The organism is Streptomyces sp. MMG1533, from assembly GCF_001279775.1.
Taxonomy (GTDB): domain Bacteria; phylum Actinomycetota; class Actinomycetes; order Streptomycetales; family Streptomycetaceae; genus Streptomyces.
This window is the reverse complement of record NZ_LGDG01000134.1, coordinates 57,238-114,073: the sequence shown is the minus strand read 5'-3', so window position 1 is coordinate 114,073 and position 56,836 is coordinate 57,238. Positions and strand designations below refer to the sequence as shown.

Below are 56,836 nucleotides of genomic sequence, written 5' to 3'. Positions count from 1 at the left end.
GCTGTCCCGGCCGCGCTGGTCGACCACGCCCGCAAGGTCGCCGACGACCACCACGCCCGCACCGGATCGCCGATCGACACCGACACCCTGCGCGCCCGCCTCGGCGTCCCGCCCCAGCTCGCCCAAGCCATCGCCGCCCAACTCACCTGAGCCGAAAGGAAACGACCTCGATGCCTGCCCGCGATCACTTCCACTCCGTCATGCGGATCGGCCCGGTGCAGATCGGCACCCACCGCGACCGCCACGGCCACACCAAGCACGCCGCCGTGTGCACCAACGACCGCTGCGGCTGGTCCGCCGACTACTCCAGCCAGACCGCCGCCCAGCTCGCCGCCCGCACCCACCGCTGCACCGCCCGCTAGGAGGCCACCACCCATGGACGTCCCGCTCTGGTTCGCCCTCGCCGTCGTCGGCTACCTCGTACCTCGGCTGCAAGCTCATCCGCCCGCCGCTCTGGCTGGTCCTGGTGCTCCTCCTCGGCGGCTACCTCATCGCCGACAGCCTCCTCGCCCCGGTCATCGATACCGCCATCAAGTAACCGCCCGCGAAAGGAGATCCACGATGCTCCGCCCCAAGCTCCCGGTCATGCCCCAGCCCACCGGCCTCGTCACCCCGCCCGCCGTCGTCGAGCCGACCACCGTCATCCAGTCCGCACCGGTCACCCCCGTACCCGCTGCGGTGCCTGCCCGGCCTACCGTCCAGCTCACCCCGGGCGCCGTCGTGGCCCTGATCGGTGGTGGGACGGCCGTCGTCCTGGTCGTCGGCGCGGTCCTGGTCTCGATGCTCCTCGCAGTCGCCATCACCGGCGCGTCCGTCGCCGTCTGCGCCCTGGTCATCCGCTCGCTCATCAACAGCGAGGCAAAGCACCGCTGACCGGCCCCCGGGCGGCCTCAACCGCCAAGTCTCCGCCGCCCGGGAGCCGTGCCCCACTCCGATCTCGCAACCGAAGGGAACCCCCAGCATGACCGACCGCACCCGCCCGCCGTCCCGCATCTGCCCGGACTGCGACGGCCAGGCCTCCGCCGCCATCACCCTCGGCGGCCGCGACCACCAAGGCCACCTGCGGACCATCGCCGCCCACTGCCCGGCCTGCCACGGGACCGGCACCACCCGCCGTACGCCCGTCAGGGAGGGCGCCCGTGCCTGACACGCTGCTCGATCCGACCACCCTCGGCGACCTGCTGAGGGTGGCCTCGGCCGCCGACTTCGACCGCTGGCACGAGCAGGTCCGCCGCACCGGCGGCTGCGCCGACCCGATCCACCTCACCGGCTGGACCCTTACCAAGGACAAGACCACCGGCGAGACCCTGCACCACTACTCCACCGAGAACGAGCCCGGTGGACGCCTCCGCGTCGCCTGCGGCAACCGCCGCGCCTCCCGCTGCCCCTCCTGCGCCTTCACCTACGCCGGAGACACCTACCACCTCATCCGCGCAGGACTGGCCGGAGACGACCGCCGCGACATCCCCGCCACCGTCCGCGATCACCCCCGGGTCTTCGCGACCCTCACCGCCCCGTCCTTCGGCCCGGTCCACAACCGCCCCGACAACGGCACCTGCTGCTGCGGCACCCGCCACCCCGCAGACGACCGCACCCTCGGCACAGCACTCGACCCGGCCACCTACGACTACGCGGGAGCCGTCCTCTTCAACAACCACGCGGGCAGCCTGTGGCAGCGCTTCACGACTCGGCTCCGCCGCGAGATCGCCGCCCGCGCCGGACTTACCCGCCGCGAACTGGCCGATCATGCACGCATCTCGTACGGCAAGGTCGCCGAGTTCCAAAAGCGCGGTGCCCTGCACTTCCACGCCGTGATCCGGATCGACGGCCCCGAGGGACCCGAGACACCGCCTCCGTCCTGGGCCACCGTCGACCTGCTCGCCGACTCGATCCGCGCCGCCGCCGCGCACTCGTACACCTCGGTCTCCGCGCCGGCCGTTTCAGACCAGCCTGCCCGAACCTTCCGCTGGGGCACCCAGCTCGATGTCCGCCCGGTCAAGGCCTTCGGCGACGGCTCCGACATCACCGAACAGGCCGTCGCCTCCTACGTCGCCAAGTACGCCACCAAGGCCGCCGAGAACACCGGCACTCTCGACCGCCGCATCGGCGAGCTCTCCGAACTCGACCGCCACCAGGTCCCCGACCACACCCGCCGCCTGATCGAAGCGTGTAAGCGGCTCGACCCCCTCTACCCGGACCGCCGTATCTGGGCCTGGGCTCACATGCTCGGCTTCCGCGGCCACTTCTCCTCCAAGTCCCGGCGCTACTCCACGACGCTCGGCGAACTCCGCCAGGCTCGCGCCGACTTCCGCGCAGCCCAGGAACGCGAAGCCCTCGGCCTGGACGACCGCGAGCCGGACACCGTCCTCGTCCTCGCCGACTGGCAGTACGCCGGACACGGCCACACCCCCGGCGAATCCGCCCTCGCCGCCACCATCGCCCGCGACGTCCAGCACAACCGCGAAACCGCCCGCGAAGCCCTACGCGATGAACTCGCCCTGGAAGGAGCCGCAGCATGACCACTGCCACCTCTGAATTGCTGACTGTGTCCGACGTCATGGCGCGGCTCAAGGTCGGCCGCTCCAAGGTCTACGACCTGATCCGCTCGCACCGGCTCGCCTCCATCAAGATCGATGGTGCTCGCCGCATACCTGCCGACGCCGTACGCGACTTCATCCAGAACCAGCTGGCGGAGGCCGCCTGATGACCATGCGTCGGAGCCGTGGTGACGGCGGGCTGCACTGGGACGAGAAGAGACAGCGTTGGATCGCCACGGCGAACCTCGGCTTTGATCCGAGCGGCAAGCGCATCGTTCGGCGGGGGAGTGGCAAGACCAAGACGGAGGCGAAGAACAAGCTCAAGGAGGTGTTGCGGGACTACGAGGACGGTCTCGCCATCGCACCCACGAACTACACCGTCGCCGACGCTGTGAACGACTGGCTCGCCTACGGTCTGGCAGGCCGCGACGCGCGCACAGTCGAGAACTGCACCTATCTGAGTCAGAAGCACGTCATCCCGGCACTGGGTGCCCGGAAGCTGCGCGACCTGAGCGCGGAGGACGTCGACCGCTGGCTAGCGGCCAAGGCCAAGATCCTCAGCACTCGCACGCTTCAGGCCGTCCACTCCTGCCTGAACCGCTCGGTCAAGCGAGCCCTGGCCCGGGACAAGGTCAAGCGCAACGTCGTCGAGCTGTGCTCCGTCCCCCAAGGGCAGGCAGGACGCCCGTCGAAGGCGCTCACCTTCGCCCAGGCCGAGGCCGTTCTGAGGGCTGCCGAGGGGACCTCGATGCACGTGTACATCGTCGTAGCCCTTCTCACCGGTGCCCGCACCGAAGAACTCCGAGCCCTTACGTGGGATCACGTCTTCCTCAGGGGTCAGCCGGACGCCGACCCGCCACAGCCTCCGCACATCGCCGTTTGGCGCTCGGTCCGTCGCGGCGGAGACACGAAGACCCGGAAGTCCCGACGAACGCTCGCTCTGCCGGCACGTTGTGTCGAGGTCCTGTGGCAGCAGTTCGAAGAGCAGGGCTGGGAGCGGCTCGCCGCTGGCGACAGCTGGGAGGAACACGGGTTGGTCTTCTCGTCGGCCGTGGGTAAGCCTCTCGATGCGACCAACGTCCGCCGTGCCTTCCGCCAGGCGCTCAAGGAGGCCGAGGGGATCAATGCCGACGACTGGACGCCCCGGGAGCTCCGCCACAGCTTCGTGTCGCTGCTTTCCGATCGCGGCGTCCCCCTGGAGGAGATCTCCCGACTCGTCGGCCACTCCGGCACGGCCGTGACCGAGGAGGTCTACCGCAAGCAGATTCGCCCCGTGATTCAGACTGGCGCCGTGGTCATGGACGGCATTTTCAAGCGCGTTCCGGAGCGGTAGTCACGCAGATAGACACGCAGCAACGCCAGAGGGCCCTTACCTACCCGGTAAGGGCCCTCTGACCTGCTACTTAGCTGTCGGGGTGGCGGGATTTGAACCCACGACCTCTTCGTCCCGAACGAAGCGCGCTGCCAAGCTGCGCTACACCCCGATTGTCGCTGCTTGTCGCGGCGACGTCGTTTACTTTAGCCCACCGGTGGCTGGAGACGAAATCCGGTTTTCGCACGGTGGCGGACGGGGTTCGGGCGGGCGTGGTCGAGGGCCACGAGGAGGACGGCGAGGGCGTAGAAGGTGAGGCCGAGGAGGAGGGCGTTGACGAGGATGCTCTTGTAGCCGTGGAGCTCTACGTCCAGGAACGGGTAGAGGTAGCGGTCCGGGGCGCCGGGAGTGAGCAGTTCGCCTCGGGTCAGGGAGAACACCAGGTAGGCGAGCGGGTAGAGCAGCCATGTGGCGGCCTGGCGCAGATGCAGGCGGCCGGGGGGCGTCAGGAGGAGCCAGTCCAGGAGGGCCGCGACGGGGACCACCGTGTGCAGGACCTGGTTGGTGATCGCGTGCCAGCCCGTGGGGGTGGCCGCCTCGCCGGTCAGGGGGAACGGGCTCGCCTCGTTCGCCAGCAGCAGGTGGTACATCAGGCCTGTGATCGTGACGTAGAGGAGGGTGGCGCCCGTCAGGGCGGACGGCAGGGGGCGGCGGGCCGCCCACGCCTGCCGGGCCGAGAACGGCATGACCAGCGCCAGCAGGATGCTGCTCTGGATCGTGAAGTGGCTCAGAACCCGGACCGGGCTGCCGAGAAGCAGGTCGATCGTCACGGCCCCGGCTGCCACCAGGGCGACCAGCAGGCGGAAGACGGCGGCCAGGGGGCGGCGTGCGGGGGCCACCACCGCCGCGGCGGGGACGGTTGAGGGCAACAGCGCGGGCATGCCCGGGACGGCGGGCAGGTCCGGGATGTCCCTGGGTATCGGGGCGGTCATGCCCTCACGCTAAGCAGGGCTGACAAAAGGGGCGATACGGGCGGTCCGTGCGGGTTACCGCTGCCGCGGCCCCCTCACCAGCAGGACTACTCCCGACCCACGCAGGACTACTCCCGACCCACGCAGGACTACTCCCGACCCACGCAGGGACTACTCCCGGCCCGAGAAGGACTACTCCCGGCCCACCAGCGTCAGCAGAGTCGCCTCCGGCGGGCATGCGAAGCGCACCGGCGTGTAGCGGTTCGTGCCGCAGCCGGCCGAGACGTGGAGGTACGAGGTACGACCCTCCGCCTTGTGTGTGGACAGGCCCTTCACGCGGTCCGTGTCCAGGTCGCAGTTGGTGACGAAGGCGCCGTAGAAGGGGAGGCAGAGCTGGCCCCCGTGGGTGTGGCCGGCCAGGACGAGCGGGTAGTCGTCGGCCGTGAAGGAGTCCAGCACGCGAAGGTACGGCGCGTGCACCACGCCCATCGAGAAGTCGGCCGACGTCGACGGGCCGCCGGCCACCTGCGCGTAGCGGTCCCGCCTGATGTGAGGGTCGTCCAAGCCGGTCAGCTCCACCGACACGCCCTCGACCTTCAGCGCACCGCGCGTGTTCGTCAGGTTCAGCCAGCCTGCCGCGTCGAAGCCGTCCCGCAGGTCCTCCCACGGGTTGTGGATCGCGTTGACGGCGGGCACGTTGCCGTTCAGGCCGTGGCGGCCCTGGGCCTTCTCGAACAAGTACCGGGCGGGGTTGCGGAGTTTGGGGCCGTAGTAGTCGTTGGAGCCGAAGACGTACGCGCCCGGGAACTCCATCAGCGGGCCGAGCGCGTCCAGCACCTCCGGCACGCCCTCCTGATCGGAGAGGTTGTCCCCGGTGTTGATCACGAAGTCGGGGCGCAGACCGGCCAGCGAGCGCAGCCAGCGCTGTTTCTTGCGCTGGCCGCCGACCATGTGGATGTCGGAGACCTGGAGTACGCGCAGCGGGCGCATCCCGGCTGGGAGGACGGGGACGGTCACCCGTCGGAGGCGGAACGAGCGGGCCTCGAAGCCTGCCGCGTACACCAGACCGGCGGTGCCGGCCGCCACGATTCCCAGGGGTACTCCGTATCGCGAACGCATACACCCATCGTGTCAGACCGCCGAAGTGCCCCGTGCCCCACCGCCCCTTAAATGAACGGGCATCCGGGGCGCGACACCTGCGACAATCAAACCCATGACCACGCTCAAGTCGAAGCTGCAGGAAGACCTCAACGCCGCGATCAAGGGGCGCGACGAGCTCCGCTCCTCGACGCTCCGGCTGACCCTCGCCGCGATCACCAAGGAGGAGGTCGCGGGCAAGACCAAGCGCGAGCTCTCCGACGACGAGGTGCAGAAGGTGATCACCCGCGAGGCGAAGAAGCGCCGCGAGGCCGCGGACGCGTTCGCGCAGGGTGGTCGTGCCGAGTCGGCCGAGCGGGAGAAGGCGGAGGGCGAGGTCCTCGCCGCGTACCTGCCCAAGCAGCTCGGCGACGAGGAGCTGAACGCCATCGTCGCCCAGGCCGTCGAGGAGGCGAAGGCGGCCGGCGCCGAGGGGCCGCGGGCCATGGGCGCGGTCATGAAGATCGTCAACCCGAAGGTCGCGGGCCAGGCCGAGGGCGGCCGCGTCGCCGCCGCGGTCAAGAAGCTCCTGGCGGGCTGACCGACACCGGTCACCTCACGCAGAACGGCCCCTTCACCGCCGTACGACAGATGCCTGTACGTACCGCAGGAAGGGGCCGTTCCACTGCTCAGGTCACCGCGTCAGCCGCGGCCGCCGTTCCCGTTCCCGTTGCCCTGGAAGAAGCCCTCCGGGATGGAGAAGCTGGGCGTCGGGACGGAGCCGCCGTCGGTGGTTCCGCCGTTGTCGCCGTTGCCCCCGTTGTTGTTGCCGTTGCCGTTCCCGTTTCCGTTGCCGTCGTCGTCGCGGTCCTTGTCGGGGTTCGGGATGTCGACGAGGTTGAAGGACTCCGTGGCCTTGCCTTCCAGGGCGCCGGTCATGGCGTCCTTCCAGATCGGGCCCGGGACCTCGCCGCCGTAGACGAGCGGGCGGTAGACGCCGCCGATCGTGATGTTCTTCATCTTGACCTTCTGGGTGGCACTGCCCACCCAGACGGCACCCGACATGTTCGGCGTGTAGCCGACGAACCAGGCGTTCTTCCGCTCGTCCGTCGTACCCGTCTTACCGGCGCTCTCGCGGTCGGTGAGGCCGGCCTGCTGGCCCGTACCGGAGTCGACCACGCCGCGCAGGAGCGTGTTGACCGTGTCTGCGGTCTTCTCGCTCATCGCCCGCGAGCACGTCGACTTCGGCACCTCCATCGACTTCTGCTCGTCGCCGACCTTCTGCGTGATCGACTCGATGGCGACCGGCGAGCAGTACATGCCCCGGGAGGCGAAGGTGGCGTACGCGCTCGCCATCGTCAGCGGGGACAGACCCACCGAGCCCAGCGCGATGGCGGGCCGCTCGGGCAGCTTGGTGCCGTTGCCCTGCCGGACGTGCAGCTTGTCGGTCATGTTGACGACCGGGCACAGGCCGATGTCGGAGATCATCTGCACGAAGTAGGTGTTGACCGACTTGGCCATCGCCTCCTTCATCCGGTACGGACCGACCTCCGAGTCGCTCTCGTTCTCGACCTTGTCGCCGTCCCGGTTGGTCCACGGCGAGCTGTCACAGGTCTGGACGGGGCTCGGGTACTCCATCTCGTACGGCGACGAGTACTCCTGCGTCGCCGGGCGGCCCTCCTCCAGGGCGGCCGCCGCCACGAACGGCTTGAACGTCGAACCGGTCGGGAAGCCGAAGTTGGAGCCGCCGTAGGCCGCGTCGACCGAGTAGTTGTACTCGGTCTCGTTCTTGCCGTAGCCGAACGGCTTCGACTGGCCCATGGCGACGATCTTGCCGGTGCCGGGCTCCACGAGGGTGGCCGCCGCGGCGACCTTGTCGCTCTGGTTGACGTGGTCGTCGAGCGACTCCTCGACCGAGTCCTGAGCCTGCGGGTCGAGGGTCGTACGGATCGTCAGGCCGCCCTGGTTCCAGGTCTTCGCCCGCTCCTCGCGGGACTTGCCGAAGACCGGATCGCTGAGGAAGACCCGCTCCACGTACTTGCAGAAGAAGCTGGCGCCCTGGACGGCCGTGATGCAGCCGTTCTTGGGCTTGCTGATCTTGAGGCCGAGCGGTTGTTCCATGGCCTTGGACGCCTCGGCCTGGGAGACGTCGCCGACCTCGGCCATGCGCCGCAGCACGGTGTTGCGGCGCTTGGTGGCCTCCCTCTCGTCGTTGACCGGGTCGTACCGGCTGGGCGACTGGACGATGCCGGCGAGGAGGGCCGACTCCTGGAGGCTGAGGTTCTTCGCGGACTTCGAGAAGTAGCGCTGGGCGGCGGCCTCGACGCCGTAGGCCTGCTGGCCGAAGAACGTGATGTTCAGGTAGTTCTCGAGGATCTTCTTCTTGCCGAGCTCCTCCTCGACCTGGATCGCGTACTTCAGCTCCTTGATCTTGCGGCCGAGGGTCTGCTGGGTGGCCTGCGCGACCTTCGTCGGGTCGTCGCCGGCCTCCTCCACGAAGACGTTCTTCACGTACTGCTGGGTGAGCGTCGAGGCGCCCTCCGAGACCCCACCGCTCTGCGCGTTCTTGTTGAGGGCGCGCAGGACACCCTTCAGGTCGATCGCGCCGTGCTGGTAGAAGCGCGAGTCCTCGATCGCGACGATCGCCTTCTGCATGTACGGCGAGACGTTCTTGAGGCCGACCACCGTGCGGTCACGCGAGTAGACGGTGGCCAGTTGGCCCCCGTCGGCATCGAGGATGGTGGTGCGCTGGCTCAGCGGCGGCGTCTTCAGATTGGCCGGGAGCTCGTCGAAGCTCTCCACCGATCCCTTGGCCGCGAGACCCAGAGCACCGGCCGCGGGCAGCGCGATGCCGGCCATCACGGCTCCCGCGAGGACACTGACACCGAGGAACTTGGCGGCCTGCTGTGTGGAGGTCAGACCACCGCCCGAGCGCTTCTTTGGCATGGGGGCAGCCTACGTTCTCATTCGCCGGACACGCGTATAGGCCTTGGCCTAAGCTGCTCTCAACTGTCACAGCTGTAGGACTACGTATCAATACGTCCGGCGACCCCGAATCGTTCCGGAGGTTCCCCGACTTTTTTGACGGGGACGTGTCCGAATCCGCCTCGTGTGTCATCTGGTGCCCGTTGTGACGCAATGGAACTGTCCCGGTTTGCCGGAACAGTCATGTATGTCGCGGGCTCACTCCCCCGGGTGATCTGCCGCTTACGCATAGTCCGTTCGGGCCATTCAAGATTGGGCCCGAAGGGGGTGTTGCGCTGTGCCCACCTTCCGTAACGTCCTCAACTGGCGGCGGTGAATATGCCGCTGCCGCCGTGGGGGAGCCTCGATTCGGGAGAGGACGGCGCCGGTATGGGCTGGGTAGTCGACTGGAGTGCGCAGGCGGCCTGCCGCACTACCGATCCGGATGAACTGTTCGTTCAAGGAGCAGCGCAGAACAGGGCCAAGGCGGTGTGCACCGGATGCCCGGTGCGCACGGAGTGCCTCGCCGACGCGCTCGACAACCGCGTCGAGTTCGGCGTGTGGGGAGGGATGACGGAGCGGGAGCGCCGCGCACTGCTGCGCAGGCGTCCGACTGTCACTTCATGGCGCCGGCTCCTTGAGACTGCGCGTACGGAGTACGAGCGGGGGGTCGGCATCCTGCCCCTCGACGACGAGGTGTACGAGAACTTCGCGGCGGTGAGCTGAGGGGTCTTCCCTCGGACACCACCGGTATCTCGCACACCGACTTCTCACACACCGGCGTCTCGGACGCCGGTGCGTCAGGCGCCGGCATCGCGCTCGGGCAGCTCCGGGTGGGCGGCCGCGAGCCGGTTTCCGATGTCCCGCAGCCCCGCGAGGTCGTGCACGTCGCCGGGCAGCGCGGCCACTTCGGCCACCGCCACCTCGGGGTGGAGCGCGGTGAAGCGGTCACGCGTGCGCTGCTCGCGGGAGAGCAGCCGCATGCGCTCGGCGTGCAGCCTCAGCAGGCCTGCGGTGAGTTGTTCGACGGACATCTCCTGGTCACTGTCCTGCGTGGGTTCCGTGTCCTGCGTGGCGGCGGGGGAGCCTTCGTCAGGAGCCGGTGGTTCGGAAGCGGGAGATTCCGCAGCGGGAGACTTTGAACTGCCGTACGTGTCGGGAGAGTTACGAAGTCCAGCTTTCCCGTCCCCCTGATCCACAATGCGGGGCTCTTCAAGATTTTCCGCGGCTGCGAGCGCCCGCTCGGCCGACAGCCGGTCGGCGCCGCTGCCGTGGACCCGGTTGAGCACCAGACCGGCGAGCGGCATGTCCTCGGCCGCCAGCCGCTCCACGAAGTACGCGGCCTCGCGCAGTGCGTCCCGCTCCGGGGCCGCGACCACCAGGAACGCCGTCCCGGGCGCCTGGAGCAGCTTGTACGTCGCGTCCGCGCGCGTGCGGAACCCGCCGAACATCGAGTCCATCGCCGCCACGAACGTCTGCACGTCCTTCAGGAGTTGGCCGCCGAGCAGCTTGCCCAGCGCGCCGGTCATCATCGACATGCCGACGTTCAGGAACTTCATCCCCGCGCGGCCGCCGACCTTCGCCGGAGCCAGCAGGACCCTGATCAGCTTGCCGTCGAGGAACGACCCGAGCCGCTTCGGCGCGTCCAGGAAGTCGAGCGCGGAACGGGACGGGGGCGTGTCCACCACGATCAGGTCCCACTCGTCCCTGGCCCGCAGCTGCCCCAGCTTCTCCATCGCCATGTACTCCTGCGTGCCCGCGAAGCCCGCCGAAAGCGACTGGTAGAAGGGGTTGTTCAGGATCGCCGACGCTCGGTCGGCGTCCGCGTGCGCCTCGACGATCTCGTCGAAGGTGCGCTTCATGTCCAGCATCATCGCGTGCAGTTCGCCGTCGCCCTCCACGCCCTTCACGCGCCGCGGGGTGTTGTCGAGCGAGTCGATGCCCATCGACTGGGCGAGCCGGCGGGCCGGGTCGATGGTGAGCACCACGACCTTCCGGCCGCGTTCGGCGGCACGCAGGCCGAGGGCCGCCGCGGTGGTCGTCTTGCCCACGCCCCCCGAGCCGCAGCACACGATGATGCGGGTCTTCCGGTCGTCGAGCAGGGGGTCGAGGTCGAGCACGCCCGCGGGGGTGAGGCGGTGACGGGTGCCGTGGTCGTGCCCGGGCGCGGTGTCGTGGGTGTCGTGGGTGTCGTGCGCGAGTGCCGTGTCGTGCGTGTGCGTCGGCTCCGGACTCATGACATCCCCTGTTCCCGCAGCTCGGTGGCGAGTTCGTACAGGCCCGCCAGGTCCATGCCCTCGGCGAGCAGCGGCAGTTCGTGCAGCGGCAGGCCCAGCTCGCCCAGTACGGCCCGCTGTTCGTGCTCCAACGCGTACCGCTCGCCGTACTCGTCGGCCTGCTGCAGCAGCGGGCTCACCAGCCGCTCGGCGTGCCCTCCGCGCCGCGCCCCGCCGAGTCCGGCCGCGGACAGCGACTGCGCGACGGCCGTACGCGGCATGGTTCGTACGAGTTCCAGTTCTGTCGCGTCCAACACCTCGGGCCGCACCATGTTGACGATGATCCGCCCCACCGGCAGCCGCGCCGACCGCAGTTCGGCGATCCCGTCCGCGGTTTCCTGTACGGGCATCTCCTCGAGCAACGTGACCAGGTGCACGGCCGTCTCCGGCGACTTCAGCACCCGCATCACGGCCTGCGCCTGATTGTGTATCGGGCCGATCTTCGCGAGGCCGGCGACCTCGTCGTTGACGTTCAGGAAGCGGGTGATGCGGCCGGTGGGCGGCGCGTCCATGACGACGTAGTCGTACGCGAACCTGCCGCTCTTGTCCTTCCGGCGCACCGCCTCGCAGGCCTTGCCCGTCAGGAGTACGTCCCTGAGGCCGGGCGCGACGGTGGTCGCGAAGTCGATCGCGCCGAGCTTCTTCAGGGCTCGGCCGGCGCTGCCCAGTTTGTAGAACATCTGGAGGTAGTCCAGAAGGGCCAGTTCGGGGTCGATGGCGAGGGCGAACACCTCCCCGCCCCCTGGAGCGACGGCGATCTTTCGCTCCTCATAAGGCAGCGTCTCCGTTTCGAAGAGCTGCGCGATGCCCTGGCGACCCTCGACCTCGACGAGAAGCGTCCGCTTCCCCTCCGTCGCGAGGGCCAACGCGAGGGCGGCGGCGACCGTCGTCTTTCCGGTCCCGCCCTTGCCGCTGACGACCTGGAGCCTGCTCACGTATTCGAGCGTAACCAGTCCGTGCGCGGGCTAAGCGGGAGGCTGTGGACAACCTGGGTGAGGTCGGCCGTCTGCGCGGTGTGGCGCAGCGGCTAAAGTCGGCCACATGACCAAGTGGGAATACGCAACCGTGCCGCTGCTCGTCCACGCCACGAAGCAGATTCTGGACACCTGGGGCGAGGACGGCTGGGAGCTCGTCCAGGTCGTGCCCGGGCCGAACAACCCCGAGCAGCTCGTGGCCTACCTGAAGCGGGCCAAGGCATGAGCTCGGTCGAGGCGCGGCTGGCCGAGCTGGGGCTGACGCTCCCGGAGGTCGTACCGCCGCTCGCCGCGTACCAGCCTGCCGTGCAGTCCGGTGTGTACGTCTACACCTCCGGCCAGCTGCCGATGGTCGAGGGCAAGCTTCCGGTCACCGGCAAGGTGGGCGCGGAGGTCACGCCCGAGGAGGCCAAGGAGCTGGCGCGCACGTGCGCGCTGAACGCCCTGGCCGCCGTGAAGTCCGTCGCGGGTGACCTGGACCGGGTGGCGCGCGTGGTGAAGGTGGTCGGCTTCGTGGCGTCCGCCTCCGACTTCACCGGTCAGCCGGGTGTCATCAACGGCGCGAGCGAGCTGCTGGGCGAAGTGCTGGGCGACAAGGGCGTGCACGCGCGGAGCGCGGTGGGCGTGGCTGTGCTGCCGTTGGACGCGCCGGTGGAGGTCGAGGTTCAGGTGGAGCTGACGGGGCCGTAGGGCGGGCGGGGGTGCGCGTAGCGCCTTCGGTTTCGCGGTGGGTCGGGGCCGTGTCGGGGGGCGTCCGTCCTCGGAACGGCGCGGAATCGGTCAGTTACCAACTTGCCCGGGTTGACGCGCCAACCGCTGCGGGCGGACACCCCCCGACACGTCCCCTTGCCGCCGTACGCGGGTGCGGGAGCGTACGCCGTTCCGTTGCCGCCTCGCCGTGGGTGCGGACACCCCCTGACATGTCCCCTTGCCGCCGTACGCGGGTGCGGGAGCGTACGCCGTTCCGTTGCCGCCTCGGCGTGGGTGCGGACACCCCCGACATGTCCCCTTGCCGCCGTACCCGGGTGCGGGAGCGTACGCCGTCCCGGTGCCGCCTCGCCGCTGGTGCGGGTGCGCGTGCGTGCATCATGCGGCGCCGGTGGCGGCCGGGCGAGGCTCACCTCTCGACCGACCGAGACGGGTGGCAGGGTGGGCATGGGCCGGGGGTCTGGGGGCGGAGCCCCCAGGGACGCTCGGATCCGTGCTGGGTGCCCGGGAACAGGCGGTACGTGGTTGCCGCGAGCTCGGCGGTAACACCTGGTGCCTCTCGAACATCCGCGCGTCAGGAGATAGCCTCCGCCCATGGCAAACGGGCAGTGGTACCCACCGGAGTGGCCCGACCGTATCCGTGCCCTGACGGACGGCACGCTTACGCCGGTCAGCCCCAAGCGCGCGGCCACCGTCATGCTCCTGAAGGACACCGACGCCGGCATCGCCGTGCACATGCTGCGCAGACGCGCCTCCATGGCCTTCGCCGGAGGCGCGTACGCGTACCCGGGCGGCGGTGTGGACCCCCGCGACGACGACCGTCACGTCCGCTGGGCGGGCCCCACGCGCGCGTGGTGGGCGGACAGGCTCGGCGTGGACGAGGCGGCGGCCCAGGCGATCGTCTGTGCGGCCGTGCGGGAGACGTACGAGGAGGCGGGCGTCCTTCTCGCGGGCCCGGCCCCGGACTCCGTGGTCGGCGACACCACGGGCGCGGACTGGGAGACCGACCGGGCCGCTCTGGTCGACCGTGAGCTGTCCTTCGCCGAGTTCCTGGACCGGCGGGGACTGGTACTGCGGTCGGACCTGCTGGGTGCCTGGACGCGCTGGATCACCCCCGAGTTCGAGTCCCGGCGCTATGACACGTGGTTCTTCGTCGCCGCTCTCCCGGAGGGCCAGCGCACCCGCAACGCCTCCACGGAGGCCGATCGCACGGTGTGGATCCGGCCCGAGGACGCGGCAGCCTCGTACGACAAGGGCGAGCTGCTGATGATGCCGCCCACGATCGCCACGCTGCGCCAGCTGGCTCCGTACGGCAGCGCGGCTGAGGCGCTCGCCGCCGCCCCGGACCGCGACCTGACGCCCGTCCTGGCACGGGCACGCCTGGACGGCGGGCAGATCGTGCTGTCCTGGCCTGGGCACGACGAGTTCACCAAGCACATCCCGAACGACCTCCCGACCGGTGGAGCCCCCGCATGACGGACGCAGCAGCCCTTCCCGGCCAGCCTCGGGGCGCGGTCCTCTCGGGGCCCGCCACCGCGCGCGCCGTCAACGTCCTCGCGCCGAACCCCTCCGCGATGACCCTGGACGGCACGAACACCTGGATCGTGGCGGAGCCCGACTCCGAGTCGGCCGTCGTGATCGATCCGGGCCCGCTGGACGACGGCCACCTGCGCAATGTCGTCGACATGGCGGAGAAGGCCGGCAAGCGCGTCGCCCTGACCCTCCTCACCCACGGCCACCCGGACCACGCGGCCGGCGCCGCCCGCCTCGCCGAGCTGACCGGCACGAAGGTGCGCGCCCTGGACCCGGCGCTGCGGCTGGGGGAGGAAGGGCTGGGCGCCGGGGACGTGATCCGGGTCGGTGGTCTGGAGCTGAGGGTCGTACCGACTCCCGGGCACACCGCGGACTCCCTGTGCTTCCATCTCCCGGCCGATCAGGCGGTCCTGACCGGCGACACGATCCTGGGCCGCGGCACGACGGTCGTCGCGCACCCCGACGGCCGCCTCGGCGACTACCTGGACACCCTGCGGCGCCTCAGGTCCCTCACGGTCGACGACGGCGTCCATACGGTGCTCCCGGGCCACGGGCCCGTCCTTGAGGACGCCCAGGGCGCCGTCGAGTTCTACCTCGCCCACCGCGCCCACCGCCTCGCCCAGGTCGAGACGGCCGTCGAAGACGGTTATGGGACGCCCGCCGAGGTCGTCGCCCATGTGTACGCGGACGTGGATCGGTCTCTCTGGCCGGCGGCCGAGCTGTCGGTCCGCGCTCAGATGGATTACCTGGAGGAGCACGGGCTCATCTAGGGCCTGGGAGCTTTCACGCCGTGCACGCGCGCGTACTCCTCGGCGAGCCACGGTCCCAGGTCGTCGACGTACGAGCGCAGGACGGCCGGGTCGCCGGTCGGCTCGTAGCCGAGGACGGCCGCCGTGCGCAGCTGTTCCGCGCGCGAGGGGTAGTACTCGGCGAAGGCATCGGCCATCTCGCGCAGGTCGCTCGTCCAGCCGTTCCAGCGGGGCATGACGAGCGTGAACGCCGTGCGGACGAGGTGGCGGGACATGAAGCGCACGAGGGGGCGGCGGGCCTCGTCCGTGTCGGCGGTGGCGGCGATACGGTCCCGCCAGCGGGGCAGGAGCAGGGCGAGGTCGCCGTTCGTCTCGCGGGCGAGCAGGGAGTCGGGGCGGTAGCGGGGGAGATACTCGGCGAGGTCCTCGCCCAGCAGCGGGGTGCACAGGCAGGCGATGAACCACCCCAGGTCGTACGTCTCCAGGTCGCTCAGTGCTTGCGCCCGGCTGACCAGCAGCGTCCCGCCCCCGTCGATCTGCGGGAAGTCCTTGTCGAGCGACTCGTCGACGGTGCGGGCGTCGGCCCGGTCCGCGTCGGTGGGCTCCGCGCGCAGCGCTGTCAGCAGATCGAGATCGCTGCGCCCCACGCGCGCGGTGCCGCGCGGAATCGACCCGTAGAGGTAGGCGCTGTGCAGCCGGGAGCCGAACGCGTCGAGCAGACGGTCGCGGGCTGCGGCGACCACGGGACGGAAGGGGTGGGGGATGCGTCCGAGGGAGCCCTCGCGCTCGATGAAGCCCTGTGCGTCCAGCCCGGGGCGGCGAACCGTGTCGGCCATGGGATCACTGTGCCGTGAAGGGGAGGCCCGAGCCCCTCATTTACGGCCCGGAGGTGCGTGGCGGTCACGCAAAGGGCCCCGTCTCCCCAGGGAGACGGGGCCCTTCTCTGCGTACGCCTTGGTGCGCCTAGCGCGAGCGCTTGGCGAGCCGCTCCACGTCCAGCAGGATCACGGCCCGCGCCTCCAGGCGGAGCCACCCGCGGCCGGCGAAGTCGGCCAGCGCCTTGTTCACGGTCTCGCGGGACGCGCCGACCAGCTGGGCCAGCTCCTCCTGCGTGAGGTCGTGGACGACGTGGATGCCCTCCTCGGACTGCACGCCGAAGCGGCGGGAGAGGTCGAGCAGCGCGCGGGCCACACGGCCGGGGACGTCCGAGAAGACCAGGTCGGACATCGCGTCGTTGGTGCGGCGCAGTCGGCGGGCTACGGCGCGCAGGAGGGCGGTGGCCACCTCGGGGCGGGCGTTCAGCCAGGGCTGGAGGTCGCCGTGGCCGAGGCCGAGCAGCTTGACCTCGGTCAGCGCGGTGGCGGTCGCCGTGCGCGGGCCCGGGTCGAAGAGGGACAGTTCGCCGATGAGCTCACCGGGGCCCACGACGGCCAGCATGTTCTCGCGGCCGTCGGGGGAGGTGCGGTGGAGCTTCACCTTGCCCTCGGTGACGACGTAGAGCCGATCGCCAGGGTCGCCCTCGTGGAACAGGGAGTCGCCACGTGCGAGGGTCACCTCACTCATGGAGGCGCGCAGTTCCGCGGACTGCTCGTCATCGAGCGCCGCGAAGAGCGGGTTGCGCCGCAGAACGTCGTCCACGAGTTCTCTCCTTGTCGACCTGCTCAGGGGATCTTGCTCCCCTGCCTACCAGGGGACCGTGTTCCCCATTTTGCCGGACGGTCCAAACAGTGTGATCTGTCACAAGGATGCCGCACACGTGTCCCGAGGTAAGCGGCAGGGGTCCAATTGGGGGCTGATCTTCAGGGTCCGGGGCGGATGTCAGTGCCGGGCTCTAGGCTGGCCGGGTGTCCAAAACGCCGGTGAGAGCACAGGCCAAGGGGGCTGGGCGGGTGGTTGTACGTCGAAATTCCGCCGTGGGCGAACAAGACTCCGCCGGCGGAAAGAAAACGGCAAAAGCGACAAAGAAGGTTCCGGTGAAAGAGGTGGCTCCGGCGCGTCCGGTGAAGGCGACCCCGGTGAAGAAGAGCGAGTCGCGTACCTCCCTGGTCCGCCGAGCCCGCCGTATCAACCGCGAGCTCGCGGAGGTCTACCCGTACGCCCACCCCGAGCTGGACTTCGAGAACCCCTTCCAGCTGGTCGTCGCCACGGTCCTGTCCGCCCAGACCACCGACCTCAGGGTCAACCAGACGACGCCAGGGCTCTTCGCCAGGTACCCGACGCCGGAGGACCTGGCCGCGGCCAACCCGGAGGAGGTCGAGGAGATCCTGCGGCCGACCGGTTTCTTCCGGGCCAAGACCAAGTCGGTGATAGGGCTGTCGAAGGCCCTGGTGGAGCAGTTCGGCGGCGAGGTCCCCGGGCGGCTCGAGGATCTGGTCAAGCTGCCCGGCGTCGGCCGCAAAACCGCCTTCGTCGTCCTCGGCAATGCCTTCGGGCGGCCCGGCCTCACCGTGGACACGCACTTCCAGCGGCTGGTGCGGCGCTGGCAGTGGACCGACGCGACCGAGCCCGACAAGATCGAGGCCGCCGTCGGCGCGCTGTTCCCCAAGAGCGAGTGGACGATGCTCTCGCATCACGTGATCTTCCACGGCCGCCGTATCTGCCACGCCCGCAAGCCCGCCTGCGGCGCCTGCCCCATCGCCCCGCTCTGCCCGGCGTACGGCGAGGGCGAGACGGACCCGGAGAAGGCGAAGAAGCTCCTCAAGTACGAGAAGGGCGGCTTCCCGGGCCAGCGTCTGAAGCCCCCGCAGTCATATCTGGACGCGGGCGGGAAACCCGCGCCGCCGCTGGGGGCGGGATGACACGCTCTCGGACGCACCTCTGGGTACGTTCCCAGGAACGATCTCGGGGTCGTCGGGCGTTGGATCCGGCAGGACGACGGGGGTGGAGATGACGCGCGCGAGCAACACACAGGGCGGTTCCGTGACACTCGGCAAGGAGGGCCTGCCCGCCTGGCTGGATCCGGTGGTGCACGCGGTGGAGACGGTCGAGCCGCTGCAGCTCAGCCGCTTCCTGCCGCCGGAGAACGGCGCGGGGCGGCAGTCCGCCGTCCTGATCCTCTTCGGCGACGGAGACGGCGAGCGCGGCCCCGAGCTGCTGCTCATGGAGCGGGCGAGCTCGCTGCGCTCCCACGCCGGGCAGCCCTCCTTCCCCGGCGGTGCGCTCGACCCGGAGGACGGGGACCCGAAGGGCGACGGGCCCCTGCGGGCGGCCCTGCGCGAGGCCGAGGAGGAGACGGGGCTCGACCCGTCCGGCGTCCAGCTCTTCGGTGTGCTGCCCAAGCTGTACATCCCGGTCAGCGGCTTCGTCGTGACCCCGGTGCTGGGCTGGTGGCGCGAGCCGAGCCCGGTGGGGGTGGTGGATCCGAACGAGACCGCGCGGGTCTTCACCGTGCCCGTGGCGGATCTCACGGACCCCGACAACCGCGCCACCACCGTCCACCCCAGCGGCCACCGAGGTCCGGCATTTCTGGTCGAATCGGCACTCGTGTGGGGGTTCACGGCCGGAATCATCGACCGACTTCTCCACTACTCGGGCTGGGAGCGGCCCTGGGACCGCGAGAAGCAGGTCCCTCTCGACTGGCGCGCATGACAGGGTGTCTGCCGTGCTGTGCAAAGTGATGAGGCGAGGCTCGAACCGGTGAACGTGCTGGACATCCTGTTGCTGCTCGCCGCCGTGTGGTTCGCGATCGTCGGTTATCGCCAGGGCTTCGTCGTGGGCATCCTGTCGGTGATCGGCTTCCTCGGCGGCGGTCTCGTGGCCGTGTACCTGCTGCCCGTCATCTGGGACGCGCTGACCGACAACGCGGAGGTCAGTACGACCGCCGCGGTCGTCGCGGTGGTCGTCGTCATCGTCTGCGCCTCCGTCGGCCAGGCCCTGACCACCCACCTCGGCAACAAGCTGCGCCGGTACATCACCTGGTCCCCGGCCCGCGCCCTGGACGCGACCGGCGGGGCGCTCGTCAACGTCGTCGCGATGCTCCTCGTGGCGTGGCTGATCGGCTCCGCCCTCGCCGGCACCACCCTGCCGACGCTCGGCAAGGAGGTCCGCAGCTCCAAGGTGCTGCTCGGCGTCTCCCGGGCGCTGCCAGAGGCGGCCGACACCTGGTTCGCGGACTTCTCCTCGGTCCTCGCGCAGAACGGCTTCCCGCAGGTCTTCAGCCCGTTCTCGAACGAGCCGATCACCGACGTCCGGCCGCCCGACCCGGCCCTCGCCAACAGCGCCGTCGCCACCCGCTCCCAGCGTTCCATCGTCAAGGTCATGGGCACCGCCCAGAGTTGCGGCAAGGTCCTGGAGGGCACCGGCTTCGTCTTCGGCGAGCGCCGGGTCATGACCAACGCGCATGTCGTCGGCGGCGTCGACGAGCCCACCGTCCAGATAGGCGGTGAGGGCAAGAAGTACGACGCCACGGTCGTCCTCTACGACTGGGAGCGCGACATCGCCGTACTCGACGTACCCGACCTGGACGCGCCCGCCCTGCAGTTCACCACGAAGGACGCGACCGGCGGCGACGGCGCGATCGTCGCGGGCTTCCCGGAGAACGGGGCGTACGACGTCCGTGCCGCGCGCGTGCGCGGGCGCATCACGGCGAACGGCCCGGACATCTACCACCGCGGCACCGTGCGCCGAGACGTGTACTCGCTGTACGCGACCGTCCGCCAGGGCAACTCCGGCGGCCCGCTGCTCACCCCCGAAGGGAAGGTGTACGGCGTGGTGTTCGCGAAGTCCCTCGATGACCCCGAGACCGGTTACGCGCTCACCGCGGACGAGATCCAGGAGGACATCACCAAGGGGCGCACCGCGAACCAGCAGGTGGACAGCGACAGCTGCGCGCTCTGAGCCCACGGTTCGGGAAAGCCCCCGGCCCGGGCGCAGAAAAAAGTGGGGAGCGTCAGCCTCGCGGATGACGCAGGCGTACCGAGACCCAGCGGGCCCGGCGCCGCAGAATGCGCGGAATGCCCACCCTCAGGTCCGTGCCCGCCATGTTCGGAGGCCCGCCTCGCTGGTGGGAGCCCAGGCCGCTGCCCGAGCGTCGATTGCGTGCTGCGTCACTGTAGTCGTGCGTCCAGCCCATACCCCGACGTCTGCCCCTGCCCCAAGGTCGATAATCGCCCCCAGGCCCCCCAATTGGCCTATGCGCCAGGCAAGTGGCCGTTCGTAGGACACGTGTTCAGGTCCGGATGCCGGGCGCATCGGCACGGTCACCGATCGGGTTCGGGATCCTGCAGCCAGTTGATGAGTTCGGTGGTGAACGCCACCGGATCCTCCTCGTGCGGGAAGTGCCCCAGACCGTCGAACAGCCGCCAACGGTACGGCGCTTCGACGTACTCGCCGGAGCCGGCCGCGCTGCGCGTCCGCATCACCGGGTCGAGTGAACCGTGCAGATGGAGGGTCGGCACCCGTACCGGCCGCTTCATCCGTCGGTTGAACTGGATGCCGTCGGGACGCGCCATCGACCGCACCATCCAGCGGTACGGCTCGATCGAGCAGTGCGCGGTCGAGGGGATGCAGATCGCGCGCCGGTACGCGTCCACCGCGTCGTCGTCCGGCAGCCGCGGGCCCGACCAGTCCCGGATCAGACGGGCGACGAGCGCGCCGTCGTCTGCGGTGAGCTGCCGCTCCGGGATCCAGGGCCGCTGGAACCCCCAGATGTAGGAACCCGCGGTCGTCTGCTTGAGGTCCGAGAGCATCGCCGAGCGCCAGCGCCGGGGGTGCGGCATCGAGGCGACCGCGAGCCGCCGCACCAGCTTCGGGCGCATCGCGGCCGCCGTCCAGGCCAGATAGCCGCCCAGGTCGTGGCCGACCAGTGCGGCGTCCGGCTCGCCGAGGGAGCGGATCACGCCGGTGATGTCGAGGGCGAGGTTGGCCGGGTCGTAGCCGCGCGGGGTGCGGTCGCTGCCGCCGACACCCCGCAGGTCCATGGCGACGGCCCGGAAGCCCGCGTCGGCGAGTGCGGGCAGCTGGTGCCGCCAGGTCCACCAGAACTGGGGGAAGCCGTGCAGCAGCAGCACCAGCGGCCCGTCACCCATCTCCGCGATGTGGAAGCGCGCGCCGTTGGCGGCGACCTCCCGGTGCGTCCAGGGGCCGTCCGGTCGTACGACCGAGGCGGGCTGGGCCGAAGATGTGGCGGGATCCGTCATGAGGACGAGCGTGCCACAGCCTCGATGGCCTTCGCGTCCGGAAGCCCGTCCTCCAGGGCCGCCGGGCGCGGGTGCGGCTTGGCGTTCTGCAGGACGCCCGCCGACTCCTTCATCGAGGCGGCGACCTTCTGCGGGCCCTTGCCCTTCTTGGCCTTCTTCGCGAAGACGACGCCGATCAGGGCGAGGACGAGCGCGACGAGCACGTTCGCCGCGAAGGACAGCAGGAAGCAGACGGCGAGGTTCCAGTCGCTCCAGGTGCGGATGCCGTACGCCAGCGCGAAATTCAGCATCGGCAGCGAGAAGACCAGGACCGCCCCGGCCACCGTGAACGCTCCGCCGCTCGTCGCGCCGCGCTTCACGTCCCGCTTCAGCTGCGCCTTCGCCAGCGCGATCTCGTCGTGCACCAGCGCGGACATCTCGGTCGTCGCCGAGGCGAACAGCTGGCCGATGCTGCGTTCGGCGCCGACCGGGCTGCCGTCGGGTGCGCTCATCGCGTTCTCCCTTTTCTGCTGTGTGCCTGACTGGGAACGGTCCTTTTGTACTGTCCCGTCAGATCATGCCGGACGGTCGTTCTCCTCGCCTGCCCCGCCCGTCACTTCGGCAAGCCCACGTCGCTGGGAGTCCGTCAGTTCGGCGGCCTTCAGCTCGGCGATCCGGCGGTGCTCGGCGGCCTTGCGGTCGTGGATGTCGGCCATCCGCAGGTGGTACGCCGGGTCGTCCTCCTCGTAGATGTCCGGGATCCCGTCGAGGTCCTCGTCGCGCTCCTCGGCCTCGCACAGGCGACGGTACTTGGCGTTCCGTACCTTCAGCAGCACGGTCGCCAGCAGGGCCGCGATGACGGACCCCATGAGTACGGCCGCCTTGACCTCCTCCGTCAGCGGCGCGTCGCCGTCGAAGGCCAGCTCGCCGATGAGCAGCGACACGGTGAAGCCGATGCCGGCGAGGGTCGCCACCGCGAACACGTCGGCCCACTCAAGGTCGTCGCTGAGCGAGGCCCGGGTGAAGCGGGCCGTCAGCCAGGTCCCGCCGAAGATGCCGACCGCCTTGCCGACTACCAGACCGAGGACCACACCGAGCGTCTCCGGCTTGGTGAACACGTCGCCCAGCGCGCCCCCGGACAGCGAGACCCCCGCACTGAACAGGGCGAACAGCGGCACGGCCAACCCCGCCGAGAGCGGACGTACGACATGTTCGATGTGCTCGCCCAGGGAGTGCTGCTCGCCCTCACGGGTCGTGCAGCGCAGCATCAGACCCATCGCGACGCCCGCGATCGTGGCGTGGACACCGCTGTTGTACATCAGCGCCCAGATGACGAGCGCGAGCGGGACGTACACGTACCAGCCGCGTACGCCCTTGCGCAGCAGCAGCCAGAAGACGGCCAGGCCGACGACCGCGCCGCCGAGCGCGGCGAAGTCGATGGTGTCGGTGAAGAAGACCGCGATGATCAGGATCGCGAAGAGGTCGTCGACGACGGCGAGCGTCAGGAGGAAGGCGCGCAGGGCGCTCGGCAGGGACGTACCGATGACGGCGAGCACGGCGAGTGCGAAGGCGATGTCCGTGGCGGTGGGCACCGCCCAGCCCTCCAGGGAGCCGCCCCCGGTGACGTTGGTGAGCGTGTAGACGAGCGCCGGTACGGCCATCCCGCACAGGGCCGCCACGACGGGCAGCATGGCCGCCTTGGGGTCCTTGAGGTCACCGGCGACCAGTTCGCGCTTGAGCTCGATGCCGGCGACGAAGAAGAAGACCGCGAGGAGCCCGTCGGCCGCCCAGTGCGCGATCGACAGATTCAGGCCGAGGGCCGCGGGGCCGAGGTGGAAGTGGCTGACGCTCTCGTAGCTGTCGTGCAGGGCCGGGATGTTCGCCCAGATCAGCGCGGCGACCGCGGCGACGAGCAGCAGGACACCGCCGACGGTCTCGGTGCGCAGCGCGTCCGCGACGAAGGTTCGCTCGGGCAGGGACAGACGTCCGAAAACCTTGCGGGTGGCGGTGGTGCGGGGCGCGGTCACGGGGGGAGACCTCCGGTCGGTGGGCAGCATTGAGCACTTGCCGACCAGACTTCCCGGCGCACCTGTTTGTTTAGTCTACCTAAAGTACGCCGGGAGGAATCCGGCGATCCCTACGTTAGGTGTGAAAAGGGCACCCGGCGCACTGGCTGCCGGGTGCCCCTGAGCGTCGTACTCAGTCCTCGCTGGGAGCCGCAGGCAGCTTCGCCTGGATGAGGTCCATGACCGTCGAGTCCGTCAGGGTCGTCACGTCGCCGAGCTGGCGGTTCTCGGCGATGTCCCGCAGCAGGCGGCGCATGATCTTGCCGGAGCGGGTCTTGGGCAGCTCGGCCACCGGCAGGATCCGCTTGGGCTTGGCGATCGGGCCGAGGGTGGCGCCGACGTGGCCTCGCAGGTCGGCGACGAGGTTCTCGTCCTCGGCGTTCGCCGTGCCGCGCAGGATCACGAAGGCGACGATCGCCTGCCCCGTGGTCTCGTCCGCCGCGCCGACCACGGCTGCCTCGGCGACCGAGGGGTGGGAGACGAGGGCCGACTCGACCTCGGTGGTGGAGATGTTGTGGCCCGACACGAGCATCACGTCGTCCACCCGGCCCAGCAGCCAGATGTCGCCGTCGTCGTCCTTCTTCGCGCCGTCGCCGGCGAAGTACTTGCCCTCGAACCGGGACCAGTACGTGTCGAGGAACCGCTGGTCGTCGCCCCAGATGGTGCGCAGCATCGACGGCCACGGCTCGGTGAGGACCAGATAGCCGCCACCGCCGTTGGCCACCTCGCCTGCCTCGTCGTCGACGACGGTCGCGGCGATGCCGGGCAGCGGCGTCTGCGCGGAGCCCGGCTTGGTCGCGGTGACGCCGGGCAGCGGCGAGATCATCATCGCGCCGGTCTCGGTCTGCCACCAGGTGTCGACGATGGGGGTCCTGTCGCCCCCGATGTGCTTGCGGTACCAGATCCAGGCCTCGGGGTTGATGGGTTCGCCGACGGAGCCGAGGACCCTCAGCGAGGACAGGTCGAACTTCGCGGGGATGTCGTCGCCCCACTTCATGAACGTACGAATCGCCGTGGGCGCGGTGTACAGGATGGTCACCCCGTACTTCTGCACGATCTCCCAGAACCGGCCCTGGTGCGGGGTGTCCGGCGTGCCCTCGTACATGACCTGCGTGGCGCCGTTCGCGAGCGGGCCGTAGACGATGTACGAGTGGCCGGTGACCCAGCCGACGTCGGCGGTGCACCAGTAGACGTCGGTCTCCGGCTTGAGGTCGAAGACGGCGTGGTGGGTGTACGCGGTCTGCGTGAGGTATCCGCCGGAGGTGTGCAGGATGCCCTTCGGCTTACCCGTCGTACCGGACGTGTACAGGATGAACAGCGGGTGCTCGGCGTCGAACGCCTCCGGCGTGTGGTCGGCGGACTGCCGCTCGACGATCTCGTGCCACCAGACGTCGTGGCTGTCGTTCCAGGCGACCTCCTGGCCGGTACGGCGGACGACGAGGACGTGCTCGACGTTGTCCACGCGGGCGACCGCGTCGTCGACGGCCGGCTTGAGGGCCGACGGCTTGCCGCGCCGCCAGCCGCCGTCGGTGGTGATGACGACCTTGGCGTCGGCGTCCTGGATACGGGTCGCGAGCGCGTCCGCCGAGAAACCGCCGAAGACGACGGAGTGCGCGGCGCCGATCCGGGCGCACGCGAGCATCGCGATCGCCGTCTCGGGGATCATCGGCATGTATACGGCGACCCGGTCGCCCTTCTGAACCCCCAGCTCCAGCAGGGCGTTGGCGGCCTTGGAGACCTCGTCCTTGAGCTCGGCGTAGGTGATGGCGCGGCTGTCGCCGGGCTCGCCCTCGAAGTGGATGGCGACACGGTCGCCGTTACCGGCCTCCACATGCCGGTCCACGCAGTTGTACGCCACATTGAGCTTGCCGTCCTTGAACCACTTGGCGAACGGCGGGTTCGACCAGTCCAGCGTCTCGGTCGGCTCGGTGGCCCAGGTCAGCCGGCGGGCCTGCTCGGCCCAGAAGCCGAGCCTGTCAGCCTTGGCCTGCTCATACGCCTCCGCGGTGACGTTGGCGTTCGCCGCCAGGTCCGCGGGGGGTGCGAACCTGCGCTCCTCGCGAAGCAGGTTGGCCAGGCTTTCGTTGCTCACGACATCTCCCATTCTCAGGGTTGTCCGATGTGTCCCAGGCCACAGCTCATCAGACCCGGGGGCCTGGTGACAAGGGTCGACGGAAAATTGGTTTAGACCTGTGCGCGTGTCTTGTGTACGCGTCTTGTGTACGTCTGTTTCGGCGCCCGGGGTCATCCGTACCCACGGACGCAGACCAGGCAGAGTTCAGTCCCTGTAACGCCTTTCACACTCAGGCCCAAGTACAGGTGAAGCGCCACGGAGGAGATCGCAGAGGGAGAGAAGAGGGAGAGAGGAGGGAGAGAGGGGACAGTGAGTGTGGAACGGATACGGGGTGGGCCCGCGGCAGCGGCCAGCTCGGCGCCGAGAGCTCCGGCCGCCGCGCGGTCGGCCGACTCCCGGAGGGCGAACGGGCCGTCATGGACTCATCGCGGTCGACCAACTGACCGTCCCCGAGGCCGCCGCCGCCCTCGGTATCCGCCAGGTCACCGCCCGCGTACGGCTGCACCGGGCCCGCAAGTCCCCGCGCACGGAGGCGGATCCACCGCCGGCCGACCCGCACGCCACGTCGGTGACGAGCCGCCGGACGGGGATGACGTCGTCGCCCCGACGGAACTCTCCCGTCAGTGACAGGTCACGCTGCACCCGGGCAATTCCCTGGGCATCGAGAACATGACCCGCAAGGACGGCACGGGGACGGGGGTGCCGACCGAGCTCTTCCATGCCGGCAGGGCAAGATCAAGCACTGCGCGCCGGAATCGCAGACCCAGGTGCACCACGGGTGTGCGTCCCCACCCCGACGGGGGCCGCACACCCGCAGCGGGCCTCGGCATCACGCCGAGAGATCAGCCGCCCGCACGTGGTCGAACACCTCGTCCCCGCTCATCCCGGTCAGCAGGTACGCCTGGGCCTCCCCCACGTGGAAGTACATCCCGTGCAGCTCCAGAGCCCCATCCTGCAGGGCCCGGGCCACCGACTCGTGGGCGCGCAGGTGCTCCAACTGCTGGACCACGTTGGTCAGACAGAGCTGCTCGACCGCGTCGGCGGGCGCCCGTCCGGCCAGTCGGGCCCACGGTCGGCTGTCGTCGGCCATGCACTCCAGGCTCGGCAGCCCGTGCCGCAGCCACCGCTTGAGCGGCGTCTGGGCGCCTCCGGGCTCGGAGTTGATCAGCGCCTGCATGGCCCCGCATCCGGAATGCCCGCACACCGTGATGGAGCGCACCTGCAGCACGTCCACCGCGTACTCGATCGCGGCGGCCACCGAGTCGTCCCCGCTCTCCTGGCCGGGCGGGGGAACGAGGTTGCCCACGTTGCGCACCACGAAGAGGTCGCCCGGACCACTGGAGGTGATCATCGAGGTGACGAGGCGTGAGTCGGCACAGGTGAGGAAGAGCTGGGAGGGCTGTTGGCCCTCGCGTGCCAGCCGGGCCAGCTCACCCCGCACATGCGGTGCGGTGTGCCGCTGGAACACGCTGATGCCACGCGCCAGTTCATGCCCGCCGGCCGCACCGGCCGCACCGGCCGCACCGGCCGCACCCGGTGCATCAGGTGTGCCGGGTCTGTCCGTATGCCCCTCGTGGGGCAGCGCGGACTGTGGGCGCTCGCACTGGTGGTTGCGCCAGGCCGTCCAGGGGCGGCAGCGGCAGCCGGCGGTGCCGGTCGCCGACTCGGCGTGTTCGTCCCCGGGGTGGAGGTCGGCCGTGCTTCCGGGCTCGCCGATCCGGACTCCGGCGCGGCGGCCGGTGAGTTCGACGGAGCCGCCCCGCGCGGTGTGTGTGTTCTGCCAGTCCTGCAGGGACTCGTACGCCGCGTGGTCCATGAACGACCCGTCCAACTCCACGACGGCGTGGGCGCCTTGGGGTACGAGATGCAGGGTCCGGCTGAGCCGGGGCACCGCGAGGAACGTCAGCTGTCCTCGTACGTGTACGTGATGGACTCCTTCCTTCTCGTCGTGCGTGATGCGGGTGCGGGTGAGGCGGTGCAGGGCGACGGCGACCGCGACGGCGATGCCGAGCGTCACGCCCTCCAGGACGCCGAGGAGGACCACGCCGAGTGTGGTGACGGCGTACACCAGCACTTCTCGGTGGCGCGTCACCGTGCGGATGTGGTGCAGGGACACCATCTGGATGCCGACGGCCATCACCAGGGCGGCGAGCGAGGCGAGCGGAATGAGCTCCAGGATCGGGACCAGCAGCAGTGCGGCGACTACTACGAGAACGCCGTGCAACATCGTGGAGTTCCGGCTGATCGCACCGGCTTGGACATTCGCCGAGCTGCGTACGGCGACGCCCGCGACGGGCAGGCCGCCGAGCGATCCGGAGACGATGTTGGCGGCACCCTGCCCCAGCAGTTCGCGGTCCAGGTCGGAGCGTCCGACATGGGCGGGCAGGCCGGGACGGCCGGCCACCAGCTTGTCCACGGCGACCGCGCCGAGCAGCGACTGCACGCTGCACACCAGCGTGGTGGTGAGCACGGCGGCGACCAGGCCGAGCACCGGGCCCTCGGGGAGCCCGGCCAGGGCGTGGCTGCGCCAGGACGGCAGGTCGACCTTGGACAGGGTCAGCCCGGCGAGCGAGGCGGCTGCGGTGGCCCCGGCGACGGCGACGAGCGCGGCCGGGATCCTGCGCAACAGGCGTCCGACCCGGCCGGGGATCCGGGGCCAGAGCAGCAGCAGGGCCAGGGTCAGCGCGCTCACCGACACGGCGGCCGGATGCAGGCCCGCCAACTGGGCGGGCAGCGCGCGGAGGTTGTCGAGGACGGAGCTCTGCGGGGTGCCGCCGAGGACGATGTGCAGCTGGGCGACGGCGATGGTGATGCCGATGCCGCCGAGCATGCCGTGCACGATCGCGGGGCTGACGGCGAGGGCGCTGCGGGCCACGCGCAGGCAGCCCAGGCCCAGTTGGGCGAGGCCGGCCAGGACCGTGATGGCGCAGGTCGTCCGCCAGCCGTAGCGCTGGATGAGGTCGGCGGTGACCACGGTGAGGCCGGCGGCGGGGCCGCTGACCTGGAGCGGGGCGCCGCCGAGCCGGCCGGCGACGATGCCTCCGACGGCAGCGGCGACGAGTCCGGCCTGCAGCGGCGCACCGGTGGCGAGGGCGATGCCGAGGGACAGCGGAAGGGCGATCAGGAAGACCGCGATCGCGGCCGAGACATCCGCGCCCGCGATACGGAAGCGGCGGGGCGGGGACGACGGTGGGCTGTGGGGTTGGTGGATGCGCTTCGGCCGAGTCGAGTCGGCGGCGCGGGTGGGGACGCAGGCTGACATTTTTTCCCGTCTCCTCCGGGGCAGCGCGGTCGCGATCTGGTGGTCCCCCGTCGATGGCGGGGGGTCGGGTCGGCGGCCGTGGGTCACGGCGTGCAAGCGGCGGGATGAATCAACGCTCGGTAAATGGATCGTAATGCAGAGTAAAGGGCGAGCATAGACTTTCCGGGCAAATGGGTTAATAAGTCACCCGGGGGAGTGAAGTGGCTATTTGATCGGCTTGTCGTACTAATTCCTTCTCGGTCCCATGCGAGCTTGGCGGCCACAAAACGCCCTCACCGGCGTCGGCCGAGAGAAGGAAGTAGGTGGGCGGAACATGGCCGCCACCCAGAGGATCGCCGCGGGCGCCGTGGTCGCCGCGGTCTGTGCCGCATCCCTGGCCGGTTGCGCGAACGGCAGCGACACGTCCGGGCAAGGAGCGCCAGGGCCGCAGAAGGCGAAGCCGGCCCAGGCGCCGCCCAAGAGCGCGGTCCGCCTGATCGGCGACGGCTCCACCTCGTACACCGGAGCCCAGCCCCACCTGCCCAGACCCGAGCGCCTCAAGCCGGGTCAGAAGCCCCCGCAGTTCGTGGTGTTCTCCTGGGACGGCGCCGGCGAGGACGGCCAGAAGCTGTTCTCCCACTTCCGCAAGGTCGCCAAGTCGAACAACGCGACGATGACGTATTTCCTCAGCGGCGTGTACATGCTGCCGGAGGACAAGCGCGACCTGTACCGGCCGCCGCAGCACTCGCCGGGCCGCTCCGACATCGGCTTCAACGACGAGGAGGGCATCGCCGAGACCGTGAAGCAGCTGCGCATGGCGTGGCTGGAGGGCAACGAGATCGGCACCCACTTCAACGGCCACTTCTGCGGCAGCGGCGGCGGGGTCGGCGAGTGGTCGGTGGAGGACTGGAAGGACGAGATCGCCCAGGCGAAGCACTTCGTGAAGTCCTGGAAGACCAACACCGGCATGAAGACGGCCTCACCGCTGCCCTTCGACTACGACAAGGAGCTCATCGGAGCCCGCACGCCCTGCCTGGAGGGCCAGACGAACTTCATGAAGGCCGCCGGCGAACTGGGCTTCCGCTATGACACCAGCGGTGTCAACGACCAGGTCTGGCCGAAGAAGAAGGAGGGCCTGTGGGACCTGTCGATGCAGCTCGTGCCGTTCCCCGGGCACTCCTACGAGCAGCTGACGATGGACTACAACTTCATGGTCAACCAGTCGGGCACCAGGACCCAGGGTGACCCCTCCAAGTACGACTTCTGGGGCGACCAGATGCGCGACGGCCTCCTCAAGGGCTTCCATCGGGCCTACGACGGCAACCGCGCGCCCCTGATCATCGGCAACCACTTCGAGTCCTGGAACGGCGGCACCTACATGCGGGCCGTCGAGCAGGTCGTCGAGGGCGTCTGCAACAAACCCGACGTGCGCTGCGTGTCCTTCCGGCAGCTCGCCGACTGGCTGGACGCCCAGGACCCGAACACCCTTGAGAAGCTGCGCTCCCTACAGGTCGGCGAAGCCCCGAAGCAGAGCTGGGAGTCCTTCCTGTCGGGCCGCCCGGCCCCGGCCCCGAAGGGCGTGCCCGGGGCGCCGGCGGCCAAGCGGCAGTAGCCGTCAGATGGTCGCGACGACTCGGTGAGCGGCCGCCGGGGCACGCTCAGGCGGTTGCCGCGACACTCTCGCCGAGCACGAAGGAGGGGTCGACCTGCGCGGCCAGGTCGGCCCCGGTGCGTTCGTTGCCCCACGACTGGGCGTTCTTCAGGTGGAAGTGCACCATCTGGCGTGTGTAGCGCTTCCAGTCGCGCAGTTCGTACGTCGCGTCGACGGCTGACAGCAAGCGCCTCAGAGCGCGGCGGTTGGCGTCCTCCAGGAGCTCGAACCGGGGCGGCCGGCCCTTCTCCAGTGCGCGCACCCAGTCCGAGTGCCCCACCGTCATGAGCAGGTCGTCCCCTACTTCGGCGCGGAGGAAGTCGAGGTCGTCCTGAGCCTGCACCTTGTTGCCGACGACCTTCAGGGTGACGCCGAAGTCGCGGGCGTACTCCTTGTACTGGCGATAGACGGAGACCCCCTTCCGGGTCGGTTCGGCGACGAGGAACGTGATGTCGAAGCGGGTGAACATGCCGGAGGCGAAGGAGTCCGAGCCCGCCGTCATGTCCACCACGACGTACTCGTCGGGGCCGTCGACGAGGTGGTTCAGGCACAGTTCCACCGCTCCGGTCTTGGAGTGGTAGCAGGCGACCCCCAGGTCGGCGTCCGTGAAGGGGCCGGTGACCATCAAACGGACCGCGCCGCCCTCGAGTTCCACCGGCCGGGCGCAGGCGTCGTACACCGGGTTGTCCTCGCGCACCCGCAACAGGCGGGAGCCCTCGCCGGGAGGGGTCGTCTTGATCATCGTCTCGGCGGAGGTGATGCGTGGGTTGGAGCCGCGCAGATAGTCCTTGATCAGCGGCAGCCGCTCGCCCATCGCGGGCAACGCGGCCGCCTGCGTCTCGTCCAGGCCGAGAGCGGGGCCGAGGTGCTGGTTGATGTCGGCGTCGACGGCGACGACCGGCGCCCCGGTGGTCGCGAGGTGGCGGATGAACAGGGAGGACAGGGTGGTCTTGCCGCTGCCGCCCTTCCCGACGAAAGCAATTTTCATGTTCACCAAGCGTAGTCGTCCGGTAGCTGTATGTGGCAGACGTGCGTGAAGAAGACCACTCCTTCGTGGGGTGTGCCCCCGAGCTGCGTAGGGTCGTACTTATGAGTACGACAGGCGCGACCGCCGATCCGCTAGCGGCCCTGGGCTCGCTGCCCGGTGTGCCCGAGTCCGTGGAGTCCGTGCGCAAGGCCGTGGACCGGGTCTACGGGCACCGGGTCATGCGGCGCCGCAGCAACGAGATCACCTCCGAGGCCGCCCTGCGGGGTGCGCGAGGTTCGGGTGCGCTGTCCGGCGCGGACTGGGCCCTGGAGGAAGTGCGCCGCCGCACCGACTTCAGCGGCGACGACGAGGCGCGCGTCATGGGCGGCGCCCTGCGGCTGACCGCGGAGGCGGGCCAACTGCTGTCCATCTGGCGGCAGTCGCCCCTGCGGGTGCTGGCTCGTCTGCATCTGGTCGCGGCCGCGACCACGGGCGACGAGGTCGGGCGTCCGCGTCAGGCGGGCGAGCCCGTCGACGAGCCGCTGATCGAGCTGCCGCTGCCGAGCGCCGGGGAGGTCTCCGGCCGCCTCGAAGGGCTCTCCGAGCTGATCATCAAGGGCGGTTCGGCCCCCGCGCTGGTCACGGCCGCCGTCGTGCACGGCGAACTCCTCGCCCTGCGCCCCTTCGCCTCCCACAACGGCCTGGTCGCGCGTGCGGCCGAACGCATCGTCCTGGTAGGCAGCGGCCTGGACCCGAAGTCCGTCTGCCCGGCGGAGGTCGGCCACGCCGAACTGGGCCGCGCGGCCTATCTGGCGGCGCTCGACGGGTATGTCTCCGGCACGCCGGAGGGCATGGCCTCCTGGATCGCACACTGCGGTCGTGCGGTCGAACTGGGGGCGCGCGAGTCGACGGCGGTGTGCGAGGCGCTGCAGCGCGGGGCGGCGTAGGGATTTACCGGAAAACCCTCGGGAAAGGGATGCGGCGGTACGAGGATTCGTACCGCCGCTGGCATGTCCACCGGGGTACCAAGCGTCCTCGAATATTGCCCATCAGGTCGGGAACTTTGCCCGTCACCTGGTGCGGCTGGCCCGTAATCGACGGGTCGACGTCGCGTGGGTGCCCGGTGTTCATGCTCGGTCCGTGGGGCCAAATGCGTTCTTAAGGTGATCCTTTCGGATGTCCTTGGTCTCGCGGGCCGTTAACCCCTTTGTACTCCAGGACCGGAGCAAGCGGAAGCCCAGGCTGCACTTCTTTACTATTGGGATCAAACAGACATTAGGCGAGTGTCGGCCTGGTCAGGCCGGAGCTGGACGGCGCCGGCTCGCGTACCAGACAAGGCCCGCGGTGGCCGCCGCGGCGCCTATCGCCGCGACCGCGACGAGCGCCGGACGGGGCGGTACCGAGAAGGCGGGGAGCCGCTTCTTGAGCCGGACCGGCCGGTGGAAATCGAGAATCGGCCACCCGCGCGCGAGTGCCTCACGGCGCAGTGTGCGGTCGGGATTCACCGCATGGGGGTGACCGACGGACCTCAGCATCGGCAGGTCGGTCGCCGAGTCGCTGTAGGCGTAGCAGCGCGAGAGGTCGTACCCCTCGGACTCGGCCAGTTCCTTGATCGCCTCGGCCTTCGTCGGGCCGTACGCGTAGTACTCCACCTCCCCCGTGAAGCAGCCGTCGTCGCCCACGACCATGCGGGTGGCCACCACGCGGTCCGCGCCGAGCATCTCGCCGATCGGCTCGACCACCTCGGCGCCCGAGGTGGACACGATGACGACGTCGCGCCCGGCGGTGTGGTGCTCCTCGATGAGGGAGGCGGCCTCGTCGTAGATGATCGGGTCGATGAGCTCGTGGAGCGTCTCGGCGACGATCTCCTTGACCTGCTGGACGTTCCAGCCGCGCACGAGCGCGGACAGGTACTCGCGCGTACGCTCCATCTGGTCGTGGTCCATGCCGCCCACGAGGAAGACGAACTGGGCATATGCGGTACGCAAGGCGGCCCTGCGGTTGATCAGGCCGCCTTGGTAGAAGGACTTGCTGAAGGTGAGCGTGCTCGACTTCGCAATGACCGTCTTGTCCAGGTCAAAGAAGGCCGCTGTGCGGGGCAAGGAGTGGTTTTCCACAGCCCCGAGCATAGGCGCAGCCCATTCGGCGTAAGGTGGGCGCGTGGGTTTGCCTGAGAGGGCTCTCGGGTACACCATGGAAGTCACGGATCGTTCGCGACCGTGCTAACGCGGTCCGGCTCCTCCCCCCCCCCCGAGTCGGCCGTGAAGGCGACCCCCGCTCTCCCCCCCGGCGGGGGTCGTCGCATGTCCGGGTGGGTTTTCCTTTTTCTGTGCGCGGCCGCAGGGTCGTGGTGAGGCGGCTGCGGTCGCCTCTTTCGCATGCTCATGATCCGTCACTGTGTGTAGCTGGAGCGCTGCTCTGCGGATGTCGCACAGGGGGTGGTACAGGGGTCACCGGTATGGGTGACGGTGATATTCACAGCCGTCGAGTTGTCCACAGTTATCGACCAAGATCCACAAGATTTCCGCGAACGCTGCACCGTGATTCCCACGCGCCCGGCTCGCATCGAGTTCATGGCCGGTTCCGGTTACTCGGACGCGTTTGGCCGGTCCGTATCGGCCGTTCATATGGAGGCCGGTTGCCGGTTCTTCACACGTTTGGGAATCGCGGGGCCGTGGTGGCGCCGCGGAAGGGGGATGGACACCGTGGCCGCAGCCGTCACACACGATCCGCCGCCCGCCGCCGGAGGGCGGCAGGGCAAGCCGTTGATCGTCACGGAAGACGCCGACCTGCTCGACGACCTGCTGCGCCTGTGCGCGGCAGCCGGCGCCACACCCGAGGTCCACCACGGGATGCCGGACAACAGAGGCAGTTGGGAGGCCGCACCGCTCGTGCTGGTCGGCGACGACGCCGCACGGCGCGTGCGTGGGGCCGTACGCAGGCGCGGAGTGGTGCTGGTCGGCCGCGACCAGGACGATTCCGGTGTCTGGCAGCGGGCCGTCGAGATCGGTGCCGACCACGTCCTGATGCTGCCCGACGGCGAGCAGTGGCTGGTCGACCGCATCGCCGACGTGGCCGAGGGCATCGGCCGGCCCGCCCTCACCGTCGGCGTCATCGGCGGCCGGGGCGGGGCGGGAGCATCCACGCTCGCCTGCGCTCTTGCCGTCACCTCCGCGCGCGAGGGACTGCGCACGCTCCTCGTGGACGCCGATCCGCTGGGCGGCGGACTCGACGTACTTCTCGGCGGTGAGAGTGCCGAAGGCCTGCGCTGGCCCGCGTTCGCCGCCTCGCGCGGACGGGTCGGCGGCGGCGCCCTGGAGGAGTCGCTGCCGCGACTGCACTCGCTGCGGGTGCTCAGCTGGGACCGTGGCGACTGCGTCGCCGTCCCGCCCCAGGCCGTGCGGGCGGTGCTCGCCGCGGCCCGGCGCCGGGGCGGCACGGTCGTCGTCGACCTGCCGCGCCGCATCGACGACGGGGTCGCCGAGGTCCTCGCCCAACTCGACGTGGGGCTCCTCGTGGTCCCCGCGGAGCTGCGTGCCGTGGCCGCGGCGGGCCGGGTGGCCTCCGCCGTCGGCATGGTCCTGCGCGACCTGCGGGTCGCCGTCCGCGGGCCGTACACACCGGGGCTCGACGACCGCGAGGTGGCCCGGCTGCTCGGACTGCCCCTGGCCGGCGAGGTGCCCGTGGAGTCCGCGCTGCAGCGGTCGCACGGGAGCAGGACACCTCCCGGCGCGGCCGCACGGGGCCCGCTCGCGCGCTTCTGCAAGGAGTTCTGGGAGCGGGCCTTGGTGGAGGCGGGTGCCGCGTGAGTACGTACTCCGGACCGGAGCGGGGCGTGGAGCCGGGTGGTGGCTCGGCGAGCGGGGTGGCCGACCGGTGGCCGTCCGGCGGGACGGTTTCCGAGCGACGGCTGTCCGGTGGCGCCGCGGCCGCTCTGGCGGGCGGCGCCGACATGACGCCGGGATTGCTCGACGGGGTGCGGCAGTGGCTGGTCGAGAGCGGGGCCGAACCGACCCCCGCGCGCGTGGCGCAGGCGTTGCGGGAGCAGGGGCGGGTGCTCGGGGACGCGGAAGTCCTCGGCGCGGCCGAGCAGTTGCGCTCCGAGCTGGTCGGCAGCGGACCGCTGGAACCGCTGCTCGCCGACCCGTCGGTGACCGACGTACTGGTGTCGGCCCCCGACCGGGTCTGGGTGGACCGGGGCGGCGGCCTGGAACTGACCTCCGTCTCCTTCTCGGATGCGGCTGCCGTACGTCGGCTCGCGCAGCGCCTGGCCGCGGTGGCCGGACGCCGACTCGACGACGCCCGGCCCTGGGTGGACGCCCGGCTGCCCGACGGGACCCGGCTGCACGCGGTGCTGCCTCCGGTCGCCGTCGGCTGTGCCTGCCTGTCCCTGCGGGTCGTACGGCCGCGCGCGTTCACACTCGACGAACTCGTGGTGGCCGGCACGGTGCCGCCGGGCGGGGACCGGGTACTGCGGGCGCTGCTTCGAGCGCGGCTGTCCTTCCTCATCAGCGGCGGCACGGGCACCGGCAAGACGACGTTGCTGAGCGCCCTGCTGGGGCTCGTCGGTCCGGACGAGCGGATCGTGCTCGCCGAGGACTCCGCGGAGCTCAGGCCGGACCACCCGCACGTCGTACGGCTGGAGAGCAGACCCGCCAACCAGGAGGGCGCAGGCCTCGTCACGCTCCAGGACCTGGTCCGCCAGGCGCTGCGGATGCGACCGGACCGGCTGGTCGTCGGCGAGGTGCGCGGGCCCGAAGTGGTCCATCTGCTGGCCGCGTTGAACACCGGCCACGAGGGCGGCTGCGGAACCGTGCACGCGAACGCGGCCGCCGACGTGCCGGCCCGGCTGGAGGCGCTGGGTACGGCGGCCGGGCTCGACCGGGCGGCCCTGCACAGCCAGTTGGCGGCCGCTCTGTCGGTCGTACTCCACCTCGTACGTGACCGGGCCGGGCGGCGGCGGATCGCCGAGGTGCATGTGCTGGAACGGGATCCGTCGGGGCTGGTGCGGACGGTGCCGGCGCTGCGGTGGGGGGCTCAGGGGTTTGCGTCTGAGCGGGGGTGGGAGCGGTTGCGAGGCCTGCTTCGGGAGGAGTGCGGCTCGTGCGAGGCGGGAGCGGAGTGCGGCAGGTGCTTTGGGCGCCTCGAAGGCGGGTCGAGGAAGGGACGCGGTGGTGAACGGGACGGGTGAGATGTCGGTGGGGGCTGCAGTGGCGTGCGCGGGGGCTGCTGTCTGGCTGCTCGGTGGGCGGCACCCTGGCGCGCGGCGGGCGCGACTGCTGCTCGCGGGCGGCGGAGTGGTGGCGACCGGTCCGCCCACGTGGCGGCACCTGGCCGAAGGGCTGCGGCGGATCCGGGGGCGGCTGCGCCCCGAGTGGTGGGCGGTGGCCGTCGGGCTGGTGCTGGCGGTGCTGGGTTCCTCCGTGCTGCCGGTCGTCGCGGGGGCGGCCGGGGTGCCGTTACTGCGGCGGATGCGGCTGGCGAGGGAGGCACGGCGCGCGCGGGAGGGTCGCGGGAACGCGGTGATCGCTCTGTGTGGGGCGCTGGCGGGGGAGGTGCGGGCCGGGCGGCAGCCGGGGGAGGCGCTGCTGCGGGCGGTGCGCGAGGCCTGCGGGGGTGAGCTGGCCGGTGCAGGTCGTTCCGGCGGCGGGCTCGGAGACGGGGAGGCGGTCCGGTGGGGCCCCAGAGGGCTCGGTGACGCGCAGGCCGTGGTTCGGGACGCCGACGGGGTGGGGGACGCGCAGGAGACGGCGCGGGACTCCGGCGGGCTCGGTGATGCTCAGGCGGCGGTGTTGGCGGCGGCGCGGTTTGGCGGTGATGTACCGGCCGCGCTTGCTCTTGCCGCGCGGCAACCGGGTGCCGAGGGGCTGTTGGGGCTTGCGGCGTGTTGGCGCGTCGCGGTCGACCAGGGGGCGGGCCTCGCGGCCGGACTCGACCGGCTCGAAGGGGCGTTGCGCGCCGAGCGTGATCAACGGGCTGATCTTCGCGCTCAGCTGGCAGGTGCCAGGTCGACGGCGGTGATGCTCGCCGGCCTGCCGGTCCTGGGTCTCGCCCTCGGTACGGCCCTTGGGGCGGACCCGCTGCACGTGCTGCTGCACACCGGGGCGGGGCTGGGGTGCCTGCTGGTCGGCGGCCTGTTGGAGGGGCTGGGGATGTGGTGGGCGATGCGGATCGTGCGGGCAGCGGAGGCGGTGTGAGGGATGCGGCCGGGGGTGGTGCGTGGGGCGCACGGGGCGGCTGGGCGGGCCTGGGCCGAGGAGCAGGCGTGGTCGTAAGCGGAATCGGCAGAGGTCTGGGTTAGGAGGCGGCGGCGTGAGTGCGGAAGTTGTCCACAGGCTGGGGGTGACTGTGGGGGTGGTGCTTGTCCTCGGGTGGCTGGTGCGGTGGCTGGAGTCGGTGCGGCGGGAGCGGAGGGTGCGGCGGCGGTTGGCCGAGCTGCTGCCGGCGGTGTGGGAGACGTCTGAAAAGCCGCGCATCGAGGTGCGGGACATCGTTCGGCGGTGGCTGCCGATGGTGGGGGTGGCGTGTGCCGGGTGGGGTCTTGTCGGTGGGTTCGCCGGTGTGGCGGTTGGGCTGGCTGCCGCGGTCGGGTTGTGGCGGTGGCGGCTTCGGCAGGCGGCGTCCGGGGCCGAGGCGGATTACGACGCCGCCCGGGAGGCGGCTCGTCAACTGCCGCTCGCTGCCGATCTCTTGGCCGCCTGCATCGCGGCGGGCGCAGGTCCGGTGATCGCGGCGCAGGCGGTGGGCGAAGCCCTGGGCGGCCCCGTCGGAGAAGGACTGGCGCGGGGCGCGGCGGAGGTACGGCTCGGCGGTGAACCGGGCGAGGCATGGCGAAGGCTCGCCTCGACCCCGGGAGCCGGCACCCTGGCGCGGCTCCTGGAACGGGCCGGCGTCTCCGGGCTCCCCGCGTCCGGGCCGGTCGCCAGGCTCGCTGCGGACGCCCGCGCCGACTGGACGCGCGAGGCGACGGCACGGGCACGGCGGGCGGCCGTCATGGTCACCGCGCCGGTCGGGCTGTGCTTCCTGCCCGCGTTCATCGCGGTCGGAGTCCTGCCCGTAGTGATCGGGCTGGCGGGCGGGGCGCTGGGAGGGGGTGGTGGATGAAGAAGGGCGGGAGCGACGGCAAGTAGGCGGCGTGGGCAGCGAGTGCCGACGCAAGGCAAGCAGGCAACCGGTCAACGGAACGGATCCTCACGGGGGTTGAGATGTACAAGGCGGTACGGGCACGGCTGTGTGCCCTGGTGTGCAGGGCGCGGTCGGCGCGGAGGGACGCGGGGATGGTCACTTCCGAGTACGCGATGGGGATCGTCGCGGCGGTGGCGTTCGCGGTGGTCCTCTACAAGGTGGTGACGAGTGGTCAGGTCAGCGCGGAGCTGCAGAGCATCGTGAAGCGGGCCCTCGATGCGCAGATGTGAGCGGAAGGCGGACCATGGGTTCGTCACGGCGGAGTCGGCCATGGTGCTGCCCGTGCTGGTGATCTTCGCGATGGCGCTGGTGTGGGGGCTGCTCGTGGTGGCCGCACAGATCCAGTGTGTGGACGCGGCGCGGACCGGCGCCCGCGCTGCGGCCCGTCAGGACCCGGCCGACGCGGTCGTCGAGATCACCCGTCAGACGGCACCGCGCGACGCGAAGGTCACCGTCAGCCGGGAGGGGGACAGGGTTCGCGTGGCGGTCGTGGCGAAGCCGCCGGCGCTGCACGGTCTGCCCTTCGAGGTACGGGAGGAGGCCGTGGCGTTGGCGGAGGAGACGGTGGTGGAGGAGACGGTGGGGGAGGGGAGGTGAGCGGCCGTTCGCAGCGGGCGGGGCCCGTCCTCTGGCGGTCCGACCGTGGCTCCGCCACCGTATGGAGCGTCGGTGCGATCGCCGTGCTGTGCGTGGTGTTCGGTGTCGTCCTCGCCATGGGGCAGGCCGTCGTGATCCGGCATCGCGCGGCCGGCGGTGCGGATCTCGCGGCACTGGCGGCGGCGGACCACTGGGCGGACGGCGGCACGGCGGCCTGCGCCCGCGCGGACCGGGTGGCGCGAGCCCAGGGCACGCGGCTTGTGCGGTGCGTGATCGTGGGCGAGACCTCGGACGTGACGGCGGCGTCTGGGCGTGGGCCGTTCGCGGCGGAGGTCAGGGCACGGGCGGGGCCTGCGGGGCCTGCGGGGTCTGTGGAGCCTGTGGGGCCTGTGGAGCCGCCGGCTCCGTCGGCGCCTTCTGCCCCTCCGGCGCCCCGCGGCCCAGCGGCGCCCCCTGCGCCGCCTCCTCCCCAGGCGCTCCCCGCAACAGCACCGTGAGCAACCGCACCGCCCCCCTCTTGTGCAGCGGGTCATTGCCGTTGCCGCACTTGGGGGACTGGATGCAGGACGGGCAGCCGGAGTCGCACTCGCAGGAGGCGATGGCCTGGCGGGTGGCGGTGAGCCACTCGCGGGCGGTGTGGAAGGCGCGCTCCGCGAAGCCCGCGCCGCCGGGATGGCCGTCGTAGACGAAGACGGTCGGGAGGAGCGTGTCGGGGTGCAGCGGGACGGACACCCCGCCGATGTCCCAGCGGTCGCAGGTGGCGAAGAGGGGCAGCATGCCGATCGACGCGTGCTCGGCGGCGTGCAGGGCGCCGCCCAGGATCTCCGGGTTGATGCGGGCGGCGTCCAGCTGGTCCTCGGTGACCGTCCACCACACGGCACGCGTGCGCAGCGTACGAGGAGGGAGGTCGAGTTTCGTCTCGCCCAGTACTTCACCGGTGATGAGTCGTCGACGCAGGAAGGAGACCACTTGGTTGGTGACCTCGACGGAGCCGTAGCACAGTCGCCCGTCGCCCCACGGGATCTCGACGTCCGTCTCCAGGACGGAGATGGATGTGGTGTCGCGGGCGACCGTCGAATACGAGGGGCTCGCCTGTTCGACCAGGGCGACCGAGTCCTCCAGGTCCAGTGAGCGCACCAGGTAGGTACGGCCCTGGTGCAGGTGCACGGCGCCTTCGTGCACGGTCGAGTGAGCGGCGCCTTCGTCGACCGTGCCCAGCAGACGGCCCGTGCCGGCCTCGACGACCTGGACCGGCCGGCCGCCCTCCCCGCGGATGTCGGTGAGGTCGGCGGCCCGCTCCCGGCGGGTCCAGTGCCAGGCCTTCGTACGGCGGCGCAGCAGCTTCGCGGCCTCCAGCTGCGGGAGCAGGTCCTCGCACGCGGGGCCGAACAGCTGCAAGTCCTCCTCCGTCAACGGCAGTTCGGCGGCGGCCGCGCACAGGTGCGGGGCGAGCACGTACGGGTTGTCGGGGTCGAGGACCGTGGACTCGACGGGCTGGTCGAACAGGGCCTCGGGATGGTGGACGAGGTAGGTGTCCAGCGGGTCGTCGCGGGCGACCAGGATGGCGAGGGCCCCCTGGCCCGAGCGGCCCGCCCGGCCCGCCTGCTGCCACAGGGACGCGCGCGTGCCCGGGTAGCCCGCGATGAGGACGGCGTCCAGGCCGGAGACGTCGATGCCGAGTTCGAGCGCGGTCGTCGCGGCGAGGCCGAGGAGCTCGCCGGAATGAAGCGCCTGTTCGAGGGCGCGGCGTTCCTCGGGGAGGTAGCCGCCGCGGTACGCCGCGACACGCCGGGCCAGCGAGCGGTCCACTTCGGCGAGGCGTTCCTGGGCGATCACCGAGATGAGTTCGGCGCCGCGCCGGGAGCGCACGAAGGCGACCGTGCGGACGCCCTGGACCGCGAGGTCGGTCAGCAGGTCGGCGGTCTCGGCGGTGGCGGTGCGGCGGACGGGCGCGCCCTTCTCGCCCTGCATCTCGGTGAGCGGGGGCTCCCAGAGGGCGAACACCAGTGCGCCGCGAGGGGAGGCGTCGTCGGCGACCTCGACCACCGGGAGGCCGGTGAGACGCCCGGCGGCCACCGAGGGCCGGGCGGCGGTCGCGGAGGCCAGCAGGAACACGGGGGAGGCGCCGTAGCGGGCGCAGAGGCGGCGCAGGCGGCGCAGCACCTGGGCGACGTGGGAGCCGAAGACGCCGCGGTAGGTGTGGCACTCGTCGATGACGACGTACTTCAGCGATTTCAGGAAGGAGGACCAGCGGGGGTGGGACGGGAGTATGCCCCGGTGCAGCATGTCGGGGTTGGTGAGGACGTAGTTGGCGTACTGGCGGACCCACTCGCGTTCTTCGACCGGCGTGTCGCCGTCGTACACCGCGGGACGCACGGAGTGGCCGAGCGGTTGTGAAAGTTCCTTCACGGAGCGGCACTGATCCGCCGCGAGGGCCTTCGTGGGGGCCAGGTAGAGGGCGGTGGCGCCGCGGCCGTTCGGAGCCTCGGAGCCGTCCAGGAGCGTCGACAGGACCGGGACGAGGTACGCCAGGGACTTGCCGGAGGCCGTACCGGTGGCGACGACCACGGATTCGCCGTCCAGGGCGTGCTCGGCCGCGCGGGCCTGATGGGCCCAGGGGTGCTCGATGCCGCAGGCCTGCACCGCGGCGATGACCTCCGAACGGATCCGGTCCGGCCAGACGGCATGCCGACCCTCACGTGGGGGCAAGTGCTCCGTATGAGTGATGCGCGAAGACCGGCTCGGTCCCGCGGCGAGCCGGTCCAGGACCGTGCCCGGCGAGAGCCGGGAGACGGGCTGCGCCGAGGGTCGATCGGTTCGGTGATTCTTGGCCATCGGCACCGAGTGTGTCACTGGCGTGACGGACAATGGGACCAAGGCGTCGTGCACGCCTGCCGGTAAGTGATTGAATGCCATCGCGGCTGGCGAACCGTCCTGGGGGCTTCAAGCCGAGGTGTCCCATGGGGCGACCGCTCGATAGCAAGGTGCTGGAGGATCCGTGGACCTGTCTCTGTCGACCGAGACCATCGGCGATCGCACGATCGTCAGGGTCGGTGGCGAAATCGACGTATATACCGCGCCCAAGCTGCGCGAGCAGCTGGTCGAGCTGGTGAATGACGGCAGTTTCCACCTTGTCGTCGACATGGAGGGCGTGGACTTCCTCGACTCCACCGGGCTCGGCGTGCTGGTCGGCGGACTGAAGCGGGTGCGTGCCCATGAGGGCTCGCTGCGCCTGGTCTGCAACCAGGAGCGCATTCTGAAGATTTTCCGTATCACCGGTCTCACCAAGGTGTTCCCGATTCACACCTCGGTCGAGGAAGCGGTGGCGGCAACCGACTGACCACCGATCCGGGTGCGGACACCCGTCCGCACCCGGGACGGCAGAAGTTGACAAGGGGGTCCGGGCGTCGGCAGTCCGGTCCCCCGACAGCACGCCCGTAGTTCCGAGGGGGATGCATGGCCACCGTTGAACTCCGCTTCAGCGCGCTGCCCGAGCACGTCCGGACCGCCCGACTGGTGGCGGCAGCGGTGGCGCGCAGGGCCGGAGTGGACGAGGCCGTCCTCGACGAGGTCAGACTCGCTGTCGGCGAGGCCTGTTCCCGTGCCGTCGGACTGCACCAGAACGTCGGCATCACGGCGCCCGTGAAGGTGGTGCTGATCGAGGAGGAGAAACAGTTCTCCATCGAGGTCGGCGACGAGGCGCCGCGCCACGCTCCCGGCGACCGGGCACCTGGTGTCGCCGGCGAGGACCCGGACGCCGAGATCGAGGAGGACGAGATGGGCCTCGCGGTCATCAGCGGCCTCGTCGACGACGTGGAGGTCACCGCCGGGGAACACGGCGGATCGATCCGTATGACCTGGCCGACCACACCGTCGGTCGCGGTGATTCCCTGACGATCCGTTCCGCACACATCACGTCGTACCCGAAGGGCCCTACTCGTTAGGGCCCTTCGGCATGTCATCCCGCGGCACGCGAGCCTACAGTGGTTTCACGCGATGCAACTCGTGAAGGAATTCACGATCGATCGTGCAGTAATTCGATCAGTACCAATGGTTTCGAGGCATTACCGCTTTCAGGCTCCGTGGCCTGTGGACGATCATTTGCCGCGGGTGCGGGAAGACTATTTTGGTTTCCCGCGTACTGTTTTGATCAGGAACAGATCTCTAGAATCCGTCCACATCTTGAGCTCAGCCCAAGCGTCAAGGAGGACGAATGGCGGGGCTTTCTTCCCCAGACCAGCTTGACCACTCCACAGCCCTCGCGGCAGCGGTACTGACCGACGGAAACCGAGTCCTGGTGTCGATCATCGGCGTCGTGGCCCTGGCCGCCCTCGTGGTGGCAGGTGTCCTGGTGCGCCAGGTACTCGCGGCGGGCGAGGGCACCGACAGCATGAAGAAGATCGCGACAGCGATCCAGGAGGGCGCGAACGCCTATCTGGCCCGGCAGTTGCGCACGCTCGGCGTATTCGCCGTGGTCGTGTTCTTCCTGCTCATGCTGCTGCCCGCGGACGACTGGAATCAGCGCGCAGGCCGATCGGTGTTCTTCTTGATCGGCGCGGCGTTCTCGGCAGCCACCGGCTATATCGGCATGTGGCTCGCCGTACGGAGCAATGTGCGCGTCGCCGCCGCCGCGCGCGAGGCGACCCCGGCGGCGGGTGAACCGGAAAAGGATCTCACCGCCGTCTCGCACAAAGCCATGAAGATCGCTTTTCGTACGGGCGGCGTCGTCGGCATGTTCACGGTGGGGCTCGGTCTGCTGGGCGCCTCCTGCGTGGTGCTGGTGTACGCGGCCGACGCGCCGAAGGTCCTGGAGGGCTTCGGTCTCGGCGCGGCGCTCATCGCGATGTTCATGCGAGTCGGCGGCGGCATCTTCACCAAGGCCGCCGACGTCGGCGCCGACCTGGTCGGCAAGGTCGAGAAGGGCATTCCGGAGGACGATCCGCGCAATGCCGCGACCATCGCCGACAACGTGGGCGACAACGTCGGCGACTGCGCGGGCATGGCGGCCGACCTCTTCGAGTCGTACGCCGTGACCCTGGTCGCCGCGCTGATCCTCGGCAAGGTGGCCTTCGGCGACGCCGGACTGGCCTTCCCGCTGCTCGTCCCCGCGATCGGCGTGATCACGGCGATGATCGGCATCTTCGCCGTGGCCCCGCGCCGCTCCGACCGCAGCGGCATGTCCGCGATCAACCGCGGCTTCTTCATCTCCGCGGTGATCTCGCTCGTGCTGGTGGCGATCGCCGTCTTCGTCTATCTCCCCGGAAAGTATGCCGACCTCGACGGCGTCACCGACGCGGCGATCCAGGGCAAGAGCGGCGATCCGCGGGTCCTCGCCCTCGTCGCGGTGGCGATCGGCATCCTGCTCGCCGCCGTGATCCAGCAGCTGACCGGCTACTTCACCGAGACCAGCCGCCGACCGGTCAGGGACATCGGCAAGAGCTCGCTGACCGGCCCGGCCACCGTCGTCCTCGCCGGCATCTCGGTCGGGCTCGAATCGGCCGTCTACACCGCCCTGTTGATCGGCCTCGGTGTGTACGGGGCGTTCCTGCTCGGCGGTACGTCCATCATGCTGGCGCTCTTCGCGGTGGCGCTGGCCGGCACCGGCCTGCTCACCACGGTCGGTGTGATCGTCGCGATGGACACCTTCGGGCCGGTCTCCGACAACGCGCAGGGCATCGCGGAGATGTCCGGCGACGTCGAGGGCGCGGGCGCACAGGTGCTCACCAACCTGGACGCCGTCGGCAACACCACCAAGGCCATCACCAAGGGCATCGCCATCGCCACCGCAGTCCTCGCGGCGTCGGCGCTCTTCGGGTCGTACCGTGACGCGATCATCACGGGCGCTCAGGACGTCGGCGAGGAACTGTCCGGCGAAGGCGCGCCGATGACCCTGATGATGGACATCTCCCAGCCCAACAACCTCGTCGGTCTCATCGCGGGCGCGGCGGTCGTCTTCCTCTTCTCGGGGCTCGCGATCAACGCCGTGTCGCGGTCGGCGGGTTCCGTGGTGTACGAGGTGCGGCGGCAGTTCCGCGAGCATCCCGGGATCATGGACTACAGCGAGAAACCGGAGTACGGCAAGGTCGTCGACATCTGCACCAGGGATGCCCTGCGCGAGCTCGCCACGCCCGGACTGCTCGCCGTGTTGGCGCCCATCTTCATCGGGTTCACGCTCGGTGTCGGCGCCCTCGGCTCGTTCCTCGCCGGTGCGATCGGGACGGGCACGCTGATGGCGGTGTTCCTCGCCAACTCCGGTGGGGCGTGGGACAACGCCAAGAAGCTCGTCGAGGACGGCCACCACGGCGGCAAGGGCAGTGAGGCCCACGCCGCCACGGTGATCGGAGACACGGTCGGTGACCCCTTCAAGGACACCGCCGGTCCGGCGATCAACCCTCTGCTGAAGGTGATGAACCTGGTGGCGCTGCTCATCGCGCCCGCGGTCATCCAGTTCAGTTACGGCGACGACGAGAACCTCGGCGTACGGATCGCGATCGCGGTCCTCGCGTTCCTGGTGATCGCGGGCGCGGTCTACGTCTCCAAACGGCGCGGGATCGCCGTGGGTGACGAAGACAACGCCGAGGAGTCGCCCAAGTCGCCTGATCCGGCGGTGGTTTCGTAGAAGGGCTTGCCAGGAGCCCAGCTCACAGGGCGGGCGGGAGGCGCGCGATGTCGTGTCGACCGCCCGCCCTGTTGCGTTCACGCCGTCATCGTGAGCCTTCTCTCGCTTGGTGTAAAAGGCTACAAAACGATAGGAAATGGTCATCCGCCACATGGGTGCGGCCCACATGCCGTGTATGTTCCGGGGCCGAGAGCCATGGAAGGGACCAATCCGGTGAACAAGAAGCTCGCGGCCGCACTGTCCGGCGGTGCGGTACTGGTACTGGCGCTGTCGGGATGCAGCAGTGACGACAGCAGCGAAAAGCTGAACTCCTGGGCCAAGGAGGTCTGCGACGCCGTACAGCCGCAGGCCAAGAAGATCGAGGCAGCCAATGCCGCGATCCAGAAGGAGACCTCGGACAACAGCACCCCGGAAGAGGTCCAGAAGACCGACGCGCAGGCCTTCCAGGACATGTCGGACGCCTACAAGGCGATCGGGGCCGCGGTGACCAAGGCCGGGGCGCCGGACGTCGACAACGGCGAGAAGAAGCAGCAGGACGCCGTCAAGGAGCTCAACGGCCTCTCCACGTCGTACGCCTCCCTGAAGAAGCAGGTCGACGAGCTGGACACGAAGGACCAGGGCAAGTTCGCGGACGGCCTCAAGGACGTCGCCACCGCACTGGACAAGCTGAGCAAGACCGGGAACGACGCCCTGAAGACGCTCGAAGAGGGTGACGTCGGCAAGGCGATGGCCAAGCAGGAGAGCTGCAAGAGCGCGTCCGCCCCGGCGTCGGCGACGACCGGCTGAGGTCCGCGGGGGCCCGCGGGTCGCGTTTCCGCGCCGGTTCGCGGGTCACAATGGGGGCGTGAGTACCTCCAGCCTGCCCGCCCTGCCCGCTTCCGACCGCCCCGAGGTCACCGCCCGGCTCCGGGACGCCCTGCTCGGGGCCTCCTTCACCGCCGACGGGTTGCTCGAGCTGCTCGGTGCGCCCGCGTACGCGGCGCTCGCCCGGAGCGAGACCGTGCCCGCACTCCGGGCGACACGCGGGGACACGCCGCTGGAGACGCTCGTACGGCTGTTCCTGTTGCAGCAGCCCGTGCCGCACGCGCGCGTGGAGGGCGTTCTGCCCGTGGACGACTGCCTGGAGAGCGGGTGGCTGGTTCGCGCCGACGGGGACGAGGTGGCCGCGACCGTGGACGTACGGCCGTACGGCGGGCCCGGCGGCGATGACTGGTTCATCGTGTCCGACCTGGGGTGCGCGGTGGGCGGCGCCGGTGGCATCGGCAATCGGGACGAGGGGGTCGTCCTCGGGGTGGGCGGCGCGTCCACGACGCTGGCCGGCATCACCGTCCGGACGCCCGTCTCCGCGGCGCTCGACCTCGGCACCGGCTCCGGGATCCAGGCACTGCACGCAGCGCAGCACGCCACGCGTGTGACGGCGACCGATCTCAACCCTCGTGCGCTGCACATCACCGCGCTCACGCTGGCGCTGTCCGGCGCGCCCGCCGCCGATCTGCGCGAGGGCTCGCTGTTCGAGCCGGTCCGGGACGACGAGACGTACGACCTGATCGTGTCGAACCCGCCGTTCGTGATCTCGCCGGGCGCCCGGCTGACGTACCGCGACGGCGGGATGGGCGGGGACGATCTGTGCCGCACGCTCGTTCAGCAGGCGGGGGCACGGCTGCGTGAGGGCGGGTTCGCGCAGTTCCTCGCCAACTGGCAGCACGTGGAAGGGGAGGACTGGCAGGACAGACTCAGGTCGTGGGTGCCGCGCGGGTGCGACGCGTGGATCGTGCAGCGCGAGGTGCAGGACGTCACGCAGTACGCCGAACTGTGGCTGCGGGACGCCGGAGACCACCGCGATGACGTGGCCGCGTACCAGGCGCGGTACGACGCGTGGCTGGACGAGTTCGAGGCGCGCAAGGTCAAGGCCCTGGGCTTCGGCTGGATCACGCTGCGCAGGACGGACGCCGCGGTCCCCTCGGTGACGGTGGAGGAGTGGCCGCACCCGGTCGAGCAGCCGCTGGGCGACACGGTCCGGGCGCACTTCGAGCGCCTCGACTACCTGCGGACGCACGACGATGCGGCCCTGCTCGCAGGGCACTTCACGCTCGGCGCCGAGGTCGTCCAGGAACAGGTCGGGCTGCCCGGTGCCGAGGACCCGGAGCACGTGGTGCTGCGCCAGCACCGCGGGATGTGCCGGGCCACCAAGGTGGACACGGTCGGCGCGGGCTTCGCGGGCGTCTGTGACGGCTCGCTGAGTGCGGGCCGCATCCTGGACGCGATCGCCCAACTGGTGGGCGAGGACCCCGTGTTGCTGCGCGACCGTACGCCCGCGCAGATCCGGCTGCTGGTGGAGCAGGGGTTCCTCGACCCGGCCGGGTGACGACCCGGCGACGTCCTTCGCGTCACGCGTGAGGCGTGCGCGCAGCCCTGAGCCGCATGTGTCCGGTCTGGCGGGATTGCTCCGGAAAAGGGCTCCTGTCAGTGGTGCGTGCGAAGCTACCTTCTAGGGACGAACTTCGCGCGTTCTCGGGGGAGGCGCGCTGTCTCGGGGGAGGCGTGATGGCGGGGGAGACGCCGGGTCAGGGCGAAGGCAGGGTCATCAACGGGCGGTACCGGCTGCTGCGGACGCTCGGCGCGGGCGGCATGGGCCGGGTGTGGCTCGCGTACGACGAGGAGTTGGCCTGCGAAGTCGCGATGAAGGAGATCGCGCTTCCGGACGTGCCGATGGACGCGGTCGAGCCCGCGCAGCGCATCGCGCGGGCCCGTAGCGAGGCCCGGCACGCGGCGCGCCTGCGCGGACACTTGCACGTGGCGACGGTGCACGACGTGCTGGTGCACGAGGGCCTGCCGTGGATCGTCATGGAGTACGTTCCGGACGCGATCGACCTCCAGGCCGTCGTACGGCGTTCGGGACCGCTCGCGCCCGCACAGGCGGCCCGCGTCGGACTCGCCGTCCTCGACGCGCTCACCGCGGGGCATCGCATCGGCATCCTCCACCGGGATGTGAAACCGGCCAACATCCTTCTGGCGCCGGACTCTTCGGGCGACCCGTACGCACGCGTGCTGCTCACCGACTACGGCATCGCCCTCCAGCCCGAGTCCCAGGAACCCCGGCTCACCGCCACCGCGGGCATCCTCGGGACACCCGGTTATCTCGCCCCCGAGCGGGCCCGCGGTGAGCCGCCCACCCCGGCCGCCGACATGTTCTCCCTGGGCGCCACGCTGTACGCCGCCGTCGAGGGCCGCGGCCCCTTCGACCGCCACGGCGACTACGCGACCCTCACGGCCCTGCTCGGCGAGGACCCGACCCCGCCGGTGCGGGCGGGCGAACTGACTCCGGTGCTGCTGGGGTTGCTCGTCAAGGATCCGGTGCGCAGGTTCTCTCCGGAGGCGGTCGCGCGGGGGTTGGAGCGAGTGGTGCAAGGGGGCGCGGGGCTCGTCGTGCCGCCTGGTTGGGGTGCAACTCCGGTCGCGGGGGCGGCGGGGTTCGCCTCGCCGCCGGGAGGGTTCGGCCCGCCGCCCGAGGGGTTCGGCGCGGAGTCGGCGGGGGCGGGGCGGTCGCCAGAGGGCCACGGTGCGGCCCTGGGGAACCATGACGCGACACCGCGCGGCCATGGCGGAGCATCGGAAGGCCAAGGTGCTGCGGCCGGAGGCCAAGCTGCTTCGCCGGGCGCCGGGGCGGTGGACGCCACGCCGCCCGGGTACGCGGCGAGCACGCCGCCCGGCTATGTCTCCGGCCCGCCCGGCGGGTGGGGCGGCGGCCCGGCGCAGGGGAGTCCGCAGACGCCGGGGGTGCAGCAGGCCCCGAACACTCCGCAGACGCCGCACCACACCCCGGTGGGCGGGCCCGACGGCCCCCGAGGCGCCGCCGGCATGGGTGGCTTCGCGGGCTCCGGCGCGGGGGGCCCGGCCACCCCGGGCTCAGGCGGTCCTGGCTCCGGCGGCCCGAGCGGTGGCGGGAGGGGATCCGGCAGCTCAGAAGCCGGCGGCCCCGCGATGCCCGGCGGCACGCCCGGCCCGTCGCCGTACGACCCCTGGCGGCAGCCCGCGGCGCAGTCACCGGATGCCGGCAACCCCTATGCGCAGGCGCCCGGTTCGCCGTACCCGAGCGGGGGCGGCCCGTCTCCTCATGCGAGTGGCGGTGCCCGGTCGCCGTACGCGGGCGAGCAGTCGTCGTACGGCAGCGGCGGTGCTCAGCCGCCGTACGTCAGCGGCAGTTCGCAGCCGCCGTACGGCAGCAGTGCCCGATCGCCGTACTGCAGCGGCTCCCAGTCGTCGTACGGAGGCAACGGCACGCAGTCGGCGTACCCCGGTGGCATCCCCGCGCAGCCCGGGTACGGCGGCTACGGCGGCCCGGGTGCGCCCACCGCTCCCGGTGGTCAGGCTCCGGCGCCGCCGTCCCCCGGGAAGAAGCGGATCGCTCTCGTCGCCCTCGTCGTGGCCGCCGTGCTCGTCATCGCCGGTGGCGCGTGGGGGGGCCGTCTTGCTGACCGGGGACGACGGCGGGAAGAAGGAGCCCGTGACGAAGGGGTCGGCCTCGCCGAGCGCGAGCGGATCGCAGGGGTCGGCGCCGCCGGCCGGGCCCGTGCTGCCGTACGGCGACGTGGTCGGGCTCGGGGATCCGCTGGAGCCCGGGGACTGTGTGCAGGCGGTGTGGTCGGGGACGCCGTTCAAGTCGGAGCCCAACCTGGGGCTGGTGGACTGCGCCGAGGACTGGCCGGACGGACAGGTCGTGGCGATCGACACCGCCACCGACCACGCCGAAGCCCGCGCGCAGGGCGCCAAGCGCTGCGAGAACCAGACCCGGACGCTCGTCGCAGCGCTGCCGGACGCTGCCGGCTACGCCGTCGTGCCGACGGCGGAGGGCTTCACCGTGGCCGGCGGCGGTACGGCATGTCTCGTACTCGGCCGCCATGCCGCGATAGGCGGTGAGGTCGGCCGTTTCCGTGACGCGGGCACGGACTTGTGGGTCGGTCAGATGAGCGTCGGCGACTGCTGGGTCTACGAGGAGCAGGAGGACAGTTACAACGCCCCCCTCACCGACTGCGCCAAACCCCACACCGACCAGGTCATCGGCACCGTCCAGGCCCCCAGCGGAATGATCTACAAGAAGGGCACCGACAACGCGTCCAAGCTGTGCGGCAACAAGTTCGAGTCGACCTGGGCGCCGGGGCAGGAGCGAGCCGTGTACGGCTGGGTGGCCGACCAGGACGACTGGGACGAGGGCTTCAACAAGATCGTGTGCACGGTGAGCCGGGCCGACAACAAGAAGACGACCGGAAAGATACCCGCGCCCGGCGCGGTCTGAGACCGGCCGTAAGCCGCGTACCGGGGGAGTCCACAGCCCTGTCGGCCTTGCGTTCACCTGGGGTTCGCCTGTCCGCCGCCCGTGCGTGTCAGCCTCCACGGGCTGGGCACGCAGGGTCGGGAGAAAAGGGGCAGAGGAGCCATGGAGCGCGGACCGGCGATCTTCTCGGGAGTGGTGTTCGCCCTGTTCGGAGGCGGCCTGCTGGTGTGGACCGCAGCTCGCGTGCGGCACCGGGAACCGGTCGCCCACGGTGTGAGTCCCGTCGCATCTGCGACCGTCGCGAGCCTTGTCGCGCTGATCGCGCTGACCCTTGGCGCGTGGTGCTTCACGCGTGTGTGAGTACCGCGCGAGAGCTGCGCCTCCGGTAATTGGGAGGTCACCCTCCGGATAGCCTCGAAAAGGCCGGTGGGCACTCCGGGCGGCAGGAATGGCGGTAGTCGGGTTACCGTTCGAGTGGCCGTTGCGGGCTTTTCCCGTTTGACACGGGGGCGGGATGTACCGTCACACTCCGCAGCGTCACCATGACCCGTCCCCGGGAGCAAGGCCTGGGGAGGCCCCAGCGTCGACCGGAGAGAAGAGCGAAGTTGTCCCCGACCAGCGAGACCGCACAGGGCGGCCGCCGACTCGTCATCGTCGAGTCGCCTGCCAAGGCGAAGACGATCAAGGGCTATCTCGGCCCCGGATACGTAGTCGAGGCGAGCGTCGGGCACATCCGCGACCTCCCCAACGGCGCCGCGGAGGTGCCCGAGAAGTACACCGGCGAGGTCCGCCGCCTCGGCGTGGACGTCGATCACGACTTCCAGCCCATCTATGTCGTCAATGCCGACAAGAGGGCCCAGGTCAAGAAGCTCAAGGACCTGCTGAAGGACTCCGACGAGCTCTTCCTCGCCACCGATGAGGACCGCGAGGGCGAGGCGATCGCCTGGCATCTCCAGGAGGTGCTCAAGCCCAAGGTCCCGGTCAAGAGGATGGTCTTCCACGAGATCACCAAGGCCGCTATCCAGGCCGCCGTCGCCAATCCGCGCGAGCTGAACCAGAAGCTGGTCGACGCCCAGGAGACCCGCCGCATCCTCGACCGTCTCTACGGCTACGAGGTCTCGCCGGTCCTGTGGAAGAAGGTCATGCCGCGCCTGTCGGCCGGCCGTGTCCAGTCGGTCGCCACGCGACTCGTGGTGGAGCGGGAACGCGAGCGCATCGCGTTTCGTTCTGCTGAGTACTGGGACCTGACGGGCACCTTCGCGACCGGCCGCGCGGGAGATCCGTCGGACCCGTCGTCGCTGGTCGCCCGCCTCCAGACCGTCGACGGCAGGCGGGTCGCGCAGGGTCGCGACTTCGACTCCCTGGGACAGATCAAGAGCGCGAACACCCTCCACCTCGACGAGGCGGGCGCCCGCGCGCTGGCCGCCGCCCTGGAGAACACCCGGTTCTCGGTGCGCTCCGTCGAGTCGAAGCCCTACCGCCGCTCGCCGTACGCCCCGTTCCGTACGACGACGCTGCAGCAGGAGGCCTCGCGCAAGCTCGGCTTCGGCGCGAAGGCGACCATGCAGGTGGCACAGAAGCTGTACGAGAACGGCTTCATCACCTACATGCGTACGGACTCCACGACCCTGTCGGACACGGCGATCACCGCCGCCCGCGCCCAGGTCACGCAGCTGTACGGCGCCGACTACCTGCCGGCGCAGCCGCGGACCTACGCCGGAAAGGTCAAGAACGCGCAGGAGGCGCACGAGGCGATCCGCCCGTCGGGTGATCGTTTCCGTACGCCTGCCGAGACGGGCCTGACCGGCGACCAGTTCAGGCTGTACGAGCTGATCTGGAAGCGGACCGTCGCCTCCCAGATGAAGGACGCGACCGGCAACTCCGTGACGGTGAAGATCGGTGGCGCCGCCGCCGACGGCCGGGACGTCGAGTTCAGCGCGTCCGGCAAGACGATCACCTTCCACGGCTTCCTGAAGGCGTACGTCGAGGGCGCCGACGACCCGAACGCCGAGCTGGACGACCGCGAGCGCCGTCTGCCCCAGGTCAGCGAGGGCGACGCGCTGCGCGCCGAGGAGATCACGGTCGACGGGCACGCCACCAAGCCCCCGGCCCGCTACACCGAGGCCAGCCTGGTCAAGGAGCTCGAAGAGCGCGAGATCGGCCGCCCGTCGACGTACGCGTCGATCATCGGCACGATCCTCGACCGCGGTTATGTCTTCAAGAAGGGCACGGCCCTGGTGCCGTCCTTCCTGTCCTTCGCCGTGGTCAACCTCCTGGAGAAGCACTTCGGGCGGCTCGTCGACTACGACTTCACCGCCAGGATGGAGGACGACCTCGACCGCATCGCCCGCGGTGAGGCGCAGGCCGTGCCGTGGCTCCGGCGCTTCTACTTCGGTGAGGGCAGTGGCGGGGGCGGTGCCGCCGACGCCGGCAACGGCGACGGGGACCACCTCGGCGGCCTCAAGGAGCTGGTGACCGACCTGGGCGCCATCGACGCGCGTGAGGTGTCGTCGTTCCCGGTGGGCAACGACATCGTGCTGCGGGTCGGGCGCTACGGCCCGTATGTCGAGCGCGGCGAGAAGGACTCCGAGAACCACCAGCGGGCGGACGTGCCCGAGGACCTGGCCCCGGACGAGCTGTCCGTCGAGCTCGCGGAGGAGCTGCTGGCCAAGCCGAGCGGCGACTTCGAGCTCGGTGCCGACCCGGAGACGGGCCGCCAGATCATCGCCAGGGACGGCCGCTACGGCCCGTACGTCACCGAGGTGCTCCCAGAGGGCACTCCGAAGACCGGCAAGAACGCCGTCAAGCCGCGTACGGCCTCGCTGTTCAAGTCGATGTCGCTCGACACGGTGACGCTGGCGGACGCCCTCAAGCTGATGTCGCTGCCGCGCGTCGTCGGCAAGGACGCCGAAGGCGTGGAGATCACCGCGCAGAACGGCCGCTACGGCCCGTACCTGAAGAAGGGCACGGACTCGCGCTCGCTGCAGACCGAGGACCAGCTCTTCACGATCACCCTCGAAGAGGCGCTGGAGATCTACTCCCAGCCCAAGCAGCGAGGCCGGGCCGCCGCCAAGCCGCCGCTCAAGGAGCTGGGCGAGGACCCGGTCAGCGGGAAGCCGGTCGTCGTCAAGGACGGCCGCTTCGGGCCGTACGTCACCGACGGGGAGACCAACGCGACCCTGCGCTCCGGCGACAGCGTCGAGGACATCACCCCGGAGCGCGGCTTCGAACTGCTCGCCGAGAAGCGGGCGAAGAGCCCCGCCAAGAAGACGGCGAAGAAGGCGCCCGCCAAGAAGGCTCCGGCCAAGAAGGCGACGGCGGCGAAGAAGACCGCGGCCAAGAAGACGACCACGGCCGCGAAGAAGACGACCGCCAAGAAGACCACCGCGAAGAAGGCGACGGCTTCGAAGACGGCCGCCGACGAGTGACGGTCACCGCGTTTGTGTACTGAGAGTTCGCAAAACGAACGCCCCGGCATCACTTTGGTGTCGGGGCGTGCGTACGTTCGGGCGCGCCCTCCGGGCTGTCGGTGGCTCCCGATAGGCTGAAAGCATGACCCCAGCCGAGCAGCCAACGGCCCCTCACCCGGCCCCCGACGACGCCCTGGTCGCGGACTCCCGCGAGCGCGCCGTCCGCGCCCTGCTGCGCCGACCGCAGCTGAAACGGCTGTGGAGCGCACAACTCGTGGGCGGAGTCGGTGACACCCTCGCGCTTCTGGTTCTGGTCGTCCTCGCCCTCCAGGCGGCGATCGCCGAGGGCTCGTTCGGCGGCGGCTACCGAGGCGTGGCGTTCGCAGTGGCGACCGTTTTCGGGGTGCGCATCCTCGCGACACTGCTCTTCGGTGCCGTTCTCCTCGGCCCGCTGACCTCGCTCACTTCCCAGGACGGCCCGCTCGACCGCCGCTGGACCATGGTCGGCGCGGACGGACTGCGGGCCGCGGTGCTCATCGTGGCGCCCTTGTGGATCGACTGGACGCCGGACGACGCGTTGGCCGTCCTCCTGGTCACCGCCTTCGTCACCGGTGTCGCCGAGCGCTTCTGGACGGTGTGCCGCGAGAGCGCGGCGCCCGCGCTGCTGCCCGCGCCGCCCCCGGAGGGCGCGACGGTACGACCGCTGCCGGACCACATGGACGCCCTGCGCCGCCTGTCGCTGCGTACGACCTTCGTGGCGATCCCGCTCGCGGCCGTCGCGCTCGTCGTCGCGAGTCTGTTCAACAACCTGCTCGGCTCGGGAATCGCCTGGTTCGCCCAGCACCAGGCGGCCCTCGCCTCCTATGTCGCGGCCGGACTGTTCGCCGCGTCCCTGTCCGTGCTGACCTTCCTGGAACTGCCCGACACGCGCACCCCGCGCGCGCGTTCGCCGCTGGAGGGGCTGCGCCGGCCCAAGACGGGCACGGGCGTCGACAAGGGCCGCACCGGCGCGATCCCGTTGCTGGTGCTCGCCTGCGCGGCGATCGCCGGGGCGGTGGCGGCCGCGGTCGCCGTGTCCGTGCTGCACGCCAAGGACCTGGGCGGCGGCCCGGTGATGTACGGGCTGCTGGTGGGCGCGCTGACCGGCGGCGTGGTCGTCGGCATACGTACGGCGCCTTCCCTGCTGCCTACGCTGTCGCGGCGCCGCCTGCTGGCGCTGGCGCTCGCCTTCACAGGCGTGGCGCTGCTGGCCGCCGGGCTCGTCCCGGACGTCACCAGCGTGGTGCTGATCCTCGCGCTGGCCGGCGTCGGCGCGGGCGTGGCCGCCAACACCGGGCACACGCTGCTGGACCAGGAGGCCGAGGAGTACCGGCGAGCGCGTACGACCGAGCATCTGCACGCGGTCGTCCGGGTCTCCGTGGCCCTCGGCGCGCTGGTGGCGCCCCTGGTCGCGGCGGCGATCGGCCCGCACCGCCTGGTGAACGGCAAGTTCGTGTTCGCGCACGGCGGCGCGGCGTTCACCCTGATGCTGATCGGCGCGCTGCTGCTGCCGGTGGCCGCGCTGGTGCTGGCCAAGGTCGACGACCGCGCCGGCGTGCCGCTGCGGCACGACCTGCGGGATGCGCTGCTCGGCGGCGACGACCCCGTGACGGCACCCGCCGCCACCGGTTTCTTCATCGCTCTCGAGGGCGGCGACGGGGCCGGGAAGTCCACCCAGGCGGAGGCGCTCGCCGAGTGGATCAGGGCCAAGGGGCACGAGGTCGTGGTGACGCGCGAGCCGGGGGCCACCCCGGTGGGCAAGCGGCTGCGGTCGATCCTGCTGGACGTGTCGTCGGCGGGACTCTCGCACCGGGCGGAGGCGCTGCTGTACGCGGCGGACCGCGCGGAGCACGTCGACACGGTCGTCCGTCCCGCGCTGGAGCGCGGCGCGGTGGTCATCTCCGACCGCTACATCGACTCGTCCGTGGCCTACCAGGGGGCGGGCCGTGACCTGTCCCCGACCGAGATCGCCCGGATCAACCGCTGGGCGACGGACGGGCTCGTGCCCCATTTGACGGTGCTGCTGGATGTCTCGCCGGAGATCGCGCGCGAGCGGTTCACCGAGGCACCGGACCGGCTCGAGTCGGAGCCGGCCGAGTTCCACGCGCGCGTGCGGTCCGGTTTCCTGACGCTGGCCGCGGCCGACCCGGGGCGCTACCTGGTTGTGGACGCGGGCCAGGAGCCCGAGGCCGTCACGACCGTCGTACGCCATCGGCTCGACCAGATGCTGCCGCTGTCCGAGGCCGAGATCCAGGCCCAGGAGGAGGCCCGCCGGAAGGCGGAGGAAGAGGCCCGGCGCAAGGCGGAGGAAGAGGCCGCCCGCAAGGCCGAGGAGGAGCGACTGGAGCGCGAGCGCCAGGAGCAGCTCGAACGGCTGCGCGCCGAGGAGGAGGAGCGCAAGCGGCGCGAGCTGGAGGAGGCGCAGCGGCGCGAGGCCGAACGGCAGGCGGAGGAGGCCCGGGTGCGGGCCGAGGAAGCGCGTCGCCGCGCCGAGGAGG

General features: G+C 70.7%; 49 protein-coding genes, 1 tRNA gene and 3 pseudogenes (2 of these 53 running past the window's edge). 36 read left to right on the top strand and 17 right to left on the bottom strand.

Annotated elements, in window-relative coordinates; all coding sequences use genetic code 11:
• From ADK57_RS15900 to ADK57_RS15870, 7 genes are all read left to right on the top strand, one after another.
• Nucleotides 1-150 carry the 3' end of a DUF2637 domain-containing protein gene (locus tag ADK57_RS15900; RefSeq protein WP_053750105.1) on the top strand. The gene continues 525 nt to the left of window position 1, outside the view, so only the last 150 of its 675 coding nucleotides appear in the window; the start codon falls outside the window, past its left edge; it ends in the stop codon at nt 148-150.
• 20 nt (nt 151-170) lie between these two features.
• Nucleotides 171-362 carry a mobile element transfer protein gene (locus ADK57_RS15895; protein ID WP_053750104.1) on the top strand — a complete coding sequence of 64 codons (192 nt, stop codon included), beginning with the start codon at nt 171-173 and terminating at the stop codon, nt 360-362.
• 199 nt (nt 363-561) lie between these two features.
• On the top strand, nt 562-873 hold the full coding sequence (locus ADK57_RS15890) for a hypothetical protein (RefSeq protein WP_053750103.1): 312 nt from the start codon (nt 562-564) through the stop codon (nt 871-873).
• 88 nt (nt 874-961) lie between these two features.
• Nucleotides 962-1,147, top strand: coding sequence for a hypothetical protein (locus ADK57_RS15885; RefSeq protein ID WP_053750102.1), 186 nt, complete (start codon nt 962-964; stop codon nt 1,145-1,147).
• Nucleotides 1,140-2,519: a replication initiator protein RepSA gene (repSA, locus tag ADK57_RS15880; protein ID WP_053750101.1), complete on the top strand. Its 1,380-nt coding sequence runs from the start codon at nt 1,140-1,142 to the stop codon at nt 2,517-2,519. The genes ADK57_RS15885 and repSA overlap by 8 nt, the downstream gene beginning before the upstream one ends.
• Complete coding sequence (locus tag ADK57_RS15875; protein ID WP_053750100.1) at nt 2,516-2,704, top strand: helix-turn-helix domain-containing protein; 189 nt, start codon at nt 2,516-2,518, stop codon at nt 2,702-2,704. Before repSA ends, ADK57_RS15875 begins: the two co-directional genes overlap by 4 nt.
• Nucleotides 2,704-3,870: a site-specific integrase gene (locus ADK57_RS15870; RefSeq protein ID WP_053750099.1), complete on the top strand. Its 1,167-nt coding sequence runs from the start codon at nt 2,704-2,706 to the stop codon at nt 3,868-3,870. Before ADK57_RS15875 ends, ADK57_RS15870 begins: the two co-directional genes overlap by 1 nt.
• 77 nt (nt 3,871-3,947) lie before the next feature.
• On the opposite strand, the gene ADK57_RS15865 is transcribed toward ADK57_RS15870, so the two are convergent.
• The 3 genes from ADK57_RS15865 to ADK57_RS15855 form a co-directional block, all read right to left on the bottom strand.
• Nucleotides 3,948-4,021: transfer RNA gene (locus tag ADK57_RS15865), tRNA-Pro, on the bottom strand.
• Nucleotides 4,022-4,055: 34 nt separating this feature from the next.
• Complete coding sequence (locus ADK57_RS15860) at nt 4,056-4,841, bottom strand: Pr6Pr family membrane protein (RefSeq protein ID WP_053750098.1); 786 nt, start codon at nt 4,839-4,841, stop codon at nt 4,056-4,058.
• A gap of 171 nt (nt 4,842-5,012) precedes the next feature.
• Entirely contained in the window at nt 5,013-5,939 is a 927-nt protein-coding gene (locus tag ADK57_RS15855) for a metallophosphoesterase (protein WP_053750097.1), read from the bottom strand.
• 94 nt (nt 5,940-6,033) lie between these two features.
• Here ADK57_RS15855 and ADK57_RS15850 point away from each other — a divergent pair, with 94 nt between their 5' ends.
• On the top strand, nt 6,034-6,498 hold the full coding sequence (locus tag ADK57_RS15850) for a GatB/YqeY domain-containing protein (protein WP_053750096.1): 465 nt from the start codon (nt 6,034-6,036) through the stop codon (nt 6,496-6,498).
• A 101-nt stretch (nt 6,499-6,599) separates the two neighbouring features.
• On the opposite strand, the gene ADK57_RS15845 is transcribed toward ADK57_RS15850, so the two are convergent.
• Nucleotides 6,600-8,843: a transglycosylase domain-containing protein gene (locus ADK57_RS15845; protein WP_053750095.1), complete on the bottom strand. Its 2,244-nt coding sequence runs from the start codon at nt 8,841-8,843 to the stop codon at nt 6,600-6,602.
• Between the two features lie 408 nt (nt 8,844-9,251).
• On the opposite strand from ADK57_RS15845, the gene wblA reads away from it, so the two are divergent.
• Entirely contained in the window at nt 9,252-9,587 is a 336-nt protein-coding gene (gene wblA / locus ADK57_RS15840; protein ID WP_053750094.1) for a transcriptional regulator WblA, read from the top strand.
• A 74-nt stretch (nt 9,588-9,661) separates the two neighbouring features.
• Here wblA and ADK57_RS15835 read toward each other — a convergent pair whose 3' ends face one another.
• Together ADK57_RS15835 and ADK57_RS15830 are read right to left on the bottom strand one after the other, a co-directional pair.
• A complete protein-coding gene (locus ADK57_RS15835) occupies nt 9,662-11,098 on the bottom strand; it encodes an ArsA family ATPase (RefSeq protein WP_053750093.1) in 1,437 nt (478 codons plus the stop codon).
• Nucleotides 11,095-12,072 (bottom strand): ArsA family ATPase, encoded by a 978-nt coding sequence (locus tag ADK57_RS15830; RefSeq protein WP_053750092.1) that lies wholly within the window; start codon nt 12,070-12,072, stop codon nt 11,095-11,097. Before ADK57_RS15830 ends, ADK57_RS15835 begins: the two co-directional genes overlap by 4 nt.
• A 106-nt stretch (nt 12,073-12,178) precedes the next feature.
• On the opposite strand from ADK57_RS15830, the gene ADK57_RS49020 reads away from it, so the two are divergent.
• From ADK57_RS49020 to ADK57_RS15815, 4 genes are all read left to right on the top strand, one after another.
• On the top strand, nt 12,179-12,337 hold the full coding sequence (locus ADK57_RS49020; protein ID WP_020129281.1) for a DUF4177 domain-containing protein: 159 nt from the start codon (nt 12,179-12,181) through the stop codon (nt 12,335-12,337).
• Nucleotides 12,334-12,801: a RidA family protein gene (locus tag ADK57_RS15825; protein ID WP_053750091.1), complete on the top strand. Its 468-nt coding sequence runs from the start codon at nt 12,334-12,336 to the stop codon at nt 12,799-12,801. Before ADK57_RS49020 ends, ADK57_RS15825 begins: the two co-directional genes overlap by 4 nt.
• A gap of 612 nt (nt 12,802-13,413) precedes the next feature.
• The gene (locus ADK57_RS15820; protein ID WP_053750090.1) at nt 13,414-14,295 is read left to right on the top strand and encodes an NUDIX hydrolase; all 882 of its coding nucleotides are present in this window, start codon (nt 13,414-13,416) and stop codon (nt 14,293-14,295) included.
• Complete coding sequence (locus tag ADK57_RS15815; protein WP_053750089.1) at nt 14,292-15,122, top strand: MBL fold metallo-hydrolase; 831 nt, start codon at nt 14,292-14,294, stop codon at nt 15,120-15,122. The genes ADK57_RS15820 and ADK57_RS15815 overlap by 4 nt, the downstream gene beginning before the upstream one ends.
• On the opposite strand, the gene ADK57_RS15810 is transcribed toward ADK57_RS15815, so the two are convergent.
• Both ADK57_RS15810 and ADK57_RS15805 read right to left on the bottom strand, forming a co-directional pair.
• Complete coding sequence (locus ADK57_RS15810) at nt 15,119-15,937, bottom strand: nucleotidyltransferase domain-containing protein (RefSeq protein WP_053750088.1); 819 nt, start codon at nt 15,935-15,937, stop codon at nt 15,119-15,121. The two genes, ADK57_RS15815 and ADK57_RS15810, sit on opposite strands and share 4 nt — an antisense overlap.
• 127 nt (nt 15,938-16,064) lie before the next feature.
• Nucleotides 16,065-16,739 (bottom strand): Crp/Fnr family transcriptional regulator, encoded by a 675-nt coding sequence (locus tag ADK57_RS15805; protein ID WP_053750087.1) that lies wholly within the window; start codon nt 16,737-16,739, stop codon nt 16,065-16,067.
• A gap of 275 nt (nt 16,740-17,014) precedes the next feature.
• On the opposite strand from ADK57_RS15805, the gene nth reads away from it, so the two are divergent.
• The 3 genes from nth to ADK57_RS15790 all read left to right on the top strand — a co-directional run bounded on the left by nth (nt 17,015) and on the right by ADK57_RS15790 (nt 19,937).
• Nucleotides 17,015-17,899 carry an endonuclease III gene (gene nth / locus ADK57_RS51995; protein WP_107091560.1) on the top strand — a complete coding sequence of 295 codons (885 nt, stop codon included), beginning with the start codon at nt 17,015-17,017 and terminating at the stop codon, nt 17,897-17,899.
• 88 nt (nt 17,900-17,987) lie between these two features.
• Nucleotides 17,988-18,689, top strand: coding sequence for an NUDIX hydrolase (locus tag ADK57_RS15795; protein ID WP_053750139.1), 702 nt, complete (start codon nt 17,988-17,990; stop codon nt 18,687-18,689).
• Between the two features lie 48 nt (nt 18,690-18,737).
• A complete protein-coding gene (locus ADK57_RS15790) occupies nt 18,738-19,937 on the top strand; it encodes a MarP family serine protease (RefSeq protein WP_053750085.1) in 1,200 nt (399 codons plus the stop codon).
• A 52-nt stretch (nt 19,938-19,989) separates the two neighbouring features.
• Here ADK57_RS15790 and ADK57_RS51170 read toward each other — a convergent pair whose 3' ends face one another.
• The 5 genes from ADK57_RS51170 to acs all read right to left on the bottom strand — a co-directional run bounded on the left by ADK57_RS51170 (nt 19,990) and on the right by acs (nt 25,375).
• Nucleotides 19,990-20,172: a hypothetical protein gene (locus ADK57_RS51170; RefSeq protein WP_078973150.1), complete on the bottom strand. Its 183-nt coding sequence runs from the start codon at nt 20,170-20,172 to the stop codon at nt 19,990-19,992.
• 127 nt (nt 20,173-20,299) lie between these two features.
• Nucleotides 20,300-21,238: an alpha/beta fold hydrolase gene (locus ADK57_RS15785; protein ID WP_053750084.1), complete on the bottom strand. Its 939-nt coding sequence runs from the start codon at nt 21,236-21,238 to the stop codon at nt 20,300-20,302.
• Nucleotides 21,235-21,729, bottom strand: a complete 495-nt coding sequence (locus tag ADK57_RS15780; protein WP_053750083.1) for a phage holin family protein — start codon at nt 21,727-21,729, stop codon at nt 21,235-21,237. Before ADK57_RS15780 ends, ADK57_RS15785 begins: the two co-directional genes overlap by 4 nt.
• Nucleotides 21,730-21,792: 63 nt before the next feature.
• The gene (nhaA, locus tag ADK57_RS15775) at nt 21,793-23,244 is read right to left on the bottom strand and encodes a Na+/H+ antiporter NhaA (RefSeq protein ID WP_053750082.1); all 1,452 of its coding nucleotides are present in this window, start codon (nt 23,242-23,244) and stop codon (nt 21,793-21,795) included.
• Between the two features lie 172 nt (nt 23,245-23,416).
• Entirely contained in the window at nt 23,417-25,375 is a 1,959-nt protein-coding gene (gene acs / locus ADK57_RS15770) for an acetate--CoA ligase (RefSeq protein WP_053750138.1), read from the bottom strand.
• A 317-nt stretch (nt 25,376-25,692) separates the two neighbouring features.
• Between acs and ADK57_RS49015 the strand changes: the two are divergent.
• Nucleotides 25,693-26,030 (top strand): annotated as a pseudogene (locus tag ADK57_RS49015) (RNA polymerase sigma factor); the annotation flags it as partial.
• 156 nt (nt 26,031-26,186) lie between these two features.
• Here ADK57_RS49015 and ADK57_RS15765 read toward each other — a convergent pair.
• Entirely contained in the window at nt 26,187-28,619 is a 2,433-nt protein-coding gene (locus ADK57_RS15765; protein ID WP_053750081.1) for a bifunctional SulP family inorganic anion transporter/carbonic anhydrase, read from the bottom strand.
• Between the two features lie 313 nt (nt 28,620-28,932).
• On the opposite strand from ADK57_RS15765, the gene ADK57_RS15760 reads away from it, so the two are divergent.
• Nucleotides 28,933-30,210 carry a hypothetical protein gene (locus ADK57_RS15760; protein WP_053750080.1) on the top strand — a complete coding sequence of 426 codons (1,278 nt, stop codon included), beginning with the start codon at nt 28,933-28,935 and terminating at the stop codon, nt 30,208-30,210.
• A 46-nt stretch (nt 30,211-30,256) separates the two neighbouring features.
• Here ADK57_RS15760 and ADK57_RS15755 read toward each other — a convergent pair whose 3' ends face one another.
• Nucleotides 30,257-31,237 (bottom strand): ATP-binding protein, encoded by a 981-nt coding sequence (locus tag ADK57_RS15755; protein WP_053750137.1) that lies wholly within the window; start codon nt 31,235-31,237, stop codon nt 30,257-30,259.
• 101 nt (nt 31,238-31,338) lie between these two features.
• Here ADK57_RS15755 and ADK57_RS15750 point away from each other — a divergent pair, with 101 nt between their 5' ends.
• On the top strand, nt 31,339-32,163 hold the full coding sequence (locus ADK57_RS15750) for a Fic family protein (protein ID WP_053750079.1): 825 nt from the start codon (nt 31,339-31,341) through the stop codon (nt 32,161-32,163).
• Between the two features lie 348 nt (nt 32,164-32,511).
• Here the strand turns inward: ADK57_RS15750 and ADK57_RS15745 are convergent, their stop codons facing one another.
• The gene (locus ADK57_RS15745; RefSeq protein ID WP_053750078.1) at nt 32,512-33,345 is read right to left on the bottom strand and encodes an HAD family hydrolase; all 834 of its coding nucleotides are present in this window, start codon (nt 33,343-33,345) and stop codon (nt 32,512-32,514) included.
• 567 nt (nt 33,346-33,912) lie between these two features.
• Here ADK57_RS15745 and ssd point away from each other — a divergent pair.
• From ssd to ADK57_RS47370, 7 genes and pseudogenes are all read left to right on the top strand, one after another.
• Nucleotides 33,913-35,025: a septum site-determining protein Ssd gene (gene ssd / locus ADK57_RS15740; RefSeq protein WP_053750077.1), complete on the top strand. Its 1,113-nt coding sequence runs from the start codon at nt 33,913-33,915 to the stop codon at nt 35,023-35,025.
• A gap of 143 nt (nt 35,026-35,168) precedes the next feature.
• On the top strand, nt 35,169-36,407 hold the full coding sequence (locus tag ADK57_RS15735) for a TadA family conjugal transfer-associated ATPase (RefSeq protein ID WP_053750136.1): 1,239 nt from the start codon (nt 35,169-35,171) through the stop codon (nt 36,405-36,407).
• The gene (locus ADK57_RS15730; RefSeq protein ID WP_234390215.1) at nt 36,391-37,413 is read left to right on the top strand and encodes a type II secretion system F family protein; all 1,023 of its coding nucleotides are present in this window, start codon (nt 36,391-36,393) and stop codon (nt 37,411-37,413) included. Before ADK57_RS15735 ends, ADK57_RS15730 begins: the two co-directional genes overlap by 17 nt.
• A gap of 115 nt (nt 37,414-37,528) precedes the next feature.
• Nucleotides 37,529-38,320: a type II secretion system F family protein gene (locus ADK57_RS15725; protein WP_053750076.1), complete on the top strand. Its 792-nt coding sequence runs from the start codon at nt 37,529-37,531 to the stop codon at nt 38,318-38,320.
• Between the two features lie 101 nt (nt 38,321-38,421).
• Nucleotides 38,422-38,631, top strand: a complete 210-nt coding sequence (locus ADK57_RS15720) for a DUF4244 domain-containing protein (RefSeq protein ID WP_053750075.1) — start codon at nt 38,422-38,424, stop codon at nt 38,629-38,631.
• Complete coding sequence (locus ADK57_RS15715; RefSeq protein WP_053750074.1) at nt 38,618-38,998, top strand: TadE family type IV pilus minor pilin; 381 nt, start codon at nt 38,618-38,620, stop codon at nt 38,996-38,998. Before ADK57_RS15720 ends, ADK57_RS15715 begins: the two co-directional genes overlap by 14 nt.
• Nucleotides 38,995-39,291: pseudogene (locus ADK57_RS47370) on the top strand (Rv3654c family TadE-like protein); the annotation flags it as partial. The gene ADK57_RS15715 and the pseudogene ADK57_RS47370, both read left to right, overlap by 4 nt.
• Nucleotides 39,292-39,331: 40 nt before the next feature.
• Here the strand turns inward: ADK57_RS47370 and ADK57_RS15710 are convergent.
• A complete protein-coding gene (locus ADK57_RS15710) occupies nt 39,332-41,914 on the bottom strand; it encodes a DEAD/DEAH box helicase (protein WP_234390203.1) in 2,583 nt (860 codons plus the stop codon).
• 82 nt (nt 41,915-41,996) lie between these two features.
• Between ADK57_RS15710 and bldG the strand changes: the two genes are divergently transcribed.
• The 10 genes and pseudogenes from bldG to tmk form a co-directional block, all read left to right on the top strand.
• Nucleotides 41,997-42,338 (top strand): anti-sigma factor antagonist BldG, encoded by a 342-nt coding sequence (gene bldG, locus ADK57_RS15705; RefSeq protein WP_024885807.1) that lies wholly within the window; start codon nt 41,997-41,999, stop codon nt 42,336-42,338.
• Between the two features lie 116 nt (nt 42,339-42,454).
• A complete protein-coding gene (locus ADK57_RS15700; RefSeq protein WP_053750072.1) occupies nt 42,455-42,892 on the top strand; it encodes an ATP-binding protein in 438 nt (145 codons plus the stop codon).
• Nucleotides 42,893-43,211: 319 nt separating this feature from the next.
• Nucleotides 43,212-45,617 carry a sodium-translocating pyrophosphatase gene (locus ADK57_RS15695; RefSeq protein ID WP_053750071.1) on the top strand — a complete coding sequence of 802 codons (2,406 nt, stop codon included), beginning with the start codon at nt 43,212-43,214 and terminating at the stop codon, nt 45,615-45,617.
• A 195-nt stretch (nt 45,618-45,812) separates the two neighbouring features.
• Entirely contained in the window at nt 45,813-46,403 is a 591-nt protein-coding gene (locus tag ADK57_RS15690; protein WP_053750070.1) for a small secreted protein, read from the top strand.
• Between the two features lie 58 nt (nt 46,404-46,461).
• Nucleotides 46,462-47,982 carry a DUF7059 domain-containing protein gene (locus ADK57_RS15685; RefSeq protein ID WP_053750069.1) on the top strand — a complete coding sequence of 507 codons (1,521 nt, stop codon included), beginning with the start codon at nt 46,462-46,464 and terminating at the stop codon, nt 47,980-47,982.
• Nucleotides 47,983-48,161: 179 nt separating this feature from the next.
• Nucleotides 48,162-49,124, top strand: a pseudogene (locus ADK57_RS52425) (serine/threonine-protein kinase); the annotation flags it as partial.
• A 70-nt stretch (nt 49,125-49,194) separates the two neighbouring features.
• On the top strand, nt 49,195-50,910 hold the full coding sequence (locus ADK57_RS51160) for a septum formation family protein (RefSeq protein WP_420711861.1): 1,716 nt from the start codon (nt 49,195-49,197) through the stop codon (nt 50,908-50,910).
• A 141-nt stretch (nt 50,911-51,051) separates the two neighbouring features.
• Entirely contained in the window at nt 51,052-51,249 is a 198-nt protein-coding gene (locus ADK57_RS15670) for a hypothetical protein (protein ID WP_053750066.1), read from the top strand.
• 245 nt (nt 51,250-51,494) lie between these two features.
• A complete protein-coding gene (gene topA / locus ADK57_RS15665) occupies nt 51,495-54,317 on the top strand; it encodes a type I DNA topoisomerase (RefSeq protein ID WP_053750065.1) in 2,823 nt (940 codons plus the stop codon).
• A 124-nt stretch (nt 54,318-54,441) separates the two neighbouring features.
• Nucleotides 54,442-56,836, top strand: partial view of a dTMP kinase gene (gene tmk / locus ADK57_RS15660; protein WP_053750064.1) — the 5' portion only. It continues 905 nt past the right edge of the window; 2,395 of the gene's 3,300 nt are visible here — the first part of the coding sequence; its start codon is at nt 54,442-54,444; the stop codon falls past the right edge of the window.

Bases quoted from the DNA above. Each gene is read 5' to 3' on its own strand.
- ADK57_RS15855 (WP_053750097.1), bottom strand. From the start codon at position 5,939: ATGCGTTCGCGATACGGAGTACCCCTGGGAATCGTGGCGGCCGGCACC.
- ADK57_RS15760 (WP_053750080.1), top strand. From the start codon at position 28,933: ATGGCCGCCACCCAGAGGATCGCCGCGGGCGCCGTGGTCGCCGCGGTC.
- ADK57_RS15700 (WP_053750072.1), top strand. From the start codon at position 42,455: ATGGCCACCGTTGAACTCCGCTTCAGCGCGCTGCCCGAGCACGTCCGG.
- ADK57_RS15735 (WP_053750136.1), top strand. From the start codon at position 35,169: ATGACGCCGGGATTGCTCGACGGGGTGCGGCAGTGGCTGGTCGAGAGC.
- ADK57_RS15810 (WP_053750088.1), bottom strand. From the start codon at position 15,937: ATGGCCGACACGGTTCGCCGCCCCGGGCTGGACGCACAGGGCTTCATC.
- ADK57_RS15870 (WP_053750099.1), top strand. From the start codon at position 2,704: ATGACCATGCGTCGGAGCCGTGGTGACGGCGGGCTGCACTGGGACGAG.
- wblA (WP_053750094.1), top strand. From the start codon at position 9,252: ATGGGCTGGGTAGTCGACTGGAGTGCGCAGGCGGCCTGCCGCACTACC.
- ADK57_RS15895 (WP_053750104.1), top strand. From the start codon at position 171: ATGCCTGCCCGCGATCACTTCCACTCCGTCATGCGGATCGGCCCGGTG.
- ADK57_RS15745 (WP_053750078.1), bottom strand. From the start codon at position 33,345: ATGCTCGGGGCTGTGGAAAACCACTCCTTGCCCCGCACAGCGGCCTTC.
- ADK57_RS15835 (WP_053750093.1), bottom strand. From the start codon at position 11,098: ATGAGTCCGGAGCCGACGCACACGCACGACACGGCACTCGCGCACGAC.
- ADK57_RS51160 (WP_420711861.1), top strand. From the start codon at position 49,195: ATGACGCGACACCGCGCGGCCATGGCGGAGCATCGGAAGGCCAAGGTG.
- ADK57_RS15765 (WP_053750081.1), bottom strand. From the start codon at position 28,619: ATGTCAGCCTGCGTCCCCACCCGCGCCGCCGACTCGACTCGGCCGAAG.
- ADK57_RS15695 (WP_053750071.1), top strand. From the start codon at position 43,212: ATGGCGGGGCTTTCTTCCCCAGACCAGCTTGACCACTCCACAGCCCTC.
- ADK57_RS15780 (WP_053750083.1), bottom strand. From the start codon at position 21,729: ATGAGCGCACCCGACGGCAGCCCGGTCGGCGCCGAACGCAGCATCGGC.
- ADK57_RS15785 (WP_053750084.1), bottom strand. From the start codon at position 21,238: ATGACGGATCCCGCCACATCTTCGGCCCAGCCCGCCTCGGTCGTACGA.
- ADK57_RS15890 (WP_053750103.1), top strand. From the start codon at position 562: ATGCTCCGCCCCAAGCTCCCGGTCATGCCCCAGCCCACCGGCCTCGTC.
- ADK57_RS15670 (WP_053750066.1), top strand. From the start codon at position 51,052: ATGGAGCGCGGACCGGCGATCTTCTCGGGAGTGGTGTTCGCCCTGTTC.
- ssd (WP_053750077.1), top strand. From the start codon at position 33,913: ATGGACACCGTGGCCGCAGCCGTCACACACGATCCGCCGCCCGCCGCC.
- ADK57_RS15755 (WP_053750137.1), bottom strand. From the start codon at position 31,237: ATGAAAATTGCTTTCGTCGGGAAGGGCGGCAGCGGCAAGACCACCCTG.
- ADK57_RS15875 (WP_053750100.1), top strand. From the start codon at position 2,516: ATGACCACTGCCACCTCTGAATTGCTGACTGTGTCCGACGTCATGGCG.
- ADK57_RS15795 (WP_053750139.1), top strand. From the start codon at position 17,988: ATGACGCGCGCGAGCAACACACAGGGCGGTTCCGTGACACTCGGCAAG.
- ADK57_RS15710 (WP_234390203.1), bottom strand. From the start codon at position 41,914: ATGGCATTCAATCACTTACCGGCAGGCGTGCACGACGCCTTGGTCCCA.
- ADK57_RS15690 (WP_053750070.1), top strand. From the start codon at position 45,813: ATGGAAGGGACCAATCCGGTGAACAAGAAGCTCGCGGCCGCACTGTCC.
- ADK57_RS15715 (WP_053750074.1), top strand. From the start codon at position 38,618: ATGCGCAGATGTGAGCGGAAGGCGGACCATGGGTTCGTCACGGCGGAG.
- ADK57_RS15820 (WP_053750090.1), top strand. From the start codon at position 13,414: ATGGCAAACGGGCAGTGGTACCCACCGGAGTGGCCCGACCGTATCCGT.
- ADK57_RS15845 (WP_053750095.1), bottom strand. From the start codon at position 8,843: ATGCCAAAGAAGCGCTCGGGCGGTGGTCTGACCTCCACACAGCAGGCC.
- ADK57_RS15885 (WP_053750102.1), top strand. From the start codon at position 962: ATGACCGACCGCACCCGCCCGCCGTCCCGCATCTGCCCGGACTGCGAC.
- ADK57_RS15860 (WP_053750098.1), bottom strand. From the start codon at position 4,841: ATGACCGCCCCGATACCCAGGGACATCCCGGACCTGCCCGCCGTCCCG.
- ADK57_RS15750 (WP_053750079.1), top strand. From the start codon at position 31,339: ATGAGTACGACAGGCGCGACCGCCGATCCGCTAGCGGCCCTGGGCTCG.
- ADK57_RS15720 (WP_053750075.1), top strand. From the start codon at position 38,422: ATGTACAAGGCGGTACGGGCACGGCTGTGTGCCCTGGTGTGCAGGGCG.
- ADK57_RS49020 (WP_020129281.1), top strand. From the start codon at position 12,179: ATGACCAAGTGGGAATACGCAACCGTGCCGCTGCTCGTCCACGCCACG.
- ADK57_RS15815 (WP_053750089.1), top strand. From the start codon at position 14,292: ATGACGGACGCAGCAGCCCTTCCCGGCCAGCCTCGGGGCGCGGTCCTC.
- ADK57_RS15850 (WP_053750096.1), top strand. From the start codon at position 6,034: ATGACCACGCTCAAGTCGAAGCTGCAGGAAGACCTCAACGCCGCGATC.
- ADK57_RS15825 (WP_053750091.1), top strand. From the start codon at position 12,334: ATGAGCTCGGTCGAGGCGCGGCTGGCCGAGCTGGGGCTGACGCTCCCG.
- ADK57_RS51170 (WP_078973150.1), bottom strand. From the start codon at position 20,172: ATGGGCTGGACGCACGACTACAGTGACGCAGCACGCAATCGACGCTCG.